52 protein-coding genes (1 of these 52 running past the window's edge) are annotated in these 57671 nt (G+C 73.4%); 30 read left to right on the plus strand and 22 right to left on the minus strand.

Annotated features, from left to right (window positions below):
- Nucleotides 1–391 precede the first annotated feature (391 nt).
- From MF605_RS05500 to holA, 6 genes are all read left to right on the plus strand, one after another.
- Nucleotides 392–1717: a YkvI family membrane protein gene (locus MF605_RS05500; RefSeq protein WP_036336588.1), complete on the plus strand. Its 1326-nt coding sequence runs from the start codon at nucleotides 392–394 to the stop codon at nucleotides 1715–1717.
- Nucleotides 1718–1874: 157 nt separating this feature from the next.
- Nucleotides 1875–4382 carry a leucine--tRNA ligase gene (leuS, locus tag MF605_RS05505; protein WP_134417010.1) on the plus strand — a complete coding sequence of 836 codons (2508 nt, stop codon included), beginning with the start codon at nucleotides 1875–1877 and terminating at the stop codon, nucleotides 4380–4382.
- A 46-nt stretch (nucleotides 4383–4428) separates the two neighbouring features.
- A complete protein-coding gene (locus MF605_RS05510; RefSeq protein WP_134417009.1) occupies nucleotides 4429–5403 on the plus strand; it encodes a DegV family protein in 975 nt (324 codons plus the stop codon).
- A gap of 129 nt (nucleotides 5404–5532) precedes the next feature.
- Nucleotides 5533–6390 (plus strand): ComEA family DNA-binding protein, encoded by an 858-nt coding sequence (locus MF605_RS05515; protein ID WP_134417008.1) that lies wholly within the window; start codon nucleotides 5533–5535, stop codon nucleotides 6388–6390.
- A complete protein-coding gene (locus tag MF605_RS05520) occupies nucleotides 6387–8987 on the plus strand; it encodes a ComEC/Rec2 family competence protein (protein WP_242821246.1) in 2601 nt (866 codons plus the stop codon). Before MF605_RS05515 ends, MF605_RS05520 begins: the two co-directional genes overlap by 4 nt.
- A gap of 10 nt (nucleotides 8988–8997) precedes the next feature.
- Nucleotides 8998–10017, plus strand: coding sequence for a DNA polymerase III subunit delta (gene holA, locus MF605_RS05525; protein WP_134377190.1), 1020 nt, complete (start codon nucleotides 8998–9000; stop codon nucleotides 10015–10017).
- Nucleotides 10018–10119: 102 nt separating this feature from the next.
- Here holA and rpsT read toward each other — a convergent pair whose 3' ends face one another.
- Both rpsT and MF605_RS05535 read right to left on the minus strand, forming a co-directional pair.
- Nucleotides 10120–10386 (minus strand): 30S ribosomal protein S20, encoded by a 267-nt coding sequence (gene rpsT / locus MF605_RS05530; RefSeq protein WP_002854699.1) that lies wholly within the window; start codon nucleotides 10384–10386, stop codon nucleotides 10120–10122.
- Nucleotides 10387–10581: 195 nt separating this feature from the next.
- Nucleotides 10582–11244: a type II toxin-antitoxin system PemK/MazF family toxin gene (locus MF605_RS05535; protein WP_134417006.1), complete on the minus strand. Its 663-nt coding sequence runs from the start codon at nucleotides 11242–11244 to the stop codon at nucleotides 10582–10584.
- 110 nt (nucleotides 11245–11354) lie between these two features.
- On the opposite strand from MF605_RS05535, the gene lepA reads away from it, so the two are divergent.
- Together lepA and hemW are read left to right on the plus strand one after the other, a co-directional pair.
- On the plus strand, nucleotides 11355–13214 hold the full coding sequence (lepA, locus tag MF605_RS05540) for a translation elongation factor 4 (protein ID WP_010078615.1): 1860 nt from the start codon (nucleotides 11355–11357) through the stop codon (nucleotides 13212–13214).
- Nucleotides 13215–14495: a radical SAM family heme chaperone HemW gene (gene hemW / locus MF605_RS05545; protein WP_134417005.1), complete on the plus strand. Its 1281-nt coding sequence runs from the start codon at nucleotides 13215–13217 to the stop codon at nucleotides 14493–14495.
- 15 nt (nucleotides 14496–14510) lie between these two features.
- Here hemW and MF605_RS05550 read toward each other — a convergent pair whose 3' ends face one another.
- Both MF605_RS05550 and MF605_RS05555 read right to left on the minus strand, forming a co-directional pair.
- Nucleotides 14511–14930: a DUF4870 domain-containing protein gene (locus MF605_RS05550; protein ID WP_049146774.1), complete on the minus strand. Its 420-nt coding sequence runs from the start codon at nucleotides 14928–14930 to the stop codon at nucleotides 14511–14513.
- 94 nt (nucleotides 14931–15024) lie between these two features.
- Nucleotides 15025–15885 carry a DUF3097 family protein gene (locus MF605_RS05555; protein ID WP_010078617.1) on the minus strand — a complete coding sequence of 287 codons (861 nt, stop codon included), beginning with the start codon at nucleotides 15883–15885 and terminating at the stop codon, nucleotides 15025–15027.
- A gap of 170 nt (nucleotides 15886–16055) precedes the next feature.
- On the opposite strand from MF605_RS05555, the gene hrcA reads away from it, so the two are divergent.
- The 10 genes from hrcA to MF605_RS05605 all read left to right on the plus strand — a co-directional run bounded on the left by hrcA (nucleotide 16056) and on the right by MF605_RS05605 (nucleotide 26708).
- Nucleotides 16056–17069, plus strand: coding sequence for a heat-inducible transcriptional repressor HrcA (hrcA, locus tag MF605_RS05560; RefSeq protein ID WP_134417004.1), 1014 nt, complete (start codon nucleotides 16056–16058; stop codon nucleotides 17067–17069).
- A gap of 75 nt (nucleotides 17070–17144) precedes the next feature.
- The gene (dnaJ, locus tag MF605_RS05565; RefSeq protein ID WP_134417003.1) at nucleotides 17145–18278 is read left to right on the plus strand and encodes a molecular chaperone DnaJ; all 1134 of its coding nucleotides are present in this window, start codon (nucleotides 17145–17147) and stop codon (nucleotides 18276–18278) included.
- A complete protein-coding gene (locus MF605_RS05570; protein WP_041103735.1) occupies nucleotides 18275–19036 on the plus strand; it encodes a 16S rRNA (uracil(1498)-N(3))-methyltransferase in 762 nt (253 codons plus the stop codon). The genes dnaJ and MF605_RS05570 overlap by 4 nt, the downstream gene beginning before the upstream one ends.
- A 40-nt stretch (nucleotides 19037–19076) precedes the next feature.
- On the plus strand, nucleotides 19077–20150 hold the full coding sequence (locus MF605_RS05575; RefSeq protein WP_036336560.1) for a PhoH family protein: 1074 nt from the start codon (nucleotides 19077–19079) through the stop codon (nucleotides 20148–20150).
- Complete coding sequence (ybeY, locus tag MF605_RS05580) at nucleotides 20140–20613, plus strand: rRNA maturation RNase YbeY (protein ID WP_041103738.1); 474 nt, start codon at nucleotides 20140–20142, stop codon at nucleotides 20611–20613. The genes MF605_RS05575 and ybeY overlap by 11 nt, the downstream gene beginning before the upstream one ends.
- Before the next feature lie 11 nt (nucleotides 20614–20624).
- Nucleotides 20625–21950, plus strand: a complete 1326-nt coding sequence (locus tag MF605_RS05585) for a hemolysin family protein (RefSeq protein WP_041103740.1) — start codon at nucleotides 20625–20627, stop codon at nucleotides 21948–21950.
- Nucleotides 21951–21993: 43 nt separating this feature from the next.
- Entirely contained in the window at nucleotides 21994–22959 is a 966-nt protein-coding gene (gene era / locus MF605_RS05590; RefSeq protein ID WP_041103742.1) for a GTPase Era, read from the plus strand.
- 337 nt (nucleotides 22960–23296) lie between these two features.
- Entirely contained in the window at nucleotides 23297–25030 is a 1734-nt protein-coding gene (gene leuA, locus MF605_RS05595) for a 2-isopropylmalate synthase (protein ID WP_041103744.1), read from the plus strand.
- Nucleotides 25027–25848: a DNA repair protein RecO gene (gene recO, locus MF605_RS05600; protein ID WP_041103746.1), complete on the plus strand. Its 822-nt coding sequence runs from the start codon at nucleotides 25027–25029 to the stop codon at nucleotides 25846–25848. The genes leuA and recO overlap by 4 nt, the downstream gene beginning before the upstream one ends.
- On the plus strand, nucleotides 25845–26708 hold the full coding sequence (locus tag MF605_RS05605; RefSeq protein ID WP_041103748.1) for an isoprenyl transferase: 864 nt from the start codon (nucleotides 25845–25847) through the stop codon (nucleotides 26706–26708). The genes recO and MF605_RS05605 overlap by 4 nt, the downstream gene beginning before the upstream one ends.
- Here MF605_RS05605 and MF605_RS05610 read toward each other — a convergent pair.
- Nucleotides 26648–27757: an alpha/beta hydrolase gene (locus tag MF605_RS05610; protein ID WP_041103750.1), complete on the minus strand. Its 1110-nt coding sequence runs from the start codon at nucleotides 27755–27757 to the stop codon at nucleotides 26648–26650. The genes MF605_RS05605 and MF605_RS05610 overlap by 61 nt on opposite strands.
- A gap of 55 nt (nucleotides 27758–27812) precedes the next feature.
- Here MF605_RS05610 and MF605_RS05615 point away from each other — a divergent pair, with 55 nt between their 5' ends.
- Complete coding sequence (locus tag MF605_RS05615) at nucleotides 27813–28940, plus strand: quinone-dependent dihydroorotate dehydrogenase (RefSeq protein WP_052520058.1); 1128 nt, start codon at nucleotides 27813–27815, stop codon at nucleotides 28938–28940.
- 66 nt (nucleotides 28941–29006) lie between these two features.
- On the opposite strand, the gene MF605_RS05620 is transcribed toward MF605_RS05615, so the two are convergent.
- The gene (locus tag MF605_RS05620; protein ID WP_134417002.1) at nucleotides 29007–29630 is read right to left on the minus strand and encodes a DUF3043 domain-containing protein; all 624 of its coding nucleotides are present in this window, start codon (nucleotides 29628–29630) and stop codon (nucleotides 29007–29009) included.
- Nucleotides 29631–29710: 80 nt separating this feature from the next.
- Between MF605_RS05620 and MF605_RS05625 the strand changes: the two genes are divergently transcribed.
- From MF605_RS05625 to MF605_RS05645, 5 genes are all read left to right on the plus strand, one after another.
- The gene (locus MF605_RS05625; RefSeq protein ID WP_134417001.1) at nucleotides 29711–31114 is read left to right on the plus strand and encodes a dipeptidase; all 1404 of its coding nucleotides are present in this window, start codon (nucleotides 29711–29713) and stop codon (nucleotides 31112–31114) included.
- A 118-nt stretch (nucleotides 31115–31232) separates the two neighbouring features.
- On the plus strand, nucleotides 31233–31625 hold the full coding sequence (erpA, locus tag MF605_RS05630; protein WP_002854644.1) for an iron-sulfur cluster insertion protein ErpA: 393 nt from the start codon (nucleotides 31233–31235) through the stop codon (nucleotides 31623–31625).
- A gap of 278 nt (nucleotides 31626–31903) precedes the next feature.
- Complete coding sequence (gene ctaC / locus MF605_RS05635) at nucleotides 31904–32821, plus strand: aa3-type cytochrome oxidase subunit II (protein ID WP_041103759.1); 918 nt, start codon at nucleotides 31904–31906, stop codon at nucleotides 32819–32821.
- The gene (gene ctaD, locus MF605_RS05640; protein WP_101962534.1) at nucleotides 32821–34530 is read left to right on the plus strand and encodes an aa3-type cytochrome oxidase subunit I; all 1710 of its coding nucleotides are present in this window, start codon (nucleotides 32821–32823) and stop codon (nucleotides 34528–34530) included. The genes ctaC and ctaD overlap by 1 nt, the downstream gene beginning before the upstream one ends.
- The gene (locus MF605_RS05645) at nucleotides 34527–34928 is read left to right on the plus strand and encodes a cytochrome c oxidase subunit 4 (RefSeq protein ID WP_036315109.1); all 402 of its coding nucleotides are present in this window, start codon (nucleotides 34527–34529) and stop codon (nucleotides 34926–34928) included. The genes ctaD and MF605_RS05645 overlap by 4 nt, the downstream gene beginning before the upstream one ends.
- 1127 nt (nucleotides 34929–36055) lie before the next feature.
- Here the strand turns inward: MF605_RS05645 and qcrB are convergent.
- From qcrB to ctaE, 4 genes are all read right to left on the minus strand, one after another.
- The gene (gene qcrB, locus MF605_RS05650) at nucleotides 36056–37750 is read right to left on the minus strand and encodes a cytochrome bc1 complex cytochrome b subunit (protein ID WP_134417000.1); all 1695 of its coding nucleotides are present in this window, start codon (nucleotides 37748–37750) and stop codon (nucleotides 36056–36058) included.
- Between the two features lie 5 nt (nucleotides 37751–37755).
- On the minus strand, nucleotides 37756–38832 hold the full coding sequence (gene qcrA, locus MF605_RS05655; RefSeq protein ID WP_134416999.1) for a cytochrome bc1 complex Rieske iron-sulfur subunit: 1077 nt from the start codon (nucleotides 38830–38832) through the stop codon (nucleotides 37756–37758).
- A 69-nt stretch (nucleotides 38833–38901) separates the two neighbouring features.
- The gene (gene qcrC, locus MF605_RS05660; RefSeq protein WP_036315101.1) at nucleotides 38902–39708 is read right to left on the minus strand and encodes a cytochrome bc1 complex diheme cytochrome c subunit; all 807 of its coding nucleotides are present in this window, start codon (nucleotides 39706–39708) and stop codon (nucleotides 38902–38904) included.
- Between the two features lie 85 nt (nucleotides 39709–39793).
- Entirely contained in the window at nucleotides 39794–40432 is a 639-nt protein-coding gene (gene ctaE / locus MF605_RS05665; protein ID WP_434089720.1) for an aa3-type cytochrome oxidase subunit III, read from the minus strand.
- 190 nt (nucleotides 40433–40622) lie between these two features.
- Here ctaE and trpD point away from each other — a divergent pair, with 190 nt between their 5' ends.
- A complete protein-coding gene (trpD, locus tag MF605_RS05670; RefSeq protein WP_134416998.1) occupies nucleotides 40623–41681 on the plus strand; it encodes an anthranilate phosphoribosyltransferase in 1059 nt (352 codons plus the stop codon).
- 54 nt (nucleotides 41682–41735) lie between these two features.
- On the opposite strand, the gene MF605_RS05675 is transcribed toward trpD, so the two are convergent.
- On the minus strand, nucleotides 41736–42017 hold the full coding sequence (locus tag MF605_RS05675; protein WP_134416997.1) for an Lrp/AsnC family transcriptional regulator: 282 nt from the start codon (nucleotides 42015–42017) through the stop codon (nucleotides 41736–41738).
- Nucleotides 42018–42085: 68 nt separating this feature from the next.
- On the minus strand, nucleotides 42086–42502 hold the full coding sequence (locus MF605_RS05680) for a DUF3054 domain-containing protein (RefSeq protein ID WP_134416996.1): 417 nt from the start codon (nucleotides 42500–42502) through the stop codon (nucleotides 42086–42088).
- 109 nt (nucleotides 42503–42611) lie between these two features.
- On the opposite strand from MF605_RS05680, the gene MF605_RS05685 reads away from it, so the two are divergent.
- Nucleotides 42612–43262, plus strand: a complete 651-nt coding sequence (locus MF605_RS05685) for a hypothetical protein (protein WP_134416995.1) — start codon at nucleotides 42612–42614, stop codon at nucleotides 43260–43262.
- A gap of 193 nt (nucleotides 43263–43455) precedes the next feature.
- Nucleotides 43456–43701, plus strand: a complete 246-nt coding sequence (locus MF605_RS05690; RefSeq protein WP_002854519.1) for a superinfection immunity protein — start codon at nucleotides 43456–43458, stop codon at nucleotides 43699–43701.
- Between the two features lie 16 nt (nucleotides 43702–43717).
- On the opposite strand, the gene MF605_RS05695 is transcribed toward MF605_RS05690, so the two are convergent.
- Nucleotides 43718–44266 carry a maltokinase N-terminal cap-like domain-containing protein gene (locus tag MF605_RS05695; protein ID WP_049147365.1) on the minus strand — a complete coding sequence of 183 codons (549 nt, stop codon included), beginning with the start codon at nucleotides 44264–44266 and terminating at the stop codon, nucleotides 43718–43720.
- 59 nt (nucleotides 44267–44325) lie between these two features.
- On the minus strand, nucleotides 44326–46431 hold the full coding sequence (locus MF605_RS05700) for an NADPH-dependent 2,4-dienoyl-CoA reductase (protein WP_049147364.1): 2106 nt from the start codon (nucleotides 46429–46431) through the stop codon (nucleotides 44326–44328).
- Between the two features lie 149 nt (nucleotides 46432–46580).
- Between MF605_RS05700 and MF605_RS05705 the strand changes: the two genes are divergently transcribed.
- The 3 genes from MF605_RS05705 to MF605_RS05715 all read left to right on the plus strand — a co-directional run bounded on the left by MF605_RS05705 (nucleotide 46581) and on the right by MF605_RS05715 (nucleotide 48753).
- Nucleotides 46581–47057: an NfeD family protein gene (locus MF605_RS05705; protein WP_020624804.1), complete on the plus strand. Its 477-nt coding sequence runs from the start codon at nucleotides 46581–46583 to the stop codon at nucleotides 47055–47057.
- Nucleotides 47058–47127: 70 nt separating this feature from the next.
- Nucleotides 47128–48318, plus strand: coding sequence for an SPFH domain-containing protein (locus tag MF605_RS05710; protein ID WP_061867281.1), 1191 nt, complete (start codon nucleotides 47128–47130; stop codon nucleotides 48316–48318).
- An 87-nt stretch (nucleotides 48319–48405) separates the two neighbouring features.
- The gene (locus MF605_RS05715; RefSeq protein ID WP_012750883.1) at nucleotides 48406–48753 is read left to right on the plus strand and encodes an RNA polymerase-binding protein RbpA; all 348 of its coding nucleotides are present in this window, start codon (nucleotides 48406–48408) and stop codon (nucleotides 48751–48753) included.
- A 76-nt stretch (nucleotides 48754–48829) separates the two neighbouring features.
- Here the strand turns inward: MF605_RS05715 and MF605_RS05720 are convergent, their stop codons facing one another.
- The 8 genes from MF605_RS05720 to MF605_RS05755 all read right to left on the minus strand — a co-directional run.
- Nucleotides 48830–49561: a polyprenol monophosphomannose synthase gene (locus tag MF605_RS05720; RefSeq protein WP_061867280.1), complete on the minus strand. Its 732-nt coding sequence runs from the start codon at nucleotides 49559–49561 to the stop codon at nucleotides 48830–48832.
- Nucleotides 49562–49651: 90 nt separating this feature from the next.
- The gene (locus tag MF605_RS05725; protein ID WP_061867279.1) at nucleotides 49652–50746 is read right to left on the minus strand and encodes a hypothetical protein; all 1095 of its coding nucleotides are present in this window, start codon (nucleotides 50744–50746) and stop codon (nucleotides 49652–49654) included.
- A gap of 19 nt (nucleotides 50747–50765) precedes the next feature.
- Entirely contained in the window at nucleotides 50766–53756 is a 2991-nt protein-coding gene (locus tag MF605_RS05730) for a DEAD/DEAH box helicase (RefSeq protein ID WP_134416994.1), read from the minus strand.
- 74 nt (nucleotides 53757–53830) lie between these two features.
- Complete coding sequence (gene tatC / locus MF605_RS05735; RefSeq protein ID WP_061873143.1) at nucleotides 53831–54688, minus strand: twin-arginine translocase subunit TatC; 858 nt, start codon at nucleotides 54686–54688, stop codon at nucleotides 53831–53833.
- 20 nt (nucleotides 54689–54708) lie between these two features.
- Nucleotides 54709–54966, minus strand: a complete 258-nt coding sequence (locus MF605_RS05740) for a twin-arginine translocase TatA/TatE family subunit (protein WP_002855080.1) — start codon at nucleotides 54964–54966, stop codon at nucleotides 54709–54711.
- 37 nt (nucleotides 54967–55003) lie between these two features.
- Nucleotides 55004–57112, minus strand: coding sequence for a helix-turn-helix transcriptional regulator (locus MF605_RS05745; protein WP_134416993.1), 2109 nt, complete (start codon nucleotides 57110–57112; stop codon nucleotides 55004–55006).
- Nucleotides 57113–57123: 11 nt separating this feature from the next.
- Nucleotides 57124–57519, minus strand: coding sequence for an FKBP-type peptidyl-prolyl cis-trans isomerase (locus tag MF605_RS05750; protein ID WP_010078659.1), 396 nt, complete (start codon nucleotides 57517–57519; stop codon nucleotides 57124–57126).
- 32 nt (nucleotides 57520–57551) lie between these two features.
- Nucleotides 57552–57671 carry the final stretch of an FKBP-type peptidyl-prolyl cis-trans isomerase gene (locus tag MF605_RS05755; RefSeq protein WP_134416992.1) on the minus strand. Its footprint extends 972 nt past the window's final position, so only the last 120 of its 1092 coding nucleotides appear in the window; its start codon lies off the right edge, out of view — the gene reads right to left on this strand; its stop codon occupies nucleotides 57552–57554.

The raw sequence follows: 57671 nt of genomic DNA on the forward strand, positions 1-57671 counted from the left end.
GTTAGCGTGAGTCATGAGTGGGTCTCTTCTGGCAGGTGGGTTGTTGAGGAACTTCCATCCTGCGGGAGAGGCCCACTCGTCTCATCTCAGCCCGGTACGGATGTCAAGAACCTCATGACCCACAACACCTAGCCAGGCCTTCGACCGCCGACGCCGTGGCGCCTCGTCTCCGCTGGACGCGGGGACGGGGTCCGCCGAGATGCTCGGCCTGATCGCGACCGCGGCGTGCCAGCGGGAGGGCGGCCTTGGGGTGGGCCTGAGGCCACGCTGCCCGGAACCCGGCGACGCCTGGTCCTGGCCACGATGGCGCGCGCGTGCCTACCGTACTCCGGCCCGTCCTCGGTCCCGGGGCCCGCACGGGCGCACCCCGTCCCCCACGAAAGGCCCATGCGTGCAGCACCCCGTCGCGCTCAGATCCCTGAAGATCGCCCTCGCCTTCGTCGGCCTGCTCGTCGGCGCCGGCTTCGCCACCGGCGCCGAAGTCATCCAGTACTTCGTGGGCTTCGGCTGGATCGGCGTCGTGGGCGCGGGACTGGCCGGCCTGCTCGTCACCGCCGGCGGCGCCGTCATCCTCCAGCTGGGCAGCGTGTTCCTCGCGGCCGACCACAAGGTCGTCTTCCGCAGCGTCTCGCACCCCGTGATGGCCCGGATCCTGGACGTCGTGGTGACGGTGACGCTCTTCGCGATCGGCGTCGTCATGCTCGCCGGGGCGGGCTCGACGCTCGCCCAGCAGTTCGGCTGGCCGACGTGGGCGGGCTCCACCCTGATGACCCTGCTCGTGCTCGTGACGGGCATGCTGGACGTGGAGAAGGTCTCCGCGATCATCTCCCTGATCACGCCCCTGGTGGTCGTCGCGGTCGTGGCCGGGTTCGTCCACGTCCTGGTCACCCGCGACGGCGGCTTCACCGCCCACGAGTCCCTCGCCGTCCAGGCCACCACGCCGGTGGACCCGTGGTGGCTGTCCTCGGTCAACTACTTCGGCCTCGTCGTCGTGATGGCCGTGTCCATGTGCCTCGTGATCGGCGGGTCCATCACCCACCCCCGGGAGGCGTTCCTCGGCGGCCTCACCGGTGGCCTGATGTACACCGCCCTGCTCCTGATGGCCTCCACGCTGCTCTACCTCGGCTACGCCGAGATCGGCCGCGCCGACGTCCCCATGCTGCGGCTGTTCGCCTCGATCGCGCCCTGGCTGGGCTGGGCGATGGTCGTGGTGATCTACCTGATGATCTTCAACACCGCGATCGGCATGTTCTACGCGCTGGGACGCCGCCTCACGGCCGACCGCCCGGGCCGCTACCGGCCCGTGTTCGCCGGCGTCACGCTGCTGGCCTTCGCGGTGAGCTTCGTCGGCTTCGGCGACCTGATGAACGTCGTCTACCCGGCGCTGGGCCACCTGGGGATCGTGCTCGCGCTCGTGCTCCTCGTCTGGTGGCTCACCCACCGCCGGCAGATCTCCGCCGAGTCGGGGCTGCGTCTGCGCCTGCTCGCGCTGCTCCGCCTGCGTGAGCATCCGGAGAAGACCTTCACGGCCCAGCACGCAGTGCAGCTGCAGGAGGCGGTCGGGGACTCCGTGGCGGCCCCGGACGCGGTGACGGAGGCCCTCGAGGACGAGGTCGCCCAGGTGCTCGAGGAGGACGACGCGCTCACCTCCGGAGGGGCGCGCCCCGGTCCCGACGCCGGGCCCGAGCGTCCGGCAGGCGGCAGCCACTCCGCCTGAAACCGCGTGCCCGGCCGGGCACGGCGTCTCGGAGCGGCCCTGCGGCCGGGCCGGGGCGCCGTCGCCGTAGGATGGGGTGGCCGGCCGTGCCGCCGGCCCCGTCCGCGCCGCCCGAGGGCCGGCGCCCCATCCCGACTGCGTGAGGACTCGAACCGCCGTGAGCCAGACCCCCGACAGCGCCGTGCCGGCCACCCCCAGCATCCCCGCCGACGCGGAGTACTCGTTCCGTGACGTGGAGGCCCGCTGGGCCGGGTACTGGGAGCAGGCCGGGACGTTCGCCCCGCGCGAGGACGGCTCCGAGACCCGCACCGTGGTCGACATGTTCCCGTACCCGTCGGGCGACCTGCACATGGGGCACGCCGAGGCGTTCGCGATGGGCGACGTCGTCGCGCGCCACTGGATGCAGCGCGGCTTCGACGTGCTGCACCCCATCGGCTGGGACTCCTTCGGCCTGCCGGCCGAGAACGCCGCCATCAAGCGCGACGCCCACCCGGCCGAGTGGACCTACGCGAACATCGAGACGCAGAAGCGCTCCTTCCAGCGGTACGGCATCGCCGTGGACTGGTCCCGTGAGCTGCACACCTCGGACCCCGAGTACTACCGGTGGACCCAGTGGCTGTTCCAGCAGCTGTACCGCAAGGGCCTGGCGTACCGGAAGGACTCCCCGGTCAACTGGTGCCCCCAGGACCAGACGGTGCTCGCCAACGAGCAGGTCGTGGACGGCCGCTGCGAGCGCTGCGGAACCGAGGTCACCAAGCGGACCCTGAACCAGTGGTACTTCCGCATCACCGAGTACGCGGACGCGCTGCTGGACGACATGGACCAGCTCACCGGCCACTGGCCCGAGCGCGTGCTCGCCATGCAGCGCAACTGGATCGGCCGCTCCGAGGGCGCCCACGTCGACTTCCAGGTCGAGGACGGCCCCGTCGTCACGGTCTTCACCACCCGGCCGGACACGCTGCACGGCGCGACCTTCATGGTGGTCGCCGCCGACGCGCCGCTGGCCGCCGAGCTCGCCGGCGACGACGTGCGGGCCGAACTCGAGGCGTACCGGGAGGACCTGAAGAAGGTCTCGGACATCGACCGCCAGGCCACGGACCGCCCGAAGAGCGGCGTGTTCCTGGGCCGCCACGCCGTGAACCCGCTGACCGGTGAGCGCCTGCCGATCTGGGCCTCGGACTACGTGCTGGCCGACTACGGCACGGGCGCCATCATGGCCGTGCCGGCCCACGACCAGCGCGACCTCGACTTCGCCCGCGCCATGGGGCTGCCCGTGCGCGCCGTGCTGGACACCGGCGAGGAGGACCCGGCCGTCTCCGGCGTCGCGACGACCGGCGAGGGCATCCTGGTGAACTCCGGGGAGCTCGACGGCCTGGACAAGACCGCGGCCATCGCGCGGGCCATCGAGATCGTGCAGGAGCGCGGCACCGGCCGGGGCACCACCACGTACCGGCTGCGCGACTGGCTGCTCTCCCGTCAGCGCTTCTGGGGCACCCCGATCCCCGTGGTCCACTGCCCGGACTGCGGCGAGGTGCTCGTGCCGGAGGACCAGCTGCCGGTCACCCTGCCGACCGACCTCAAGGGCGAGCAGCTCGCCCCCAAGGGCCAGTCGCCCCTGGCCGCGGCGACGTCGTGGGTCGAGGTGGACTGCCCGCAGTGCGGCGGCCCCGCGCGACGGGACACCGACACCATGGACACGTTCGTGGACTCGTCCTGGTACATGCTCCGCTACGCGTCCCCGAACGACGACGCCCGCGTCTTCGACCCCGAGGCCCTGCGCCGCTGGCTGCCCGTGGACCAGTACGTGGGCGGCGTGGAGCACGCGATCCTGCACCTGCTGTACGCCCGCTTCTTCACCAAGGCCCTGCACGACCTCGGCCTGGTGCCCTTCACCGAGCCGTTCCGCGCCCTGCTCAACCAGGGCCAGGTGCTCAACGACGGCAAGGCCATGTCCAAGTCGCTGGGCAACGGCGTGGACCTGGGCGACCAGCTGGACCAGTTCGGCGTCGACGCCGTGCGCCTGACCATGGTGTTCGCCTCGCCGCCCGAGGACGACGTGGACTGGGCCGACGTCGCCCCGGGGGCCGCCGGCAAGTTCCTGGCCCGCGCGTGGCGCCTGGCCCGCGACGTCCGCGCGACGGGCACCCCGGCCGGCACGGACCCGGCGGACGGGGCCGTGACCCTGCGCCGGGTGACGCACCGGACCGTGCACGAGGCCCAGCAGCTGCTGGACGACGGCAAGTTCAACGTGGTCGTCGCCAAGACGATGGAGCTGGTCAACGCGGCCCGCAAGGAGATCGACGCGGGCGCCGGCGCGGCCGACCCCGCCGTCCGCGAGGCCGCCGAGGCCGTGGCCGTGCTGCTCTCCCTCGTGGCGCCGTACACGGCCGAGGACATGTGGGTCCTCCTGGGCCACGAGCCCTCCGTGGTCCGCGCCGGCTGGCCCGCGGTGGACGAGGCGCTGCTGGTCGAGGACACCGTCACGGCCGTCGTCCAGGTCAAGGGCAAGGTCCGCGACACCCTCGAGGTGCCCGCGGACATCACCGCCGAGGACCTCGAGGCGCGCGCCCGCGCGTCGCAGAAGGTGCGGAACTTCATCGGGGACGCCGAGATCGTCAAGGTGATCGTGCGGGAGCCCAAGCTCGTGAACCTGGTGATCCGCTGACCGCGTGAGACCGGCCCCGACCGAGCCGGGGGAGAGGAGGCAGGCCGTGGCGAGCATCGAGCAGTGGCGCGACGACGCGCTCGTCCGCCTGCGCTCCCGCCGCTCCCAGCTGGCCGGGCGGGCACGCTACGGGCTGCGCCCGCCCCGCCGGGACCGCACGGCCGTCGTCACGGACTCGGCCGCGGCCCTGCCCGGCGCCGTCCTCGGACACGGTCTGGCCGCGGGGATCCGCCAGGTGGCGCTGCCCGTCATGGTGGGCGAGCAGATCCACACGGAGGGCACGGACGAGCTCGCGCTGGAGCTGCCGCTGGCCCTGGCCGCCGGCACCCCGGTGCGCACCTCACGGCCCTCGCCGGGCGCGTTCCGGACGGCCTACGCCGAGCTGGCCCGCGCCGGCTACGCACGCATCCTCTCCGTCCACCTGTCCGGCGAGCTCTCCGGCACCGTGGAGGCCGCGCGCCTGGCCGCCGCGGACGCCGAGCGCCCGGTGACCGTGGTGGACTCGCGCACCGTGGGCTTCGCGCTGGGCATGGCCGTGGTGGACGCCGCCGTGGACGCGGGGGTGGGCATGCCCGTGGCCCGCATCCGCGAGCGGCTCGAGGCCACCGTGGACTCCAGCCATGTGCTGTTCACGGTGCCCAGCCTCGAGCAGCTGCGCCGGGGCGGGCGGATCAGCGGGCTGGCCTCGCTGCTGGGCACGCTGCTGCAGGTGCGCCCCGTCATGGCCGTCGACGACGGCGCGATCGGCCTGGTCGACCGCCCGCGGTCCGCGGCCCGGGCCGTCGACCGGCTCGTGGAGCTCGCGACCGAGCGGGCCGGCGGGGACCCGGTGCGGATCGCCGTGCACGAGTACGGCGACCCCGAGACGGCCGTGCAGCTCGCGGAGCGGCTCCAGCCGGTCTCCACCACCCCCGTGCCCGTCGTCGAGCTGGCCGCCGTGCTCGCCGCGCACCTGGGCCTGGGCGCCCTGGGTGTGGTGATCTGCCCGCTGGAATCGCCCACGGGGGGCTCGGGGGACTGAGGCCGCCCGTGCGGGAGCGCCGAGGAGACGGGCGCGTCCGTTCCTGCACACCGCCCCGGACCGCGGTGGTGATCCCCAGGCCGGGTGCGGGACGCGCCCGACTCGGCGACGGGGACGCAGACTGCCCGCATGAGCCCCAGCCACCGCCTCTGCGACGATCCGCCCGCCTTCGCCCCGGACCCCGCGCCCGCGGCCGTCCCCGACGTCGACACCGCCGGCCCGCACGCCGCGTCCCGGTGGGAGCGCACCCCGCCCCGGGGCCCGGTGCTGCGGTGGCGGCCGGCCCTGCTGGCCGTCACCGTGCTGCTCGTCGCCGCCACGGCCTGGTGGGCGGTGGCCTGGCTGACCACCCCGGCGCCGCCCGCGGCGATCCCGGCGGCCGCGGCCGGTGCGGGCATCCCGCAGACCGACGCGCCCTCCGCCGCCCCGTCGGCGGCGGGCACCGACGCGCGGACGCCGGAGGCGGGGCCGTCGGGGGAGACGTCCGGGTCCGCCGGGTCCACCCCGCTGCGGGTGCACGTGGTGGGCGAGGTCGCCCGGCCGGGTGTGGTCAGCCTCGCGCCGGGCTCCCGGGTGGCCGACGCCGTGCGCGCCGCCGGCGGCACGACCCGGCACGCCCGGGCGGAGCGCATCAACCTCGCGGCCCCGCTGGACGACGGCCAACAGGTCCTCGTCCCCTCCGCCCACACGCCGCAGGACGCCCTGGACCGGGTGGCCGGGGCCGCGCAGGCGCAGCCCACGCCGACCACGGGCGGGGCCGGTGCCGGAGGCGAGCCGGGCGGCGCCGAGTCCGGCGACACCGTGGACCTGAACACCGCCGACGCCACGGAGCTGCAGACCCTGCCCGGCGTCGGCCCCGCCACGGCGGAGAAGATCATCGCCCACCGCGAGACGGTCGGCCCGTTCACCGGCCTGCAGGACCTGGACGCGGTGCCCGGCATCGGCCCGGCCACGCTCGACCGGCTGCGTGACCACGTCTCGTGGTGAGCCCGGCCCCGGGTCCGTCCAGCGATCCCGTGGACCGCCGCGCCCGCCACCGCGAGGTGCCCGGCCCGCTCGACGCCCGGTGGGTGCCCGCCCTGCTCGCCTGCCTGACCCTCGGGATCCTCGGCGTCGGCTGGAACGCCCCGGCCCGCTCGGCGGCGGCCCTCACCGGGTTGGCCGTCGCCGCGGCCGCCGTCCTGGGCGCCGCCCGCTCGACCGGTCGGATACGGGGCGTGGCCACCGCGGCGGCGCTGGCCGGCGTGGCCGCGGCCCTGATGCTGCAGCACTCGGCCGGGCCGGCCGCCGCGGCCGAGGGCAGCGGCTGGACCGGCGCGGTGCACGCGGGCTCACCGCTGCGGCTCGAGCTGACCCTGGACGGGCCCGCCACCCTGAGCGAGGCGGCCTTCGGCCCGCGCTGGAGCGTGCCCGTGCGGGTCGAGACGTTCGGAAACCCGCCGCGGGCCCCCGCGGCGGCCGTGACGGCCCGGCTCACGGGCGGGGGCGCACCGCCCGCGACGATCGCCGCGCCGTCGGACGGCACGGCGGCCCCCGGCGGCGGGCCGGGATCGCGGGTGTGCGTCGTGGCCCGGCCGTCGAGGTCCGGCTCCACCGTGTTCCTGGCCGCCGCGGCCGCCCCGCAGCCGGGACCCTGCCCCGGCGGGGTGGAGACGGCGGGCGGGGCCACCGACGGCGGCCCGGGCCCGCCTCGGCGGGAGGCGCTGCGCGCCGCATTCCGTCAGTCCGCGGAGCGCACGGTCGGCGCGGCGCCGGAGCTCATCCCGGGGCTGGTGCTGGGCGACCGCTCCGCCCAGGGGGCCGCCCTCGACGACGCCATGAAGGCCTCGGGCCTGTCGCACCTGTCTGCCGTGTCCGGGGCCAACGTGGCCATGATCCTCGGCGCGGTCGCGATCACCCTGCGCTGCGCGCGGGTGCACCGGGCGGTGGTCCTCAGCGCCGGGCTGGCGGTCCTCGGGGTGTTCGTGGTCGTGGTGGGGCCGGAGCCGTCCGTGCTCCGGGCGGCCGTGATGGGCGCCCTCGGCGCCCTCGCGGTGTTCTTTGGCCGCGCGCGGCAGGCGTTCGGACTCCTGACGGTGGGCGGCACGGCCCTGCTCGTCGCGGTGCCGGCCCTCGCCGTGGAACCGGCCTTCCACCTCTCCCTGGCGGCGACCGCGGGCATCGTCCTGGGCGGCGCGCCCCTCGACCGTGCGCTGCACGCCGGGCTCGGCCGGGTGCTGCCCGACGTCGTGGCGCGGTGGCTCTCGGCGTCGCTCGCGGTGACCGTGGCCGCCCACCTGGCCTGCCAGCCGATCATCCTGGCCATGACCGGTGAGGTGTCGGCCTACGCGGTGCCGGCCAATCTGCTGGCCGCCCCGGCCGTGCCGCCCGTGACCGTCCTGGGCACCCTCGCCGCGGCCCTCGCCCTGCCCGCGCCGGGGATCGCCGCCGCCCTCGTCGCCGTGATCCAGTGGCCCGCGGCCTGGATCGGGTGGGTCGCCCACACCAGCGCCTCCCTGCCCGGGGCGCTGCGTCCGTGGCCGGCCGGAGCCCTCGGCGCCGGGCTGGGCGTCCTGCTGGTGGCCGCGACGCTCCTCGGATTCGCCGCCGTGCTCCTGCTCGAACGCCGCCGGGCCGCCCCGGTGCGGCGTGTCGGCCGCAGCGCGCCGCGGACCCGCGAGCGCCTCCCCGCCCTGGTCGTGCTCGCCGCCGCGCTGGCCGCGGCCACCACGGGTGCGGTCGGGGCGGTCCTCGTGCCGCGGGCCTCGGGCGCGGCCCCGCCGGACTGGGCGGTGGCGTTCTGCGACGTCGGCCAGGGGGACATGGCCGTGTTCCGGTCCGGCCCGCGCGCGGGGGTCGTCGTCGACGTCGGGCCCGAGCCGGGGCTCGCTCGTCGCTGCCTCGACGACCTCGACGTCGACCGGGTGGACGCCGTGCTGCTCACCCACCTGCACGCCGACCACGCCGGGGGGCTGGCCGGCGTGGTCGACCGCGCCTCCCCCGGGGCGGTGCACTACGCGACCCGGGACGCACCGGGGCAGGGCAGGGGAGGGCGCGGCGGGGAGGCGGAGGGCGTCGACCCGCCCGCCGACGCGGCACGGCTCCGCACCGGCGCGACGGGCACGGCCGGGCCGGTGCGGTGGCATGTGCTGCTCGCCGACGCGCGGGCCCCCGAGGAGAACGACGCCTCCGCGCAGGTGCTGGTCACCGTCGAGAGCGGGGCCGGTCCGGTCACGACGCTGGTCACCGGCGACATGGAGGAGGACGCCTCCGCGGCGTGGGTCGCGGGGCGCCGGTCCGATGCCGCCGCACCGCCGCGCGTGGACGTGCTCAAGGTCGCCCACCACGGGGCCCGCAACGGTGGGACGGCCGTGCCGCGCGCGGCCGGCGCCCGCCTGCACGTGGTCTCCGTGGGCGCCGACAACCCGTACGGCCACCCTCACCGGGCCACGGTGGACGCGCTCGGCCGCCTCGGGCCGGTGGCCCGCACGGACCTGCACGGCACGCTGGCCCTCACGGCCGCGGACGGCCCCAACTCCGACGGCGCGCCCGAGATCACGGCTCACACCGTCCGCCCGCCCTCGAGCGTCCGCACCGGACCCTAGGATGGGACGCATGTCCGCCGCCCGCAGCCCCCGTTCCGGCCGAGCCGGCCGCACCGACCCGCTGGCCTGGCGGCGAGCCGAGCCCGCCCCGCTCATGCTCCTCAAGGGACCCGAGGACCATGCCGCCCGGTGGGTGACGGACCGCGTGACCCAGGCTCTGCGCGAGCGTCACGGTCAGCTGGAGATCCACCGGCTCCGCGCGGGGGAGTACCAGCCCGGCCAGCTGGCCACCGCGGCCAGCCCGTCCCTCTTCGCCGAGCCCACCCTCATCACGGTCGAGGGCCTCGAGGCCATGAACGATGCGTTCCTCGAGGACGCCCTGCGCCTCGTCCAGCAGGGCCCCGGCGCGGACGACGTCACGCTCGTGCTGCGTCACACCGGCGGCACCCGCGGCAAGAAGCTGCTGGATGCCGTCGCGAAGGACGGCACGGTGGTCGAATGCGTGCCGCTGAAGAAGGACGAGGAGCGGCTGGCCTTCGTGCAGGCCGAGTTCCGCGACCGGCGTCGACGCATCGACGAGGAGGCGGCCCGCGCGCTCATCCGCGCCACCGGCGCCTCGCTCACGGAGCTCGCGGCCGCGTGTGCCCAGCTCGTCGACGACACCGAGGGCGTCGTCACCGTCGAGACCGTGGACACCTACTACAGCGGCCGCGTGGAGGCCACGAGCTTCGCGGTGGCCGACGCGGCGCTCGAGGGGCAGGCGGCGAGGGCCGTGTCCCTCGTGCGGCACGCGATGGCCACCGGCGTGCACCCGGTGATGATCACCGCGGCGCTCGCGCTCAAGGCGCGGCAGGTGGCACGGATGATCGACGCCCGCCGGCCCGCCGCCGAGCTGCCGTCCCTGCTCGGAGTGGCCCCGTTCCAGGTGCGCTACATCCAGCAGGCGGCGCGGCACTGGACGGCGGCCGGCATCGCGCAGGCCGTGGAGTGGATCGCCCAGGCCGACGCCGAGGCCAAGGGCGCCTCCCGCAACCCGGAGTTCGCCGTCGAGCGCGCGGTCATCCGCGTGGCCACCGCCGTCAGCCGCTGACGGCGCCGCCGGACGGCACGCGACGGGGGCAGCCCGGACACGACGCGGCCCCCGCACCGATCGCTCGGGGCGGGGGCCGCGGTCACAGCCGGGGGGCGTGGATCAGCCGAGGAGGGCCTTCACGCGGGCGGCGATGCCGGACTTGCGGTTCGCGGCCTGGTTCTTGTGGATGACGCCCTTCGAGGCGGCCTTGTCCAGCTTGCGGGAGGCGGTGCGCAGCGCGGCGGCGGCGGCCTCGGCCTCGCCGGCGGCGACGGCCTTGTCCACGGCGCGGATGGCGGTCTTCAGCTCGGACTTCACCGCGACGTTGCGCTGGCGCGCCTTCTCGTTGGTGAGGATGCGCTTCTTCTGGGACTTGATGTTAGCCAAATCGGGTCCTTCGTCGTCGGCGGCGCGGACGAGGGTCCGGGCGCCGCATGAACAGGGGGTCGTGGAGGGTGCCCGGATCCGTGGACTGAGCGGCGTGGGGAACACCGATGATGACCCGTTCCGGGGGTGCCCGTCGACCGGCGGACACAATGCGGACGATCCTACCACCCAGACCCTGCGATCCGCGCGGCGGACTCAGCGCCCCCGCCGCCGGGCGCGGGCCAGCGCGGCCGTGACCCGGTCGAAGGCCGCCCGGTCCAGGACGCCGCCCTCCCGGCGCACCGCGGCCGGATCCACGCGGACCACCCGGTCCAGCTTCGCCTCCGAGGCGCGGCCGGACCGGTCCCAGGCGCCCGCGCCCACGTCCACGTAGTCCTCGTCCCGGGTCAGGGCGTTGTTCCGGTCCCGGCTGGTCAGCATGAGCCCGAGCAGGTGCGCCCCGTCCCGGCCGATCAGGAGCACGGGGCGGTCCTTGCCCCGGCCGTCCATCTCCTCGTACGGCACCCAGGTCCACACGACCTCTCCCGGCCCGGCCGTCGGCCCGGGCACGGGCGCGTACTCGACGCGGACGGTCCCGGTGAAGTCCGGCAGGGACGCGTGGCGGCCGGTGTCCTGTCGCCGGGGCCGGCGCTCCTGCCCGGGCCCGGGCATCGGCCACGAGTCGGTGGGCTCCGTGGGGTCCCACGCGGGCCCGGGAGGCCCGGGCGGGCCCGGGAAGGGTGACGGGCCGCTCCGGTCGCCGGCCCGTCGACCGGCCTCGGAGGCGGCTCGACGCGGCCGGGCGTCGTCGCGGAGGGCGCCGATCAGGCGTGCCGTCCGGCGGCCGAGGGACAGGGCGCGATGCAGGTCGAAGGCCATGGCGTGAATCTAGTGGACGCGCGGGCCCGGCGTCCGGGTCGGGTCGGCGGCGGGACATGAGAGACTAGGCGGTCAGAGTCCCGTCCCCGTCACCCGTAGAGGAAGTGCCCGTGTCGCCCCTGGCGTCGAACCCCCCGGTGCCCGCTGCCACCGACCCCTCGGTGATCCGCAACTTCTGCATCATCGCCCACATCGACCACGGCAAGTCCACGCTGGCGGACCGCATGCTGCAGGCCACCGGCGTCGTGCAGCCCCGCGACATGAAGGCCCAGTACCTGGACCGCATGGACATCGAGCGTGAGCGCGGCATCACCATCAAGTCCCAGGCCGTGCGCATGCCCTGGTCCGTGGACGGGGTGGACTACGCCCTGAACATGATCGACACCCCCGGGCACGTGGACTTCACCTATGAGGTCTCCCGCTCGCTGGCCGCGTGCGAGGGCGCGATCCTGCTGGTGGACGCCGCCCAGGGCATCGAGGCCCAGACCCTGGCGAACCTCTACCTCGCCATGGAGCACGAGCTGGAGATCATCCCCGTGCTCAACAAGATCGACCTGCCCGCCGCGGATCCGGACCGCTACGCGGCCGAGCTGGCCTCCCTGATCGGCTGCGAGCCCGAGGACGTGCTGCGCGTCTCCGGCAAGACGGGCGTCGGCGTCGAGGAGCTGCTGGACCGCGTGGTCCGCGCCATCCCCGGCCCGGAGGGGGACGCGGACGCCCCGGCCCGCGCGATGATCTTCGACTCCGTGTACGACACCTACCGGGGCGTCGTCACGTACGTGCGCGTCGTGGACGGCCGGCTCTCCCCGCGGGAGAAGGTCCGCATGATGTCCACGGGCACCACCTACGAGCTCCTCGAGATCGGCGTCTCCTCCCCGGAGCCCGTGCCCACGAAGGGGCTGGCCGCGGGCGAGGTGGGCTACCTCATCACGGGCGTGAAGGACGTGCGTCAATCCAAGGTGGGCGACACGGTCACCAACCACGCCCACCCGGCGGAGCAGTCCCTGGGTGGCTACGAGGACCCCAAGCCCATGGTGTTCTCGGGCCTGTACCCCATCGACGGCTCGGACTATCCCGTGCTGCGTGACGCCCTGGACAAGCTCAAGCTCAACGACGCCGCGCTCGTCTACGAGCCGGAGACCTCGGTCGCGCTGGGCTTCGGCTTCCGCGTCGGCTTCCTCGGTCTGCTGCATCTGGAGATCGTGCGCGAGCGCCTCGAGCGCGAGTTCGACCTCGACCTCATCTCCACCGCGCCCAACGTGGTCTACGAGGTCACCCGGGAGGACCGTGAGGTCGTCACCGTGACCAACCCCTCCGAGTTCCCCGAGGGCAAGATCCTCGAGGTGCGCGAGCCCATGGCCTCGGCCACGATCATCGTGCCGGCGGAGTTCATCGGCGCCGTCATGGAGCTGTGCCAGGCCAAGCGCGGCAACCTCAAGGGCATGGACTACCTCTCCGAGGAACGCGTGGAGATCCGCTACTGGATCCCGCTGGCCGAGATCGTGTTCGACTTCTTCGACCAGCTCAAGTCCCGCACCAAGGGGTACGCCTCGCTGGACTGGAAGGCCGACGGCGACCAGGTCGCCGACCTCGTCAAGGTGGACATCCTGCTCCAGGGCGAACAGGTGGACGCGTTCTCCTCGATCACCCACAGGGACAACGCCTACGCGTACGGCGTGATGATGACGGGCAAGCTCAAGGAGCTGATCCCGCGCCAGCAGTACGAGGTGCCGATCCAGGCCGCCATCGGCTCGCGCATCATCGCCCGCGAGAACATCCGCGCGATCCGCAAGGACGTGCTCTCCAAGTGCTACGGCGGCGACATCTCCCGCAAGCGCAAGCTGCTCGAGAAGCAGAAGGAGGGCAAGAAGCGCATGAAGATGGTCGGCCGGGTGGAGGTCCCGCAGGAGGCCTTCATCGCCGCCCTGTCCTCGGACGGCGCCGGCGCCGACCAGGCGGCGAAGAAGTAAGTGCCCGCCCTGCCCCTCGGCGAGCCCGTCCCCGACGACGGCCGGCTGCCGGCCGACGTCGGGCGGCGGGTGCGCGCGGCCGCCCGCGACGGCGCGGCGCGCACCTTCAGCCTGTACGTCCACGTGCCGTTCTGCACGGTGCGCTGCGGCTACTGCGACTTCAACACGTACACGGCCGTCGACTTCGGCCCCGGCGCGGGTCGCGGCGACTACTGGGAGTCGGCGGTCGCGGAGCTGGACTTCGCCGCGGACGTGCTCGCGTCCTCGGACGTGCCCGCCCGCCCGCTGCACACGGTGTTCTTCGGCGGCGGCACGCCCACGCTCCTGCCGGCCGCGGACCTCGTGCGCATCCTCCAGGCGGCGGTGGACCGGTTCGGGATCGCGCCCGGCGCGGAGGTGACCACCGAGGCCAACCCGGACACGATCACCCCGGAGTACACCCGCCAGCTCGCGGCCGGCGGCTTCACCCGCCTCTCCCTGGGCATGCAGTCGGCGGTGCCGCACGTGCTCGCCACGCTCGAGCGCACCCATCGGCCCGAGTCCGTCCCCGCCGCCGTCGCCGCGGCCCGCGAGGCCGGGCTGGAGGTGTCCCTGGACCTGATCTACGGGACCGCGGGGGAGTCCCTCGCCGACTGGCGGGCCACGCTCGAGGCCGCCGTCGCCCTGGCCCCGGACCATGTGAGCGCGTACTCGCTGATCGTGGAGGAGGGCACCAAGCTCGGGGCCCAGGTGGCCCGCGGCGAGGTGGCGGACGTGGACCCCGACGACCAGGCGGACAAGTACCTGCTCGCCGAGGAGCTGCTCGGCGCCGCCGGCTACCGCTGGTACGAGGTGTCCAACTGGGCGCGCGACCCGCAGGGCTCCGGGGTCCACCGTGCGCGGCACAACGTGGCGTACTGGGAGGACCAGGACTGGTGGGGGATCGGCCCGGGCGCGCACTCGCACCTCGCCGGGGTCCGGTTCTGGAACGCCAAGCACCCCGCCGCCTACGCGCAGCGGCTGGCCACAGGGGTCACCCCCGCCGTCGGCCGCGAGCGGCCCGACGCCGACGCGCGGCGCCTCGAGCGCATCATGCTCGCGGTGCGCACGGTGGGCGGGCTCCCGACCGCGGAGCTCGTCTCGGAGACGCCGGGGGAGGCCGCGCGGACCCGCGGGGCGATCGCCGAACTCATCGCCGCGGGCCTGCTGGACGGGCGCGCCGCCGTCGACGGCCGCATCGTCCCCACGCTCGAGGGGCGGCTGCTCAACGACGCGATCGTCCGGGCGCTGGCCGGCTTCTGACCGGCCGGCCCCGGGTCAGCGCAGGATGCGCAGGTTGAACGGGTACCGGAACGGACGGCCCTTGGACACGTGCGAGGCGCCCATCACGCCGTAGGCCGCCATGGCGGCCCACGTGAGCGCGCCGAGGATCGCGAAGATCGGGCCGACCACCGGCAGCAGGGACAGGAAGAAGAACAGGAGCGTGATGAGCGTGGGCGGCCCGGAGAAGTTCAGGGCCTCGCGCGACTCCTGCGAGGTGAACGGGCCGCGGTCGCGGTAGAGCAGCCACACGACCAGCGGGCCGAGCACGCCGAACGCCAGACTGAGGTGGGCCAGCGCCGCGCGGTCACGGTCCTGCTTCGCCGTGAGCGGGGCGCCGCGGCCGCCGGCCGAGACGAGCCAGGCGGGCGGGCCGTGGCCGGTGCGGCCGGCGTCGGGCTGCGCGCGGGTGTTCACGAGGGGCTCCTCCTGGATCGCGGGACCCGCGCGCCGGGGACCGGGCGCAGGGCATGGGCCAGCATAGCGCGGGCGGGCGGGGGCCGCGCCGAGATCAGTGCTCGGGTGCGGCGGTGAGGAAGTCGATGAGCTCCTCCACGCGGCCCAGCAGGGACGGCTCGAGGTCCGCGTACGTGGTGACGTGGGAGAGCAGCCGCTTCCACCCCAGCCCCGTGGCCTCCTTGCTCCCGTGCGGCCAGCCCAGTCCCCGCAGGATCCCCGTCTTCCAGTCCTGCCCCTTCGGCACGACGGGCCACGCGGGGATGCCGAGGACGGAGGGCTTGATGACCTGCCAGACGTCCACGTAGGGGTGACCGAGGATGAGCACGTTGCCCGCGGCCCCCGGCACGCGCATGGCCTCGGCCGCGAGGCGCTCCTCCTTGGACCCGGTGACGAGATGGTCCACGAGGATCCCGAGCCGGCGCCGCGGACCGGGGGCGAACGCACGGATCGCCCCGGCGAGGTCGTCCACGCCGTGCAGGGGCTCCACGACGATGCCCTCGAGGCGCAGGTCCTCGCCCCACACCTTCTCCACCAGCTCGGCGTCGTGCACGCCCTCCACCCAGATGCGAGAGGCGCGGGCGGTGCGGGCCCGCGCCCCCTCGACCCGTCGCGAGCCGGAGGCGGTGCGGGCCGGCGCCGCCGGGGCCGCGGCGGTCGGGGGGACCAGGGTCACGGGCTCGCCGTCGATCCAGAAGCCGCCGCCGAGGGGGAAGCCGCGGCGCACGCCGCGGCGGTCCTCCAGGACCACCACGTGCACGCCGCCGGAGCGCTCGATGCCGATCACGGCCCCGGTGAACCCGGAGGCCACGTCCTCGACCACCGTGCCGGGGGTGGCGGGCACATCGGGGACGGTCCGGGCGGGGCGGCGCGTCAGGTCGTCGTGGCCCGCGGGGCCCCAGCTGCTCCAGTCCATGGGAGAGCACGGTAGCAACGGGGGCGGGCGATCACCGTGAGCGAAGCCGTGCGGGCCGGTCGGGTCGTCCCCCGGGTCGGACGGTAGCATTGGCACTTGACCCGCCGGAGTGCCAGCCAGGGGCACCTCCGGGGTCGCCCCGGATCCCGACGGACCAGAGGAGGACCGAGATGTCGGAGCAGCCCCGCCGCCTGCAGGTGCTCCAGGCGATCGTGGAGGACTACGTGGCGCTGCGCGAGCCCGTGGGCTCCAAGGCGCTCGTGGAACGGCACGCCCTGGGCGTGTCCTCCGCGACCGTGCGCAACGACATGGCTGCGCTCGAGGAGGAGGGCCTCATCGTGGCCCCGCACACCTCCGCCGGGCGCGTCCCCACGGACAAGGGCTACCGCGTGTTCGTCGACCGCCTCTCCGAGGTGAAGCCGCTGTCCCCGGCCGAGCGCCGGGCCGTGCGGACCCTGCTGGACCCGGAGACGGACACCGAGCACATGATGGAGTCCACGGTGCGCCTCCTGGCCCAGCTGACCCAGCAGGTCGCCGTCGCGCAGTTCCCCCACGAGGACGGCTCCACGATCCGCCACCTCGAACTGGTCTCCCTCGCGCCCACGCGCGTGCTCGTGGTCCTCATCCTGTCCACGGGGCGGGTGGACCAGCGGCACGCCGTGCTGGACCGTCCGGTCGACGAGGCGGAGCTGTCCGTGCTCCGCGGCCTCCTGCTGGACGCCCTGCTGGGGCTCGGTCCGGTGCAGGCGGCCACCGTGGTGGACGACGTCGTCACCCGGGTCCGCCCGGAGCACCGGCAGTCCGCCGCCCTCGTGGCCGCGGCCGTCCAGGACCTCCTCGAGGCCGGCCGGGAGGACCGCATTGTGCTGGCCGGCACCGCCAACCTGGCCCGCTCCCCGGGGGACTTCGGCGCGTCCATCGGGCCGATCCTGGAGGCGCTCGAGGAGCAGGTGGTGCTGCTGCGCCTGCTCACGGAGATGGAGCAGGACGCCCACGGGGTGTCCGTGCGGATCGGCTCCGAGAACGCCGGATCGCTCGCGGACACCTCGGTGGTCGCAGCCGCCTACGGCCCCGGCGCCGTGGCGAAGGTCGGCGTCATCGGTCCGACCCGGATGGACTACCCGGGCACCATGGCCGCCGTCCGGGCGATCGCCCGCTATCTCTCCCGCATCCTGACCACCTGACGCGCCTCCGCGCGTCCTGGCGGGCCCCGTCCCGCATCGCCCCACGTCCCGCTCTCCCCGAGAGGAATCCCCACCGTGACCGACCACTACGAGACGCTCGGCGTCAGCCGTGACGCCAGCACCGAGGAGATCCGCCGCGCCTACCGCAAGCTCGCGCGCACCCACCACCCGGACGTCAACCCCGACCCGGAGGCGGCCGAGCAGTTCAAGCGCATCTCCCACGCCTACGAGGTGCTCTCGGACGAGGGCCGGCGTCGGGCCTACGACACGACGGGCAACGAGAACGGCCAGGCCGGCTTCCCGGGCGGCTTCGGCGGGGCGGGCGGCTTCGGGGGCTTCGCCGACATCTTCGAGACCTTCATGAACGCCGCCGGCCAGGGCGGCCGCGGCGGCCCCGCCAGCCGCGCCCGCCGCGGCCAGGACGCCCTGGTGACCGCGCGGATCGACCTGCGCGACGCCGTCTTCGGCGGCGAGCAGACGATCGAGCTGGACACGGCCGTGCGCTGCGAGCGGTGCGAGGGCTCGTGCTGCGAGCCCGGCACCCAGCCGGAGACCTGCCAGACCTGCCACGGCCACGGCATGATCCAGCGCCCCGTGCGGTCGCTGCTGGGCACCGTCATGGCCACCGAGGCCTGCCCCGCCTGCCAGGGGTTCGGCACCGTCATCCCGACGCCCTGCCACGAGTGCGACGGGCAGGGCCGCGTCCGCACCCGGACGCCGCTGACCCTGCGCATCCCCGCGGGCGTGGACGACGGCACCCGCATCCACCTCGCCGGCCGCGGCGAGGCCGGCCCGGGCGGCGGCCCGAACGGCGACCTCTACGTGGAGATCGCGGTCCGCCCGGACGAGACCTTCCGCCGCGAGGGCGACCACCTGGCCACCACCGTGACCGTCCCCATGGCCGCCGCGGCCCTGGGCACCACCGTCACGCTGGACACCCTGGACGGCAAGCAGTCCCTCAGCCTGGACCCGGGCGTGCAGTCCGGCCACGTCGAGGTCCTCCACGGCCTGGGCGTCGGTCGCCTGCGCGGGCAGGGCCGTGGCGACCTCAAGGTGGACGTGGTGGTCACCACGCCCACCGACCTGGACGACGAGCAGCGCCAGCTCCTGGAGCGCCTGGCCGAGGTGCGCGGCGAGGAGGTCGTGCACGGCGCACCCCAGGCCAAGGGCATGTTCGCCCGGCTGCGGGAGAACCTGAGGAACCTGTGACCGCCCCCCTGTTCCACCTCGAGCCGGGCGCCCTGGCCGGCGCGAGCGCGGGCGCGGAGGTCGTCTTCGACGGCGCCGAGGCCCGGCACGCCGCCGCGGCCATGCGCCTGGCCCCCGGGGAGGCCGTGCTCCTGGCCGACGGGTCGGGCACGCTCGGCCACGGCACCGTGCTCGCGGCCGCCCCGGACGCGGTGTCCGTGCGGCTGGACGCGGTGGCGGAGGAGCCGGCGCCCACCCCGGCGCTCGTGCTCGTCCAGGCCCTCGCCAAGGGCGACCGGGACCTCATGGCGGTCCAGGCCGCCGTCGAGCTCGGCGTGGACGCCGTGGTGCCCTGGGAGGCGGAGCGCTCGATCGTCCGCTGGAAGGGCCCCAAGGCCGCCAAGGCCCGCCAGAAGTGGGCGGACACGGCCCGCGCGGCCGCCAAGCAGGCGCGTCGCGCCCGGGTGCCCGCGGTCCGGGACCACGTCTCCGGGACGGCGGTCGCCGGGCTGGCCTGGGACGACGACGGCGGCCGGCTCGTCCTCGTACTGCACGAGGACGCGGAGCACGGGGTGTCCGCGGTGCCGGCGGAGCGACTCTCCGCGGCCGTCGAGATCGCCGTCGTCGTGGGCCCCGAGGGCGGGATCGGCCCGGCCGAGCTCGAGGCCTGCGTGGCCGCGGGGGCCGTGCCGGTGCGGCTCGGCCCGCACGTGCTGCGCGCCTCCACGGCCGGCCCCGCCGCCCTCGCCGTGCTCCAGCACCGGCTCGGCCGCTGGTGAGCCCCGGCAGGACGGCGCGCCGACGCCTAGACTGGTCGGGATGTCCCGCCCCCGCGACCCCGAGGTGATCCGCCCCATCGTGACCGTGCCCCCCACGACCCCGACCCCGCCCGCCACCGCGCACGAGGGGGTCGCGTTCGAGTCCGCCGACCTCATGGTCCGCACGCTCGGACCGCAGGACGCCCTGCTGCGGATCCTCGGCGGCGTGTTCCCCACCGTGGACGTCACGGTCCGCGACCAGCGGCTGGACCTGGCCGGGCCGGTGGCCGAGGTGGCCACGGTGCGGCGCGTCGTCGAGGACCTGCGCTCGATCGCCCGCCGCGACCAGGCCGTCACCCCCGAGGTGATGGGCCAGGTCGTCCACCACGTCCGCGACGCCGCCACCGGGCGCGGCGCGGGTCAGCTGCACCTGGACTCGATCCTCTCGGGCCGGGGCCGCCGCATCCGCGCGAAGACCCTGCACCAGCAGGACTACGTGGAGGCGATCGACCGCTCCACCGTCGTCTTCGGCATCGGCCCGGCCGGCACCGGCAAGACCTACCTGGCGATGGCCAAGGCGGTGCAGGCGCTGCAGGCCAAGGAGGTCAACCGGATCATCCTCACCCGCCCGGCCGTCGAGGCCGGCGAACGGCTCGGCTTCCTGCCCGGCGGGCTCTCCGAGAAGATCGACCCGTACCTGCGCCCCCTGTACGACGCGCTGCACGACATGATCGAGCCCGAGTCGATCCCGCGGCTGATGGAGGCCGGGACCATCGAGGTCGCCCCGCTGGCGTACATGCGCGGCCGCACCCTGAACGACGCGTTCGTGATCCTCGACGAGGCCCAGAACACCACCGGCGAGCAGATGAAGATGTTCCTGACCCGCCTCGGCTTCGGTGCGCGCATGGTCGTCACGGGCGACACCTCGCAGGTGGACCTGCCGCGCGGCACCCAGTCCGGCCTGGCCCAGGCCGTCGAGGTGCTCGAGGGGATCGAGGGACTGGAGATGGTCCGCTTCGACTCCTCGGACGTGGTCCGGCACTCGCTGGTGAGCGCCATCGTGGACGCCTACGACGCCGCCCGCGGCCCCGCGGAGCGGTCCCAGAAGCGAGGAGGGGCCCGCCGTGGCCGTTGAGATCCTGAACGAGTCGGGGATCGAGGTCCCCGAGGACGCGCTGCTGCGCATGGCCCGGCACGTGTACGCGCGCCTGCACGTCCACGAGCGCGCCGAGACGGCCGTGACCGTCGTGGACGCCGCACGCATGGCCGAGCTGCACGAGGAGTGGATGGACCTGCCCGGGCCCACCGACGTGATGAGCCTGCCCATGGACGAGCTGACCCCCGGCTCGCCCGAGGCGCCGGCCGAGGGCGTGCTCGGCGACGTCGTGCTCTGCCCCGAGGTCGCCGCCGAGCAGGCGGCGCGCGGCGGGCACTCCCGTGACGACGAGCTGCTCCTGCTGCTCACCCACGGCATGCTCCACCTGCTCGGGTACGACCATCTCGAGGACGCCGAGCGCGAGGAGATGTTCACGCTCCAGGATCGGCTCGTCTCCGAGGTCCTGGGGCGGCCCGCCCCGGCCCCCACCGTCGAGGATTGACGGCACCGCCCATGCTGACGCCCGCCGTCCTCTTCGCCCTGTTCCTGGTCTTCCTCGGCCTGACCTGGACGCTGTCCCTGGCCGAGTCCGCGTTCTCCTACCTCTCCCGGCGGGACGCGGAGGACATCGTCCGCGAGCAGCCCGGCTCCAAGGTCCTGGAGATCGCCCGCGAGCGGGAGAGCCACCTCGGGGCCCTGCGGGTCTGGCGCTTCGTCGCCGAGGCCCTGTCGGCCGTCTGCCTGACCGCGGCCGCCGACGCGGTGGTGGACGACACGTGGCTCACCGTGGCGATCGCCGCGGTCGTGCTCGTGGGCGTGGCCGCCCTGCTGGGCGTCTGGAGCCCGCGGCCGATCGGCTCCCGCAACGAGGCCGCCGTCGCCCGCCGCCTCGGCGGGCTCGTGTGGGTGCTCCGCCGGGCCCTGGGCCCGCTCGCCGCCCGCCTGGACCGGGACCGGCGCCGTCGCGAGGTCGAGCCGGAGGACGAGGACGACTTCCAGGAGCGCCACCTGCGCGAGTTCGTCGCCCGCGCCCACGACGCGGACGTGCTCGCCGACTCCGAGGCGGAGCTGATCCAGTCGGTGTTCTCCATGAACGACACCATCGTCCGCTCCGTCATGGTGCCGCGCACCGACGTCGTCACGATCGACGCCGACCACACGCTCGGCCAGGCCATGGCCCTGTTCCTGCGCTCCGGCAACTCCCGCATCCCGGTGATCGGCGAGGACGCCGACGACATCCGGGGCATGCTGCACCTCAAGGACGTCACCCGCGCCCTGCACCACGACGGCGCTGCGACCGACACCCCCGTCACCGAGGTCATGCGCGACGTCCGCTTCGTCCCCGAGTCGAAGTCCGTGGCCACCCTCCTGCAGGAGCTGCAGCGCGAGTCCACCCACGTGGCCGTGGTGGTGGACGAGTACGGCGGTACGGCGGGGCTCGTGACGCTCGAGGACCTCATCGAGGAGATCGTCGGCGAGATCTACGACGAGGACGACCACCCGGACCGCCCCGAGGTGGAGTTCGTCGCGCCCGGCGTCTACTCCGTCGACGCGCGCATGGGCATCCACGACTTCCGGGAGGAGTTCGAGCTGCCGGAGGAGGACGAGGACGACGACGTCGACACGGTCGGCGGCCTCCTGGCCAAGGAGCTCGGCCGCGTCCCGATCCAGGGCTCGCGCGTCGTGGTCCAGGGGATCGAGCTCGTCGCGGACACCCTCGAGCCCCGCCGCAACCGGGTCGCGCGCCTGCGCGTCTCCGAGACCCCCGACCGCCCGGTGCGGCTGCGCCGGCGCGAGGAGCAGGCCCACGGCGCCACGCCCGCCGACCCCGTGGCCTGAGCCGGCCGCCCCACCCCACGCCCCGCCTGACAAGGATGACCCCATGACCGATCTCGTCGATCCGGCCCGCGCCGCGGACGGCTTCCGTTCCGGCTTCGTCTCGCTCGTGGGCCGGCCGAACGCCGGCAAGTCCACGCTCACCAACGCGCTGGTGGGGGAGAAGGTGGCGATCACCTCCTCCAAGCCGCAGACCACGCGCCACACCATCCGCGGGATCGTCCACCGCGAGGACTTCCAGCTCGTGCTCGTGGACACCCCGGGCCTGCACCGGCCCCGCACCCTGCTCGGCGAGCGCCTCAACGACCTCGTGGCGGAGACGCTCAACGAGGTCGACGCCGTGGGCATGTGCCTGCCGGCCGACGAGGCGATCGGTCCCGGCGACCGGTTCATCGCCCAGCAGCTCTCCTACCTGCACCGCACCCCGGTGGTCGCCGTGGTGACGAAGACGGACAAGGTGGGCCCGGAGCAGCTCATGGCGCAGCTCGTGGCCGTGACCGCGCTGGGCGACGAGGTCCTCGGGCCGGAGAACGGCGGGGAGGGCTTCGCGGCCGTCGTGCCGGTCTCGGCGGTGGCCGGCCGCCAGGTCGACGACGTCCTGGGCGTCTTCGCGGGCCTGCTGCCGGCCGGGCCGCCCCTGTACCCCGACGGCGAGCTCACGGACGAGCCGGAGGCGGTCATGGTCGCCGAGCTCATCCGGGAGGCGGCCCTGGAGGGCGTGCGCGACGAGCTGCCGCACTCGGTGGCCGTGATGGTCGAGGAGATGTCCCTGCGCGAGGACCGCCCCGCGGATCGGCCCCTCATGGACGTGTGGGCGAACGTCTTCGTCGAACGGGACAGCCAGAAGGGCATCATCATCGGCAAGGGCGGCTCCCGGCTGCGTGAGATCGGCGCGCAGGCGCGGGCGGGCATCGAGCGCATGCTCGGCACCAAGGTGCACCTGGACCTGCGGGTCAAGGTCGCCAAGGAGTGGCAGCGCGACCCCAAACAGCTCGGCCGACTCGGCTTCTGAGCCCGAGGCCCCGGCCCGGGCGCGCACGCGCCGGAGCGGGCCGCCGTCGTCGTGCGTCACACGGGGACGGCCTCCTGTGGCCCGGCCCACCTCGGTGCTAGGGTCGGGGGCATGTCCCTCCGCCTCGCGACGACAGCGCCGGCCACGGCCCGCCTGCTACTTCCCGGCCGCACGGGGTCCCCGTGCCAGGCCGTGATCCACGCCGCCTGAGCGCATGCGGAGGCAGGACGCCTCCCACCGGACCGGACACCCCGTGCGGAGCCCCTGACCTCCCGGTCCGGCCACCGACCACCCACCTTTCGCGCGCCCGCCGCGCGCACGTCGAGGGAGAACACGCATGAGCGCCCACCTGCAGAAGTCGTCGGGGATGAAGTTCCACAAGTACGTCCCGTTCCAGGACCAGATCGAGGTCGCCCTGCCGGACCGCACCTGGCCGGACAAGGTCATCGAGAAGGCGCCGCTGTGGTGCGCCGTGGACCTGCGCGACGGCAACCAGGCCCTGATCGACCCCATGGGCCCCGAGCGCAAGCTGCGCATGTTCCAGCTGCTCGTCGGCATGGGCTTCAAGGAGATCGAGGTCGGCTTCCCCTCCGCCTCGCAGACCGACTACGACTTCGTCCGCCAGCTCATCGAGGGCGACCACATCCCGGACGACGTCACCATCCAGGTCCTCACCCAGTCCCGTGAGCACCTGATCGAGCGCACCTTCGAGGCGCTCGAGGGCGCCGACCGGGCCATCGTGCACCTGTACAACTCGACGTCGGTGCTGCAGCGCCGCGTGGTGTTCCGGCAGGACGAGGACGGGATCGTGGACATCGCGACCTCCGGCGCGCGCCTGGTGAAGAAGTTCGAGGAGCAGCTCAAGGGCACGCAGATCACCTACGAGTACTCGCCCGAGTCCTACACGGGCACCGAGCTCGAGTTCGCCCGGCGCATCTCGGACGAGGTGGCCACGGTCCTGGAGGCCTCCACCGACCGCAAGATGATCCTGAACCTGCCGGCGACGGTGGAGATGTCCACCCCGAACGTGTACGCCGACTCGATCGAGTGGATGCACCGCAACCTGGAGCACCGCGACTCGCTCATCCTCTCCCTGCACCCGCACAACGACCGCGGCACGGGCGTGGCCGCCGCCGAGCTGGGCTACCTGGCCGGGGCGGACCGCATCGAGGGATGCCTGTTCGGCAACGGCGAGCGCACCGGCAACGTCGACCTGGTGACGCTGGGCATGAACCTGTACTCGCAGGGCGTCGACCCCATGATCGACTTCTCCGACATGGACCACGTCAAGCGCACGGTCGAGTACTGCAACCAGCTGGCCGTGCCCGAGCGCTCGCCCTGGGGCGGCGACCTCGTCTTCACGGCCTTCTCCGGCTCCCACCAGGACGCCATCAAGAAGGGCTTCGAGGCCATGGAGGTCGACGCCAAGGCGGCCGGCACCGACGTGGACGGCATCCCGTGGGCCGTGCCGTACCTGCCCATCGACCCGAAGGACATCGGCCGCTCCTACGAGGCCGTCATCCGCGTGAACTCGCAGTCCGGCAAGGGCGGCGTCGCCTACCTGCTCAAGTCCGAGCACAACCTGGACCTGCCGCGCCGCGCGCAGATCGAGTTCTCCCACGTCATCCAGGATCTGGCCGACGCCCAGGGCGGCGAGGTCTCCGGCGCCGACCTGTGGCGCGTGTTCCAGGACGAGTACCTGCCCGCCGACGCGGCGGAGGCGCAGTGGGGCCACTACCGGCTCCGCTCGGTCTCCTCGGCCTCCGGCGAGGACGGCGCGTTCCGGATGGAGGCCGAGCTCGAGGTCGACGGCGTCACGCAGACCCGCGCGGCGCAGGGCAACGGCCCGATCGACGCGTTCCTGCGCATCCTCGGCGAGGAGGGCGTGGACGTCCGCGTGCTCGACTACTCCGAGCACGCACTGTCCGAGGGCGGCGCGGCCATGGCCGCCGCCTACGTGGAGGCGGCCGTGGGCGACCGTGTCCTCTGGGGCGTTGGCCTGGACCACAACACCACCACCGCCTCGCTGAAGGCCGTGGTGTCCGCGGTGAACCGCGCCCTGCGCGCGTGAGCGGCTCCGGCTCCTCTTGGCGGGGTGCGCGGCACGGCGGCTACGCGGCGAACTCGTTCCGCACCGAGGCCATCGTGCTGCGCACCCACCGTCTGGGGGAGGCCGATCGCATCGTCGAGGCGCTCACCCCCGAGCACGGCTTGGTCCGGGCCGTGGCCAAGGGGGTGCGCAAGACGTCCTCCCGGCTGGGCTCGGTGGTGGAGCCGTTCATGCACTCCACGCTCCAGCTCGCGCGCGGCCGGGGCGAGCTGCACACCGTGAGCCAGGCGCAGCTGCTGCACCCGTACGCGACGATGCTGGCCGCCGACTACGACGCCTACACCGTCGCCGGCGCCCTCGCCGAGGCCGTCGAGCGGGTCCCCGCGGTGGACGACGACGGTCGGCGCGCCCAGTACCGCCTCTTCCACGGCGCGCTGGCCGCGCTGGCCCGCGGTGCGCACGACCCACGCCTGATCCTGCACTCGTTCCTGCTGCGCGCGCTCGCCCAGGCCGGCTGGGCCCCCACCTTCGACCGGTGCGCCCGCTGCGGCGCCCCCGGCCCGCACACGGCGCTGCACGTGGGCCTCGGCGGGGCCGTCTGTCTCGAATGCAGGCCACCCGGTGCCGCGCACCCAGCCCCGGAGACCTTCGACCTGCTCTCGGCCCTCGCGGCGGGGGACTGGGCCACCGCGGACGCCTCCGGGGCCCCCGCCCGCCGCGAGGCGGCCGGTATCGTGGCCGCGTACCTGCAGTTCCACGCCGAGCGGCGCCTGGTGTCCCTGTCCGTCCTGGACCAGGACCTCGGCCTCCCCGCCCCGCGCGTCGAGAGGAGACCATGAGCGCCGACCGAGCCCCGCAGTCCCCGCCGCCGCACCCCTCGGGTGCGGTCGCCCCGCGGATCGACCCGCGTTTCGTGCCCCGGCATGTGGCGATCGTGATGGACGGCAACGGACGGTGGGCCAACCAGCGCGGCCTGCCCCGCACCGAGGGCCATCGGGCCGGCGAGGCGGCGCTGCTGGACGTCGTCGCCGGGGCGGTGGAGCTGGGGATCGGCCACGTGTCCGCGTATGCGTTCTCCACGGAGAACTGGCGGCGCTCGGCGGAGGAGGTGCGCTTCCTCATGGGCTTCTCCCGGGACGTGCTGCGCCGGCAGCGGGACACCCTGCACTCGTGGAACGTGCGGATCCGGTGGAACGGGCGGGCCCCGCGACTCTGGACCCCCGTGATCCGGGAGCTGCAGGAGGCCGAGGAGCTCACGCGCCACAACACCGGGACCACCCTGCACATGTGCGTGAACTACGGCAGCCGCGCCGAGATCCTGGACGGCGTCCAGGCCATCGCCGAGGAGGTCCGGGCCGGCCGGATGCGGCCGGGGGAGATCACCGAGGACGTCATCACCCGCTACCTCGACCGCGGTTTCCGCACGGGTCAGGACGTCGACGTCGTCCCGGACGTGGACCTGTTCCTGCGGACCTCGGGGGAGCAGCGCCTGTCCAACTATCTGCTGTGGCAGTCCGCCTACGCGGAGCTGCTGTTCCTGGACGTGCTGTGGCCGGACGTCGACCGGCGGACCCTGTGGGCCGCCGTCGAGACCTACGCCCGACGGGACCGCCGCTACGGCGGCGCCGTGGACACCCCTCAGCCGGCACCGTCGTCCGGCGCGCCGGACTCGGCCTCGGACGCCGACGGCGGCGCGTAGGCGCCCAGCCACGTGAGCGTCGCGGCACCGGCCGCCTCGCGCACCGACGCGGGGGAGGCGAACACGTCGTGCAGCGCGTCGGGGAGCCGGTGGACGGTCACCCGGTTGCCGAGCCGCAGGGAGCGTCGGGCCATGGCGTCGGGGTCCAGGACGATGTCCGAGGTCAGCATCGCCTCGGCGTAGGACGTGCCCCGATGCCCGCGCGCGGAGACGAGCACGAGGATCGGCACGGAGACGTCGAGCCGCCCGGCCACGGCCCGGTGCCCCGAGAGGACCGCGCTCAGCCAGGCGGCCGGCACCTCGAACGCGTGCGGAGGACGCCAGAGCGGGTGCAGGTCCCATTCGCCCTCGGCCTGGTCCGAGAGGGTGCGCCAGTAGTGGTCGATGCGCGGCAGCGTGAGCACGGCGTAGGGCTTCATGGCGGAGACGGGCCCCACGATGGACTTCGCCAGCAGGCGCACCCCCGCGCTGCCCTGCATCTCCAGCCACGGGCTGTTGAGCACGAGCGCGGCGAGGCGGCCGGGATTCCGGTCCGCCCACAGCGCGGCGATCAGCCCGCCGGTGGAGTGCCCCATGAGGATGGGCGGCAGCGGGTGATCCTGGGCGATGGTCTCGAACGCGGCCTCGAGGTCCGCGTCGTAGCGGGTCAGGTCGTCCGTCCAGCCGGGCGTCTGTCCCGCGCGCAGCGAGCGGCCGTAGTGGCGGAGGTCGACGGCGTGGAAGGCGTAGCCGGCGGCCTCGAACGCGTGGGCGAGCGGGGCGTTGTAGAAGTAGTCGCTCCAGCCGTGCACCGAGAGGATGGGCCGGCGGGCCGGGTCACGGGGGGCGTCGGTGCGCGGACGCACCACTGTGACAAGGTTCTGTCCTTGTTCATCGGTGTCGAGGCCGAGGGTGCATCGTTCGAAGCCCGGCAGTCCGTCCGGGACCCAGCCCAGGCCCGGCGGGTCGTCGAGGAACGGGCGGGTGTCCTCCTCCGTCGGTCCGCCGGCGGGGGCGCCGTGCGGGGCGGAGGGGTCCGGGGGCGGCGGCTGGATCGGGTCACGGGCCATCCGACCACTCTAGGAGGACCCTGGGCGGGCGGGAGGCCCGTGCGAGGATGGGGGCATGCAGCTGCCTGATCCCAAGTCCGCCGTCGACGGCCTCCTGACCTCCCGCGCGCCTCGCCTGTACCCGCCCTTCTTCCGTGCCGTGTTCGGCGGCATGGACGCGGAGCAGGCGCACCATCGGGGCTTCGACGCGATCCGGCTGGTCGAGCGCACCGGGGCGTCCGCCGCCCTGCGCGCCGCCTTCCGCCCGGACCCGCTGCTCGCGCGCACGGTCATGGGCCTGCGGTTCCCGACGCCCTTCGGCCTGGCCGCGGGGTTCGACAAGGACGGCCGGGGGACCGCCGCCCTGGCCGACCTCGGGTTCGGCCACATCGAGGTCGGCACGATCACGGCGCAGCCGCAGCCCGGCAACCCGCAGCCCCGACTGTTCCGTCTCGTGGACGACCGGGCGCTGGTCAACCGCATGGGCTTCAACAACGACGGCGCGGCGGCCGTCGCCCCCCGCCTGGCGCGGACCCGGCAGACCCTGGAGCGCCGCTTCGGTCCGACCCGGCCGGTCCTGGGCGTGAACATCGGCAAGACCAAGGTGGTCCCGCTCGAGGACGCGGCGGACGACTACCGGGCCTCGACCCGCCTGCTCGCGCCCCACGCCGACTACCTGACGGTCAACGTGTCCTCCCCGAACACGCCGGGGCTGCGCCAGCTGCAGGAGATCGACGCGCTGGAGCCGATCCTCACGGCGGTGCGCGAGGAGGCCGACCGTGCGGTCCCGGGCCGGCGGGTGCCACTGACCGTGAAGATCGCCCCGGACCTGGCGGACGACGACGTGCGCGCCGTCGGGGCGCTCGCCGAGCGCCTCGGGCTCGACGGCGTCATCGCGACCAACACGACCGTCTCCCGCGAGGGTCTGCGCACCCCGCGTGCCGACGTGGACGCCCTGGGCGCGGGCGGCCTGTCCGGGGCCCCGCTCCAGGAGCGGTCGATGCGGGTGCTGGAGGTCCTGCGGACGGCGCTGCCGACGGGCACCGCCGTCGTCAGCGTGGGCGGGGTGACGGACGCCGACGACGTCCAGGCCCGGCTCGACGCGGGCGCGGACCTCGTCCAGGGCTACACCGCGTTCCTCTACGAGGGGCCGTTCTGGGCCGGCCGGATCACCGCCGGGCTGGCCCGGTCCCTGCGGGGCTGACGGTCTGCTCGCCGGGGCCGCGACGGCCCGGACCCACCGGGGTCCGGGCCGTGGCGCGGTGTCGTGTCAGGCGGGGTACTCGCCCCGCTTGACCTGGGGCTTGGGCAGACGCAGGCGGCGGAACTGCAGGGCCCGCATGATGCCGTAGAAGCCGGTCCCGGGCTCCGGCGTGCCGAAGCGCTCCGTCAGGCCCTTCTTGATGTGCCGGCTGACCAGGAAGCTCTCGATGAGCACGAGGGCCACGAGGACGTACAGGCTGATCATCAGGATCAGCTGCGCCTCGCGGCCGGGGATGAACATGAGCAGGACGTAGGCGAAGACGACGGGCATGAGCCACTCGCCGATGCCGGAGCGCGCGTCCACGTAGTCACGGACCCAGCGCTTCTGCGGTCCCTTGTCGCGCGCCGGGAGGCCGCGCTCGTCCCCGGTCTCCAGCGCGGCGCGCTGGCGCATCCGCTCCTGGGCCATCGCCTGACGCTCGGCCTTGCGGGCCGCCTTGCGATCCTCGGGGACCAGGGTGCGACGGCGCGCGGCCTCCTGGTCGCGGCGCCGCGGAGTCGGGCCCTTCTTGCCCTGCGAGCGGTCGCGCGGCCCGGCCTCGGCCACGGCGGCGCCCTCGGCGGGAGCGGCCGAGGAGCCGTGAGTCGAGGGGGCGGGCGCGGTCTCGGGGGTCTTGTCTCGCTTGAACACCCCTCCAGTCTAGTGGTGGGGCGCGTCCGGCCCGCCCGGAGGCGCGGCCCTCGGCTCGGTCGCCGTCTACGCTGGCCGTCATGACTGACATCACCTCCCGTGCGCCGCAGGACGCGGCCCTCGTCTCCGCCGTCCGTGAGGCCGTCGAGGCCCGTTTCCCGACGACCCTCCAGACCCTCACCGACCTCGTGGCGATCCCGGGCATCGCCTGGGACTCCGCGGACCGCGCCCAGCTCGAGCGGTCCGCGGAGGCCGTCGCGGGCCTGCTGCGCGAGGCGGGCCTGCAGGATGTGGAGATCGTGACCGAGACCCGCGACGACGACCGGCCTGGCGGGCCGGCGGTGATCGGCGAGAAGCCCGGCGCCTCCGACAAGCCCACCGTCTTGTTGTATGCCCACCATGATGTGCAGCCGATCGGGGACGAGGACCTCTGGGACACCCCGCCGCTCGTGGCCACCGAGCGCGGCGGGCGGCTGTACGGCCGCGGCGCCGCCGACGACAAGGCCGGCATCATGGTCCACCTCGCCGCCCTCGCCGCTCTGCGGGACGTCCTGCCCGACGCCGGCGTCGGCGTCCGCGTCTTCATCGAGGGCGAAGAGGAGGCCGGCTCGCCCACCTTCCGCACCTTCCTGGAGAAGCACCGGGCGCGCCTCGACGCCGACGCGATCGTGGTCGCGGACTCGTCCAACTGGGCCGTGGGGGAGCCCGCGCTGACCACCTCCCTGCGCGGGCTGGTGGACGGCACGGTGACCGTCCGGGTGCTCGACCACGCCGTGCACTCCGGCATGTTCGGCGGGCCGGTCCTGGACGCCGTCGTCCTGCTCTCGCGGCTGATCGCCACGCTCCACGACGCGGACGGCGCGGTCGCCGTGCCCGGCCTCGAGCCGCGGCAGACCGCGGGCCTGGACTACCCCGAGGACGTCTTCCGTGCGGACGCGGGCGTGCTGGACGGGGTGACCCTGGCCGGCCGCGGCCCGGTCGCGGACCGGCTGTGGAACGCTCCCGCGCTGAGCATCATCGGGATCGACGCGCCCTCGGTCGCGGAGTCCTCGAACACGATCCAGCCCGCGGCGCGCGCGAAGTTCTCGCTGCGCCTGGGCCCCGGCATGGAGCCCGCGGAGGCCTTCGAGGCGCTGCGCACCCACCTGGAGGCGCAGTCCGCGGCGGTGCTCGGCGCGGAGATCACGGTCACCGCGGGGGAGTTCGGTCAGCCGTTCACGACGGACACCTCGGCCCCCGCCGCGGCCGCGATGATGGCCGCCCTGGAGGACGCCTGGGGCGTCGAGCCCCGGGCGATCGGCATGGGCGGCTCCATCCCGTTCACCGCGGACCTCGCCGAGGTCTTCCCGGAGGCCACCCTCCTCATCACGGGCGTGGAGGACCCGGACACGCGGGCGCACTCGGCCAACGAGTCGCTGCACATCGACGACTTCCAGCGGGCCGTCGTGGCCGAGGCGCTCTGGCTCGCGCGGCTGTCCGCGTGAGTGCCGCCCGGCCCGTCGGTGCGGCGGGCCGGGAATACTCCGTGGGCGGCTAGTGTTGTCCGGGAGACCACACGCGCGTGACGGCCCCGTCCGCGCCCCATGATCTGAGGAGGTCACGATGGCTCTGTCCGCAGAGGAGACCGGCGTCGAGATCGGCGCGACCCAGGACGCCGAGGGCCTGCCCCCGCACGAGGTCGAGCTGACCGACGTGGCGGCCGGCAAGGTGCGCTCGCTGCTCGAGCAGGAGGGCCGCACGGACCTGCGGCTGCGCGTCGCCGTGCAGCCGGGCGGCTGCTCGGGCCTGATCTACCAGCTCTACTTCGACGAGCGCGTCCTCGACGGCGACACCGTCCGTGACTACGACGGGGTCGAGGTGATCGTCGACAAGATGAGCGTGCCCTATCTCATGGGCGCGACCATCGACTTCGAGGACACCATCTCGAAGCAGGGCTTCACGATCGACAACCCCAACGCGGGCGGCTCGTGCGCCTGCGGCGACTCCTTCCACTGATCTGCGGGCGCCCGGAGCGCCTCGGACCGCGAACCGGCGGGTCGGCCTCGGCCGGCCCGCCGTCGTCGTGCCCGGGCGTCGCACCCAGGAGGCTCGGACCCGACTCCCAGACACGATCGGCACGTGTCACGGTGCGGAGAATCCGCGCGTTTCGGCTTAGACTGGCTCTGAATCATCAGGGCATACCCGTGCTCCCTGCGAGGACGCTGCGAGAAGTCGCCGAATCGCCGGGGGAGCGGGGACGCCCCTCGCACACGAGATGAAGAGGAAGGCCGTCTGTGAGAGCACAGAATGACGCCGGACGTCGGACTCGCCGCCGCTGGACCGCCGGTGCCGTGGGCACCACGGCGCTCCTGGTGCTGACCGGCTGTTCGGCAGAGGTCCAGCGCGGCTGGTACCCCGGCACCCGGGACACCACCAACCACAACGCCCAGCTCACCGACCTGTGGGTGAACTCCTGGATCGCGGCCCTGGTCGTGGGCCTGCTCGCCTGGGGCGCCATGATCTGGTGCATGGTGGCCTACCGCCGCCGCAAGAACGACCAGGGCTTCCCGAAGCAGACGGCCTACAACGTGCCGCTCGAGACCATGTTCACGGCCATCCCGATTCTGATGGTCTTCACCCTCTGGGGCTTCACCGACCGCGTCCAGACCGAGGTCGACCGCCCCGTGGACGACTCGCCGCTGACCGTCACCGTGTACGGCAAGCAGTGGTCCTGGGACTTCAACTACTCCTACGAGCAGGAGAACGGCGAGGTCATCGAGGCCCACTACTCCGGCATCCAGGCCCAGCTGGACGGCACCGAGGGCGTGCGTGACACCCTTCCGGTCCTGTACCTGCCGAACGACGTGCCGGTGCACTTCGAGCTGAAGTCCCGCGACGTGGCGCACTCCTTCTGGATCCCGCAGTTCCTCCAGAAGCGCGACATGATCCCCGGCAAGACCAACCACCTCTACCTGACCCCCCAGGAGCTGGGCAGCTACGACGGCAAGTGCGCCGAGCTGTGCGGCGAGTACCACTCCGAGATGCTCTTCAACGTCGAGGTCGTGGACGAGGCCGAGTTCGTGGACCGCCTCGAGGAGATGGAGCCGGGTCAGGTGGGCGAAGAGTACAGCCGCAACCCCAACAACAACCCTGACGGCGCCGGGACGATGGAGCGCGATCTCCAGACCCCCCGCGGTGGAGGTAGCCACTGATGACCACTTACGAGTACGCAACGGATGAGGTGCGCTCACAGGCGCAGCCTCGTGTGGTGCCCCGTTCGCTGGGCAAGATCGTCGTCAGCTGGCTGACGACGACCGACCACAAGGTGCTCGGGTACATGTACCTGATCACGTCCTTCATCTTCTTCTGCATCGGCGGCGTCATGGCCCTCATGATCCGCGCGGAGCTCTTCGAGCCCGGCATGCAGATCCTGCAGACGAAGGAGCAGTACAACCAGCTGTTCACCATGCACGGCACGCTCATGCTGCTCATGTTCGCGACCCCGCTCTTCGTGGGCTTCGCCAACGTGCTGGTGCCGCTGCAGATCGGCGCTCCGGACGTGTCCTTCCCGCGTCTGAACGCCCTGGCGTTCTGGTTCTTCCTGTTCGGCTCGCTCATCGCGACCGCCGGCTTCCTCACCCCGCAGGGTGCGGCCTCGTTCGGCTGGTTCGCCTACGCCCCGCTCTCCAACACCACGTACTCGCCGGGCGTCGGCGGTGACCTCTGGGTGTTCGGTCTGGTCCTCCAGGGCTTCGGCACGATCATGGGCGGCGTCAACTTCATCACCACGATCCTGACGATGCGTGCTCCTGGCATGACGATGTGGCGCATGCCGATCTTCACCTGGAACACGCTCATCACCGGCATCCTGATCATGGTGGCGTTCCCGCCGTTTGCCTCCGCGCTCTTCGCGCTGGGCCTGGACCGTCGCTTCGGCGGCCACATCTTCAACCCGGAGAACGGCGGCGCCATCCTGTGGCAGCACCTCTTCTGGTTCTTCGGCCACCCCGAGGTGTACATCATCGCCCTGCCGTTCTTCGGCGTCGTGTCGGAGATCATCCCGGTGTTCTCCCGCAAGCCGATCTTCGGCTACAAGTCCATCGTGTTCGCGACGACGGCGATCGCCGCGCTCTCCGTGACGGTGTGGGCGCACCACATGTACGTGACCGGCGCCGTGCTCCTGCCGTTCTTCTCCGTGATGACCATGCTCATCGCGGTCCCGACCGGCGTGAAGTTCGTGAACTGGATCGGCACCATGTGGCGCGGTTCGATCACCTTCGAGACCCCGATGCTGTGGACGCTCGGCTTCATGGTCACCTTCCTGTTCGGTGGCCTGACCGGCGTCATCCTGGCGTCGCCGCCCCTGGACTTCCAGGTGTCCGACACGTACTTCGTCGTGGCGCACTTCCACTACGTCGTCTTCGGCACCGTGGTGTTCGCGATGTTCGCCGGCTTCTTCTTCTGGTGGCCGAAGTTCACCGGCAAGATGCTGAACGAGCGTCTCGGCAAGATCCAGTTCTGGATGCTGTTCGTGGGCTTCCACGGCACGTTCCTGATCCAGCACTGGCTCGGTGTCATCGGCATGCCCCGTCGCTACGCGGACTACATGGTGGAGGACAGCTTCCAGGCGATGAACGCGTTCTCCTCGGTGTTCTCCTTCGTTCTCGGCGCGTCGCTGATCCCGTTCTTCTGGAACGTCTACATCACCTCGCGCTATGGCAAGAAGGTCACCGTGGACGACCCGTGGGGCTTCGGCGCCTCGCTCGAGTGGACCACTTCGTGCCCGCCGCCGCGGCACAACTTCCACTCCCTGCCGCGCATCCGCTCCGAGCGTCCGGCGCTGGATCTGCACCACCCGGAGCTCTTCCCGCACTCGCCTCAGAACACGTCTGAGGCCTTCGGAGAGAAGGTCGCCCAGTGAAGGTCGCAGCCAACATCTTCTGGATCATCGGCCTGTTCTTCATCGCAGCCGCCACCCTCTACGGGTTCTGGGTCGAGTGGACCGAGTGGGCAGGCATCCCGGCCATCTACGCCGTGGGCGGGATGTCCTGGATGATCGCGTGGTACCTGAACGTCACCGAGCGGAAGTACGGCGTCGGGCCCGCCGATGATGCGGACGGCCAGATCGCCGACTACGCCGGCACCTACGGCACCTTCGCTCCCTGGAGCTGGTGGCCGCTGGGCCTCGGCCTGGCCTGCGCGATCATCGTGACCGGTCTGGCCGTCGGCTGGTGGATCTTCATCATCGGCGTCATCGCGGGCGCCTACTTCACCTTCGGGTGGGTCTACGAGTTCTCTCGGGGCAAGTACGCCCACTGACCCGACCGTCGTCGAACGCCGCAGGCCGGACCCCTTGGGGTCCGGCCTGCGGCGTTTTCATGCCGCGTGTGCTGCGGAGCGACACGGCGCCGTCGCGGGCAGCCAGCTCCTGCGCCGCGGGGCCGGTCACGGCGACCGGCCTACTCGCCGCTCGGGGGCCAGGCGTGGTGCCCGGGTGAAGGGTTCGCCTGGTGGCCCGTCCCGCTGTCTCGTGGTCTGCGTAGGCCCGGGCATCGACCGCCGCGCAGAGTCAGCGGCGCGCCAGGAGCGCCTCACCGCGCTGCCCATGACGACGTCTGCGTGCCGCGGCGGCACTTGAATGGGCCGTCCCGTCGCGCGTCCCGTTGATGCCCGTGCCCGCGACTCCTACGCCGCTCTCAGCGGCCGGAACGAGCCTCGTCACGTAGAGACCGGGCAGGGGAGTCGCACGGGGTGCAGGCCAGCAGGGCCGTCGCTTGTGACGGTCCACGTGGCGAGGTGAGGGTGACACTTTCGGTGGGCGCCGGACGAGGCCCCCTCCGCCCCCTCTGCACCGTCCGAGGGGGCGGGGCCGGCCCGGCCTCCGGAGAGCCCGTGGCCGCGTCCGCACGGGCACCTGCCACGCACTGTCGACAGCTCCTCGGTCAGGAAGAAAGGGCTGGCCGGTGGTTGCGGCGATGGGCCTCATCATCACCATCGGTGCATCGGTGCATCGGTGCATCGGTGCAGCGGAGTACGGCTTGGCTCTGCACCGGTGCCCACCATGTTGACCGTGACGCCGTGGCCTGCATCCGGGCCGTCGTCCATCTCGGGGCCCAGGGGTGGCGGATGGCCACCCTGCCGGGACAGCCCCCGCCGCCAGGACACACCGTCGGGCACGGGCCCGCGGCACCTGGGAGTCCGGAACCGGGCACGTGGCCGTCAGCAGGGGCCGGGCACGTCCCAGGCTGGCGGGAAACGCTGGGCAGGCCCACGGGGGTGGCCCGGGACCGGCGGGCCTGAACCCTTCGCCGTCCATGCGGGCCGATGCGCGCCGCGGCGTCGGGGCTGCTCAGGGCAGCGCGTCCTCGAGGTCACCCTGGGAACGTCGAAGGGCCCCACGCACCATGGTGCGTGGGGCCCTTCGTCAGGGAATCAGCCGCTCGGGATCAGCGATCCAGGTGAGGGGCGTGCGAGCCGTGCTCGAGCTCGACGGGGTGCTCCTCGTGGCCGTGCTGGCCGTGGGTGCGGGCCTCCACCAGCTCCTCGCGGGAGACCGGGGCGACGCGATCCTGGTAGAACATGCGGTTCAGGCCGGCACGGGCCTTCTCCAGCGTGCCCACCTTGCCGTTGCGGCCGGGGATGGCCGGCACCGGGCGACGGTCCTCGAAGGACACCAGGCGGTACAGCTCGTAGTCGGTGAGCTGGCGGTGGCGCTCATGGAAGCCGCCCTCGGGGGACATCTCGATGACGCCGGCCTCGTGGCCGTGGAGCACCAGCTCACGGTCCTTGCGCTGCAGGGACAGGCAGATGCGGCGGGTCACGATGAAGGCGATCACCGGGCCGAGGAAGAACAGCGCGCGCAGCACGTACAGCACGTCGTTCAGGGAGAGGTGGAAGTGGGTGGCGATGAGGTCCGAGGACGCGGCCGCCCACATGACGCAGTACCAGACGACGGCGGCCACGCCGATGCCCGTGCGGGCCGGGGCGTTGCGGGGACGGTCGAGCAGGTGGTGCTCGGTGTCGTCCTTGGTGATCCACCGCTCGATCCAGGGCCAGGCGCACATGCCGACGATCAGGGCGCCGACCGGGATCAGCGGCACGAGCACGCCCATGGGCAGGGACACCGAGGAGCCCCACGGCATCGGGATGTTCCAGAGGAAGGAGTAGTCGCCGATCATGCCCGGCATGAGGCGCAGGGCACCGTCGAACACGCCGATGTACCAGTCGGGCTGGGTGCCGGCCTGCACCGGGGACGGATCATACGGGCCGTAGTTCCAGTTGGCGTTGATCGTCACCGTGGAGGCGATGAGCGCGAGCACACCGAACACGATGAAGAAGAAGCCGCCGGCCTTGGCCGCGTACACGGGGCCCACCGGATAGCCGACCACGTTGTCCTCGGTGCGGCCCGGGCCCGGGTACTGGGTGTGCTTGTGCACGACGACCATGAACAGGTGGATGCCGATCAGCAGCAGGATGGCGGCCGGCACGATCATGATGTGCAGGGCATACAGGCGACCGATGACCGAGTGGCCGGGGAACTCGCCGCCGAAGAAGAAGGCGGAGAGGTACGAGCCGACCAGCGGCAGCGACTTCAGGATGCCGTCGATGATGCGCAGGCCGTTGCCGGAGAGCACCTCGTCGGGCAGGGAGTAGCCGGTGAAGCCGGCAGCCCAGCCGGCCATCAGCAGGAAGCAGCCGACCAGCCAGTTCAGCTCACGCGGGCGACGGAACGCGCCGGTGAAGAACACGCGCAGCATGTGCACGGACATGGCCGCCACGAACAGCAGCGCGGCCCAGTGGTGCAGCTGGCGCATGAACAGACCGCCGCGCACGTCGAACGAGATGTCGAGGGTCGATGCGTAGGCCGCGGACATCTCGATGCCGCGCAGCGGGGCGTAGGCCCCGTCGTAGACGACCTCTGACATGGAGGGATCGAAGAAGAGGGTGAGGAATGCGCCGGACAGCAGCAGGATGACGAAGCTGTACAGGGCGACCTCGCCGAACATGAACGTCCAGTGGTCCGGGAAGATCTTGCGGCCGAAGAACTTCACGATCGGCGACATGCCCATCCGGGTGTCGACGAAGTTGGCGATGCGGCCGGTCGTGGTCGCCGGCTGGAACTCATTCACGGTGGTGCTCATAGGTGTCAGCCACGCTCCCAGTAGACAGGCCCGACGGGCTCATGGAAATCGCTCTGGGCCACGAGGAAGCCCTCGTCGTCCACGGTGATCGGCAGCTGCGGCAGCGCGTGGCTGGCCGGGCCGAAGATGACCTTGCACTCCTGCGTCAGGTCGAAGGTCGACTGGTGGCAGGGGCAGAGCAGGTGGTGGGTGTGCTGCTCGTACAGGGCGATCGGGCAACCCACGTGCGTGCAGACCTTGGAGTAGGCGAAGATCCCGTCCACGTTCCAGTCCTCGCGGCCCGGGGTGATCTTCACCTTGGCGGGATCGAGACGCATGAGCAGGACGACGGCCTTGGCCTTCTGGTTGAGCTTGTCGTGGCCCAGGTCGTTCAGGCCGTCGGGGATGACGTGCACGGCGGAGCCGAGCGTGACGTCCGAGGCCTTGATGGGGGAGCCGGTGGGGTCGCGCACGAGGCGCACGCCCTCGGCCCACATGGAGTGGCGCAGACGCTCCGGACCGAAGTTCTGGGCTTCCTGGTCCGAGAAGTTGTCCGTGTCGTCCAGGTCGCGGAACACGGCGATGAACGGCAGGGGGGCCAGCAGGGCGGCGCCGATCAGGGTGTTGCGCAGCAGGGGGCGGCGCTTGATCTGCGACTCGTCCAGGATCTCGGAGATCATCCCGGTGGCGGCCACGCGGTCGGCCTCCGAGCGGATCTCATGACGGTCCTCGACGGTCTCGTGGTCCGGCATCAGGGTCTTGGCCCAGTGCACCACGCCGATGCCGATGCCGAACATGGCCAGGGCGGTGCCCAGGCCGAGCAGCAGGTTCTGCAGGTAGATCTTGCTGAACGCCTCACCGTTGCCGATCTGCCCCACGCCGAAGTAGCCGATGAAGAAGAGCACCGTGCCCAAGATGGAGATGAGGAACATGACCGAGACCTGACGCTCGGCGCGCTTCGCAGCCTTCGGATCCTCATCGGCCAGACGCGGACGGTGCGGAGGCAGGCCCGGGTTGTCGATCGCGTACCGGGGCGCGTCCTCGCCGGCGTGCTCGAGGGAACCCGAGCGGTGCTCGGTCCCTTCAAGGCCTTTCTCGCCCATATGTCCTGTTTCCTTTACTCGAGTGATGAATGTCGATGACGGGTGGTCGGCGCGCCTGCGCCGACGGGATCAGGAGGACCGGCTGGTGAGCCAGACCATGAAGCCGATGATCAGCGCCAGGCCCGCGGTCCAGATGAACAGGCCCTCGGAGACGGGGCCGAGCGAGCCGAGGGCGAGGCCGCCGGGGGAGCCCTGGTTCTCGATGGTCTTGAGGTACGCGATGATGTCGCGCTTGTCCTCGGGCTTGATGTTCGAGTCGGAGAACACCGGCATGTTCTGCGGGCCGGTCTCCATGGCCTCGTAGATGTGCTTCTCCTCCACGCCCTGCAGAGACGGGGCGTACTTGCCGCGGGTCAGCGCACCGCCGGCCGCAGCCGCGTTGTGGCACATGGCGCAGTTGATGCGGAACAGGTCGCCGCCGCGGGTGATGTCCACGTCCTCGTGGTTCACATCCAGGTACTCGTCCTCGGGGACGGCGGGGCCGGCACCCAGCGAGGCGACGTACGCGGCGAGCTGCGCCGTCTGCTCGTCGTTGAACTGGTTCGGCTTGACCTGGGCCTGCGGGCCGTTCATCTGCATCGGCATGCGGCCGGTGCCCACCTGGAAGTCGACGGAGGCGGCGCCGACACCGATCAGAGACGGGCCGGAGGGACCCCCCGCGGCACCCGTGCCGTGGCACGAGGCGCAGTTCGCGTTGAAGAGCTTCTCGCCCTCGGAGATGTCATCAGCCGAGGCGGCCGCGGTGACCTGCGTGGCCGCCTGCGCCTGGTTCACGGTGCTCGCGACGGAGTACAGTCCGCCGGTCACCAGGAGTCCCAGCAGGAGGAGCGCCAGCCCCATCAGGGGATGGCGTCGGTTCTGCGAAAGTGCCTTCACGGGGGTTTCCTATCGTTCTCTTCCGGGGCGGGCCGCTCATGCTGCCGGCCCGGGCCTGAAGTCGGTGCGGTGAGTGGGGGTCGTCTTACTTCAGGAAGTAGACGATGAAGAACAGGGCGATCCAGACGACGTCCACGAAGTGCCAGTAATAGGACACGACGATCGCCGACGTGGCCTCGTGGTGGCCGAAGCGGCGGGCCATGTAGGCGCGGCCGATGATGAAGAGGAACGCGATCAGGCCGCCGGTCACGTGGAGGGCGTGGAAGCCGGTGGTGATGTAGAACGCCGAGCCGTACGCGTTCGCCGCGACGGTCACACCCTCGGAGACGAGGACCGCGTACTCATAGGACTGCACCGCCACGAAGATCGAGCCCATGATGAAGGTCAGGATGAACCACTCGACCATGCCCCACTTGCCGAACTGCAGGAGGCCGCCGGTGCGGCGGGGCTGAAGGCGCTCGGCGGCGAGGACGCCGAACTGGGCGGTGACGGAGGAGAGGACCAGGATCGTCGTGTTCACCGCGGCGAGCGGGACGTTGAGGATCGCGGTGTGCTCGGCCCAGAGCTCCGGAGACGTGGAGCGCAGGGTGAAGTACATGGCGAAGAGCCCACCGAAGAACATGAGCTCGCTGGCGAGCCACACCATGGTCCCGACCTGCACCATGTTCGGCCGGCTCGGGAGCCCCGTGGTGGGCTGATGGAGAGTGGGGTTAGCTGTGGTCACCCAGCCATTATGGCCCCAAACACCGCCCGGGCGGTAAATCGAACGTACCGTGTCGCAGGACAGGTCGTCAGCACCGTCGGGGGGTTTCAGTGACAGTCGGTGGCTGGCGTCCAGGTGATGTCCAGGTTCCAAGCGATCGGTGCATGACATGGCGCGGTCCCGGGTGCGGCCGGGCCGCTAGGCTCAGTGCGTGAGCACCCCCGAGAACACCGCAGCAGTCCTGGGGACCTCCTGGCCGGAGGTCTTCCGCGCCCTCACCGTCGGCGAGGACCTCCGCGACCACGTCGCCGCGTGGGCCATGGGGGAGATGATGGCCGGCGATGCCACCGAGGGGCAGGTGGGCGGATTCCTCCTCGCCCTGGCCGCCAAGGGGGTGACGGTGCCGGAGCTGCGTGGCCTGACCGAGGCGATGGTGCAGGCGGCGAACCCGGTGCACGTGCCGGGGGAGACCCTGGACATCGTGGGCACGGGCGGCGACCGCCTGGGCACCGTGAACCTATCCACGATGTCCTCGCTCGTGGCCGCCGGTGCGGGCGCGCGGATCGTCAAGCACGGGAACCGAGGCGCCTCGTCCACCGCCGGCGCGGCCGATGTGATCGAAGCCCTCGGCGTGGACCTGTCCATGCCGGCCCGGAAGGCCGAGGAGTGCGCCGAGGCCGTGGGCATCACGTTCCTCTTCGCCCAGAACTACCACCCGTCCATGAAGTACGTGGCCCCGGTGCGCAAGCAGCTCGGCGTGCCCACCGTGTTCAACTTCCTCGGCCCCCTGAGCAACCCGGCTCAGGTCACCGCCCAGGCCCTGGGCTGCTCGAGCGAGGCCATGGTCCCGCTGCTCGCCCAGGTGCTCGCTGATCGGGGGGTGCGGGGCTTCGTCTTCCGCGGGGCGGACGGCCGGGACAAGATCACGACGTCGGGGCCGTCGACCGTCATGGAAGTCCGGGACGGCGTGACCACCCACGAGCTCGATCCCCGCGAGCTGGGCATCGACCTGGCCCCCGTTCAGGCCTTGGCCGGGCGGGACGGCACGTACAACGCGACCCTCGTCCGCGCTCTGCTGGCGGGGGAGAAGGGTCCGATCCGCGACGCCGTCCTCCTCAACGCGGCCGTGGGCCTGACGGCCTGGGACCGCGACGCGGACGCGCCGCTGATGGAGCGACTGGCGGCCAACATGGCGCGGGCCGCCGAGTCGATCGACTCCGGCGCCGCGCGTGACGTCCTGGACCGCTGGGTCGCCTTCTCCCGATCCTGATGGTGCGACGACGGGCCCTCCCCGGCGAGATGGGGCCCGTCGTGGAGAGGACGCTCAGGAGTCGAAGCCGAGCGCCCATCCCTCGCCGAGGTCCTCAGACGAGTAGGTCCGGAAGGCCAGCATGGTCTCGGTCTCCTGGATCCCGTCGACCTTGGAGAGGTGGTCGGCGATCACGTCGGCGAGGTCCTCGTAGCGGCGCACCTTGACCATCGCCACCAGGTCCCACGCGCCGGTCACGGAGTAGACCGACCCGACCCCCTCGAGCGCGGCGAGAGTCTCGGCGGTCTCCGGGATGCTGGATTTGTCGGTCTTGATCAAGACGATGGCGGTGACCACGGGCGGTCCTCATTTCCTCGATGCTGCGGGTCCGGTGTCCCCGACGATCCTAGCTGCGCGCCGGGCCCTCACCTCCGGGTGCGGCGCACCAGCCAGGCGGTCACTGCCCGGCGGCCCAGGAGCAGGACGCCCAGCACCCCGAGCGCCACGAGCACGAAGGACACCGGCGCACCACCGAGACCGAAGGCCACGCGCAGGACCATCCCGACCGCCACGGTCCCCAGCCAGACGATCACACCGTGGGGCCACACGCGGGCCCACGTCCGGTGTCCGGCGGTCACCCCGGTCATGAGCAGGAGGCCTGCCAGGAACGGCGCCGCCGCGACCAGCAGACCCAGCAGCCCGCGCTCCGTGGAGTGCTGCCCCTGACCCAGAGCCACGAAGAGGACGGTGAGCAGGAGGTCGACGGCAAGCGCAGGCAGGGCGCCGCGCGGGGCGCGATGCTCGGCGGGCACGACACGACGGGCGGTGGGGGAGGACGTCATGCATCCAGTCTGGCGCACCGAGACGTCCGGACGGAGCGTCCGGCCGAGGACGGCTCGGCAGACGGGCCCCACAACAAGACAGCGCCTTTGTCAGAGGTAGGCTCACTGCATGGTGTCCGTGCATCTGGTGCCCATCCGACCGACCGCCGCCACCGCTGACGACGCGCGGCGTCTGGCAGCCGCGCTGCTCGACGATCCTCGCCCGGACGCGGCTGTGACCGCGGCGGCGTGGCTTCTCGACGAATCCGGCCCGGGCACCGATGCGGCGTCGCACGACGGCGAGCTGGCCGTCGTCGTCGACGGCATGGCGGCCGCGGTCGGCTTGGCGCTGTGGGCCGTGCGGACCGGGTCCTGGGCGGTGCTGTTGGATCCCGAGGATGCCCTCGACAAGGATTCATCATTGTCGTACCTGACAACAGCCGAGCGGCGGCGGGCCCGGCGGGCACCGGGCCGACTCGTGCTGCCGGGCGGAGGTCGCGCGGACCGCGCCTCGGATGCCGGCCGAGAGGCTGATCTGCGCTGTGCGGAGGCCACCCTGCAGCTGGTCGCCGCGGTGGAACGGCGCCGGTCCGCTGATCAGCACGCGGCGGGACGGCTGGTCGAAGCCGGCGCCAGTCAGCGAGAGGCGGCGGCCGAACTCGGGATCAGCCAGCAGGCCGTCCATTCCCGGTTGCGACACGGGCTCTGGCACGAGAGCCGGACGGCGGTGGCGGCCGTCCTGCCGTTGCTGGACCGGCTGTCCACAGACCCGGGGGAGTGAATCGCCGGTACGCGGCGCCGGCGTCGACCGGCGCGACCTCCTGGGCCAGGTCCCGATGTGGCGCGTGCCGTGCAGGCGACCGTCCGAAGGGGAGGCGAAGAACGGGCTGGTTGACATAATGTACATTATCGGCGCACTGCGGAACGGTGGACAGGGCGCCCTCCGCGGCGGGTCTCGCGCGTAGCCTGGACCCATGACGATCATGACCGACCAGCGCGACCGCCCCCTGCACGCGACGATCGCCGTCGTCCTGGCCATCGCCACGGCGGGCTACCTGGCTCCATGGGCCGTCGCCGCCGTCCGTGGCCGTTCCAACGTGTGGGCGGTGTTCTGGGTGAACCTGCTCACCGGGTGGACCGTCCTCGGCTGGTGCATCGCGCTGTACATGTCGCTCACCAGCCATCGCCGGCTGCGGTCCTGGGGTCCGCGCGGCCTCTGACCGCGCGGACCGCCCCTCAGGTAAGACGCGCGACGACGGCCCGCACACCGTCTCCCTCGGCGATGAGGCACCGCGGGCCGTCGACGTCCGCCTCGCCCGTCTCCGACAGCTCGACCGGCACCTCGAGCTCCCCCGTCGCATCGGCGCCGATCACGCGGAGGGTGAGATCCGGGGCGCGCGTCTCGAGGTAGGTCCCGGACTCGTCATGCATCTCGAGCCGGGCCTGCGGGATCTCGCCGCGCACGGCGGCCGCGAGGATACGGCGCGCGTCCGGGTCGGTGGCGGCGTCCACGACCCAGCGGTGTCCCAGGACGGAGTGCTCCACCTCGGCCACGACGTCCCCCTCGGCGGGTGCGTCGCCTCGGTAGGCGAACGCAGTCTGGTAGAGCCGGTCCCCCACGCGCACGAGCATCGACTCGACGCCGATCTCGCCGGTGGGATCGTCGAACCGGTACGAGCCGACCTTCTCGGCGGTCACGTCCTCGGGCAGTCCGTGCGCCACGAGGCGGCGGCGGATCCATTCGGGCTTGTCCGGGTCCAGGCGTGCGGTGTAGATGAGAGCCATGCCCCGACCGTAGCCCCGACGTCGTCCGCCCGGGAGGGCCCGCCGGCCGGCGGCGCGGCTCAGCCCTGCACGGCCCGCACGGCGTGGTCCATGGCCCGGTAGGCGTCGAGCTCGCGGGCTTCGGCCGCCCCGCCGATCAGGCGCACCGCCTCCGGCGCGTAGCCCGCGGCCACGAGGTCCTCGACGAGATCCGTCTCGGACACCTGCCCGGCGCACACGACGACGTCCGTCACGTCCAGGGTCAGCGCCACGCGGGCCTCGGGGTCCTCCGGCGACGGCGCGGTCACGCGCAGACCGTCGGGGCCGACGCCCTCGTAGGTCACACCGGAGTGCAGCTGGACCCCGTGCTGCCGCAGCTCGGCGCGGTGCACCCAGCCGGTGGTGGGGCGCAGTCGGGCGCCGATCGGTCCGGGGCTGCGCTGGAGCAGGTGGACCTCGCGTCCCGGGTGGGCCGCGGCTGGCTTCGCCAGCTGGCCCGGCGTCTCCGAGGTCAGGGCCACGCCCCAGCGGGCCCGCCAGTGCTCCTGTGTCTCGGGTGTCCCGTCCGGCCGTTCCGTGCCGGCCGCCAGGGCCTCGGCGACATCCACGCCCACGCCGCCGGCGCCGATCACCGCGACGCGCGGGCCGACGTCGACATGTCCCAGGACCACGTCGTCGTACGCGTGGACGGCGGGCGCGCCCGGCTCCCCCGCCCCGGGCAGAGCGACGGGCCGCGGCCGCACGCCGGTGGTGAGGAGCACCTCGTCGTAGCCCGGCCGCCCATCGTCCGTGAGGAGTGTCTGTGCGGACACCTCCTCCCCGGTCACGAGCGTCACCCCGGATGCCGCCGCGCGGGCCGCCAGGTGCTCCAGCGCGGGACCGAACTCCTCCTTGCCGGGGATGCGCCGGGCGAGCCGGAACTGCCCGCCGGGCTCGGCGTGCCGGTCGAACAGGGTGACCTCGTGCCCGAACCGGGCCGCACGCTCCGCGGCCGTGAGGCCCGCCGGCCCGGCACCGACCACGGCGATCCGGCGCCGGCGGCCCAGGGCCACCGGGACGGGCGCGGCGTACTCCGGCTCCGTCTCCCGCCCGGCGCGGGGGTTCATCAGGCACGAGACCTTGGCCCCGGTGAACACGTGGTCGAGGCAGGCCTGGTTGCAGGCGATGCACGGGGTCAGGGTCCGAGCGCGCGGGTCGCTGATCGCGGCCATCCACTCGGGGTCCGCCAGCAGGGGCCGGGCCAGCCCGACGAGCGCGGCGGCCCCGGACGTCAGCGCCTCCTCCGCCTCGGCGGGGGTGGTCAGCCGGTTGGAGGCGATCACGGGGATGTCGACGGCGGCGGTCAGGTCAGCCGAGGCGGCGAGGAACGCGGCGCGCGGCACGGAGGTCACGATGGTCGGCACACGCGACTCGTGCCACCCGATGCCGGTCATCAGGACGTCCGCTCCGGCGGCCTCGAAGGCCCGGGCGGTGTCCGCGATCTCCGCGCGCGTCTGCCCGTCGGGGACCAGGTCCGCCGCCGAGGTGCGCACCGAGAGCACGCCGCGCTCCCCCAGCGCCTCGCGCACGGCCGCGACCACCGCCACCGGGAACCGGCGTCGGCGCTCGGCGTCACCCCCGTACTCGTCCGCGCGTCGGTTCGTCGCCGGGGCGAGGAACTGGTTGAGGAGGTAGCCCTCCGAGGCCATGATCTCCACGCCGTCGTATCCGGCCTCCAGGGCCAACGTGGCCGCGCGTGCGAACGCGTTCACGGTCCGCTCGATGTCCGCGGCCGTCATCTCCCGGGGCGTGTGCCGCGAGATCGGCGCTCGCACCGCGGAGGCCGAGACCAGGTCGGGGCTGGGGGCGTAGCGTCCCGCGTGCAGCAGCTGGGCGAGGATCCTGCCCCCGGCGGCGTGGACGGCGTCCGTGACGACGCGATGGGCGCGCGCGTCCTCCTCGCTGGCGAGCATCCCCCCGCCCAGCGTCACCGTGCCCTCCGGGACCACACCCAGGCCGCCGGTGACGATGAGCCCGACGCCGCCGCGTGCCCGCTCCGCGTAGAACGCCGCCAGCTGCGGCAGGTCGTCGTGCCGATCCTCCAGTCCCATGTGCATCGAGGCCATGACCACCCGGTTGGGCAGCCGGAGGGGGCCCAGAGTGATCGGCTGGAGCAGGGGCGAGACCGCGACGGGTGAAGATGTCATGCAGCTCACATTACCGGTCGGTAGCCCCCTCCTTCCAGGACCGCCTGGGGACACGCTGTGTCCGACGCCACTGCATAGGGCAGGATGGGGATCACACGTCGACGCGCGGCAGACCCGTCCGCGCACCCGACACGGAGGGGAGCGCACGCATGGAGTGGATCGAGGCGAACGCGGGCTGGCTGTGGCTGGTGCTGGCCGCCGGCCTGGCCGGCGTCGAGCTGCTGACCCTCGACCTCGTCTTCCTGATGATCGCCGCCGGGGCCGGCGCGGCGGGAGTGGTCGCGCTCGTGGGCGGCCCGCTGGCGCTCCAGCTCGCGGCGTTCGCCGCCGTCGCCCTGCTGATGCTCGCCGCCGTGCGCCCCGTCGCGCTGCGCCACCTGCGCAAGGACACCGGCGCCGGCGCCTCCTACCTGGACACGCTTCCGGGGCGCCGCGTCGCGGCCCAGGGCGCGATCACCGGCGACGCCGGCACGCTCGCCGTCGACGGCGACACCTGGTCCGCCCGCGTCGAGCCCGGGGCGCCCGAGGTCGCCCCCGGCGACGAGGTGACCGTCCTGCGCATCGACGGGGCCACCCTGGTGGTCCGCCCGCTCCCCCGCATCGACTGGGAGGCGGACGGCGCCTGAGCCGCCCCACGTCCTCGTTCCGACCGCACCGACCGCACCGACCGCACCGACCCCAGAAGAAGGGACCCCGATGGAAACCCTCATCGTCCTCGTCGTCCTCGCCGTCCTCGCGGCGGTGATCGTGGCCTCCTCGGTCAAGATCATCCCGCAGGCGCGGACGGCCAACATCGAACGCCTCGGCAAGTACAACCGCACGGCCGGCGCCGGGCTGACCCTGATCATCCCGTTCGTGGACCGCATGCTCCCGATGGTGGACATGCGCGAGCAGGTCGTCTCCTTCCCGCCCCAGCCGGTGATCACCGAGGACAACCTCGTCGTCTCCATCGACACGGTCGTCTACTTCCAGGTCACGGACGCCAAGGCCGCGACCTATGAGATCGCCAACTACATCCACGCGGTGGAGCAGCTCACCACCACCACCCTGCGCAACGTCGTGGGCGGCATGAACCTCGAGGAGGCCCTGACCTCTCGCGACTCCATCAACTCCCAGCTGCGCGGCGTGCTGGACGACGCCACCACGCGCTGGGGCCTGCGGGTCTCGCGGGTGGAGCTCAAGGCCATCGACCCGCCCATGTCCATCCAGGACTCGATGGAGAAGCAGATGCGCGCCGAGCGCGACCGCCGCGCCGCCATCCTCACCGCCGAGGGCACGAAGCAGGCCGCCATCCTCACGGCCGAGGGCGAGCGCCAGTCCCAGATCCTCTCCGCCGAGGGCGAGGCTCAGGCCCGCGTGCTGCGCGCCAACGCCGAGGCGGAGGCGATCGAGGTGGTCTTCGACGCCATCCACTCCGGCGGCGCCGACTCCGAGGTCCTGGCCTACCAGTACCTGCAGTCCCTGCCCAAGATCGCCGACGGCCAGGCCAACACCATGTTCGTGGTCCCCGCCGAGCTCACCCGCGCCCTGCAGGGCCTCGGTGAGGCGTTCGCCCCCGGCGACGGCGACCGCCCCGCCCCGGAGCACGCACCCCGGCGTCGGGACTCCGGGGACCGCGCGGGCGAGTCGGGAGCCGAGCACGCCGGCGTCACCCCGGAGCGCGCGCGGCGGCCGCGTGGGTCCCGGCCCACCACCGCGGACGCCCTGCGCGCCAGCGGCGTCATGGACGCGATGACCGCCGGCGCGGTGACGGCGGAGGACATGCCGCAGACCTCGCTCGACGAGGCCCTGGCCACCCCGCAGGAGATCGAGCCCGACCCGTCGGCCGGCCGCACCCCCGGCACCCGCCCGGCCGGCGAGGCGGACGGGAATGCTGTGGGACACTGAATGGTTCCATCAGTGAGGACGACCCGCCGCGCCTCGATCGGCCCGCGCCCCCGCGCGGGCCTCGGCGCGGCCTGACGAGGAGGAAACGTGAGCGATCGCAGCCTGCGGGGCATGCGCCTGGGCGCGCAGTCCCTGGAGTCCGAGGCCGGCGTCGAGCCCGCCGCCCGGCAGCGGGTGGAGTACCGCACGGAGGACGGCGAGCAGGTGTTCGTGACCTTCTCCGTGGAGGCGGACGTGCCGGCCACCTGGACCTCGAAGACCGGCAAGGAGGCGTTCCTCGTCAGCGGCGAGAAGCCGGCTGAGACCGAGGGCAAGCCCGTGCGCACCCACTGGGACATGCTGCGCGAGCGCCGCAGCCTCGAGGAGCTGGAGGAGACCTACAAGATCCAGCTCAACAAGCTGCGCGCCAGCCGCGGCGAGGACGTCGACGCCTGACCCGCCGCTCCCCCATGCATGACGGGGCCGGATCCGCCATGGATCCGGCCCCGTCGTCGTTCGGGGGCTGTGCGCCTCAGAGGCCGAGGCGGGCGCGCAGGCCCTCCCAGCGCGCGGCCAGGCCCCACCGGGTCACGTTGACCACGGCCTCGCCGATGATGCCGCCGCTCATCTTGGACTCGCCGAGCTCACGCTCCACGAACGTGATCGGGACCTCGACGATCCGCTTGCCGAGGCGGGCCGTGCGGAAGGTCATGTCCACCTGGAACCCGTAGCCCTTGGACTCGATCGCGTCCAGGTCGATCGCACGGAGCGTGTCGGCCCGGTAGGCGCGGTAGCCCGCCGTGATGTCCGTCAGGTCGAGGCCGAGCATGATCCGCGGGTACAGGGACCCGGCCCACGAGATCATCTTGCGGGAGGTCGGCCAGTTCACCATCTTGCCGCCCGGCACGCGGCGCGAGCCGATCACCAGGTCCGCGGTGCGGACGGCCTCCAGCAGGCGCGGCAGCTGCTCGGGCTGGTGCGAGCCGTCCGCGTCCATCTCGACCAGGACGTCGTAGCCGCGCTCCAGGCCCCAGCGGAACCCGGCGATGTAGGCGCCGCCCAGGCCGTCCTTGGTGGTGCGGTGCAGCACGTGCACGGAGGGGTCCTCGGCGGCGCGGGCGTCGGCCCAGTCGCCGGTGCCGTCCGGGGAGGCGTCGTCCACCACGAGAACGTCGGACTCCGGGACGGCGTCACGGAGTCGGCCGAGGGTCAGCGGCAGCGACTCGATCTCGTTGTACGTGGGGATGATGGTCAGCACGCGCATGTGCGGTTCTCGCCTTCCGGCCGGGGTCGTGGGGGCGGCCCGCCGGTCGGACGGGCCATCGCATCCGTTCGAGTATAGGAAGCGGAGGTCTCAGGCCGGCGTCGCGCCATCGCGCGCGTCGCGGGCCACGTCCTCCGCGGCGATCCGGCCGTCCACCCAGGTGGCCCGCCAGCGGGGCAGGGCGGTCTCGGCGTCGAGGGCCGGCAGCAGCGGCGTGCCGGCCCGGGTGTCCGTGCTCCATGCCGCCACCCGGCCGTCCGGCGACTGCACGGCCACCGCGTCCGCGTCCCAGACGCCGAACACGGCCGGGGCCGACACGCTCAGGCGCGGGGCGACGGACAGGCCTGCCGCCGGAGCGTCGGGCAGCGCGCGCAGCGGGGTGCGGGTCGCGGCGGCGAAGGCGGAGCGGGCGGAGATGCGCTCGTCCGGGTCGGGGTGGGACAGCGCCGACCGGACGGCGGCCCACGGGTCCCCGGCCGGGCCGGCGCCCAGGCACACGGAGACGGCGTCGGCCAGCAGGCTCGCCACCGGGGCGTGCAGCACGCCGTCCGCGTCGGGGACGACGGTGGCGCTGACTCCGGCGGCGGCCAGGAAGGCGCGGTCCACGGCGGTGACGGAGTGGGTGACCACGAGCCGATGGCGCACGCGGCCCAGGGCGGCGGTGCCGAGTTCCTCCGCGACCGAGCGCAGGGCGGTCAGGGCCACGTCCTGGGCGGCGGGCCCGGCGTCCGCACCGCCGTCGGGGACGAGGTAGGCCTGCTCCCCCGCCTGGGTCGAGGCCGTCAGGAGACCGGCGAGCGTGGCGGGGTCGGTGTCGGCCCCGACGGGCAGCCACACCCCGGCCGCCTCGGCGTCCACGCGGTCCGCGTGCCGGTAGACGACGGTCTGGACGTCCTCGTCGGCGGGCGCGGCGCCCGTGTCCTCGGGCCCGGCCAGGACCGTCACGACGGCGGTGCCGCGGCTCAGCGCGTCCCGCGCGTCCGCGGGCCGGGCCAGCGGCTCGACGAACACGGGCACGACGACGGCGCCGTCGAGGTCCCGCCGTTCGTCACCCGGGTCGGCCACGCGGTCCGCGGAGTCGTCCGCGCCGAGCCAGGCGATCACCCCGTCCCGGACCAGCAGCGCCTGTGCGTACGGGTCCGTCGTCGAGTGGATGATGCCGTGGGTCAACAGGTGTGCGCTCACCCGCCCACCCTAGCCCGTGTCAGTCCTCGTCCGCGCGGGGCGCCGAGGCCGCCGGCAGCGAGGTGGCCACGACGCCGCGGGAGACGAGGTCCGCGGCCCGGCGGCAGGCCCGGCTGCGACGGGCGTCCCCGGGGACGTTGGCCAGCTGGTCCAGCACGTCGATGACCTGCCGCGCCCAGCGGACGAAGTCGCCCGCGGCGAGGTCCGCGCCCTCGAGGGTGCGGCGCAGGGTGGCCCCCCGCACCCAGCGATGCATGGGCGCCACCAGGCCGGGGTCCGTCCGGGGCGTGGGCTCGAGCCGTGCCTGGGCCTCGTCCGTGCGCAGGCGCTCCTCGATGCGCTCGGCGGCCTCCGCGACGCGTCCGAGCCGGGGGGTCGGCATCGGGACCAGTCCGGGCTCGGTCTCCCCCTTGCCCTGGTACACGAGCAGCGCGGCGACGGCGGCCCACTCCTCCGGCGTCAGGCCGTCCGTGGCCGGATCCTGCAGCACCAGGGAGGTGAACAGGTCCCGCTCGCCGTAGATCCGGCGCAGGGCCTCGCCGCGCTCCGTGAGCGCCGCACGGGGCGAGGACGCGTCCTCCTGGACGTAGCCGTAGGCGCGCAGCAGAGCGACCACGCGGTCGAACGTGCGGGCGATGGTGTTGGTGCGGCCCGCGATGCGCTCCCGCAGGACGAAGACCTCCCGCCGCATGGCCCACCAGCGGTCGCCCCAGCGGGCGTGCTCCTCGCGGTCCTGGCAGCCGTGGCACGGGTGGCGGCGCAGCGCCCGGCGCAGCTCCTCGACCCGGGGCGCGGCCGGGTCCTCCCGGAGGCGGAAGCCCGCCGTGCGGCGGCCTCCGGCGGGCGGGCGGCCCGTGCGCACGGCCTCGCGCATGAGGGCGGCGACGTCCTTGCGCTGCGTGGGCGTCTTCACCTGCACCACCTGGGGCAGGGCGGCGCCCGCCACCGGCTCGACCGGCCCGGCGACGTCGTCCACCGTGATGCGGCGCAGCTGCGCCTTGTCCGTGACGACGCCGACGCGCGGGTTCTGGGGGTTGCCGGCGGGGAACACGACGACGGCCCGTCCGAGCGAGCGGCCGGCGTCGAGTTCGACGACGTCCCCGACCGCGAGGTTCGCGAGCGAGTCCTTCACGGCTGCCAGGTGGGCTCGACGGCGCCCCTGCGAGCCGGACTTCTCCGCGGCAGCGAGCTCCTTGCGCAGGGTGAGGTATTCGGCGAAGTCGCCGAGGTGACACTGCATGGCCTCCTCGTACTTCTCGAGGCTGGCCTGCTTCGAGCGGACTTCGCGGGCCAGCCCCACCACGGAGCGGTCCGCCTGGAACTGGGCGAACGAGGACTCGAGGATGCCCCGCGCCCGCTCCGCGCCGACCTGCGCCAGCAGGTTCGCGGACATGTTGTAGGTGGGCCGGAACGAGGAGTGCAGCGGGTAGGTGCGGCGCGAGGCCAGGCCCGCGACGGCGGCCGGGTCCAGCCCGGGACGCCACATCACCACGGCGTGGCCCTCGACGTCGATGCCGCGGCGGCCCGCCCGGCCCGTCAGCTGGGTGTACTCCCCCGGCGTGATGTCGACGTGGTTCTCGCCGTTGAACTTGACCAGCTTCTCGATCACGACGGAGCGGGCCGGCATGTTGATGCCGAGGGCGAGGGTCTCCGTGGCGAACACGGCCTTGAGCGCGCCGGCGGCGAACAGGTCCTCGACGGCCTCCTTGAACGGGGGCAGCATGCCGGCGTGGTGGGCCGCGAAGCCCCGGGACAGGCCGTCCCGCCACGCCCAGAACCCGAGGATCTCCAGGTCCTCGACGGGCAGCAGACGCGCCGCCTCCTCGACCCGCTCGGCCACGAGCGCCTTCTCCCGCGCCGTGGTGAGGTCGAGCCCGGCCCGGAGGCACTGTTCCACGGCGGCGTCGCAGCCGGTCCGGGAGAAGATGAAGGTGATGCACGGCAGCAGCCCGTCGCGGTCGAGGGCCCGGATCATCTCCGGGCGCGACGTGGACAGCCGCGGTCCGCGCCGCTGGCCGCCGTCGTGACCGCCCGGCCGACCGGAGACCGGCCGCTCCCGGTCCAGCGCGGAGGAGCCGGTCCGGCCTCGGCCGCCGTCGCGACCCGTGCGCCGACCGCCCCTGGCCCGCCCCTTCGGGACGCCCCCGCGCCCGTCGCGGTGCTGCTGCCGCCCGGGGCGCCCCCAGTCGGCGCGCTGGAACCGGCGCTCGGCCTCCTCCCCCAGGCGCTTGAGCTCGGGGTTGAGCAGGGCCTCCCCGTCCCGGTCCGCGGTGTCCTCGAAGGCGATGTCCTCGGCGAACAGGTCGTAGAGCCGGCCCCCGGCCATGACGTGCTGCCACAGCGGCACCGGCCGGTGTTCGGAGACGATCACGGTGGTGGCGCCCCGGACCGTGTCGAGCCAGGCGCCGAACTCCTCGGCGTTGGACACCGTGGCGGACAGGGAGATCAGCTGCACGTGCTCGGGCAGGTGGATGATGACCTCCTCCCACACCGGGCCCCGGAACCGGTCGGCGAGGTAGTGGACCTCGTCCATGACGACGAAGCCGAGGTCGATGAGGGTGTCCGACTGCGCGTACAGCATGTTGCGCAGCACCTCGGTGGTCATCACGACGACGGGCGCGTCCGGATTGATGGAGGTGTCCCCCGTGAGCAGGCCGACGTTCTCCGCGCCGTGCACGCGGGCGAGGTCCGCGTGCTTCTGGTTGCTGAGGGCCTTGATGGGGGTGGTGTAGAACGCCTTCGTGCCGCGGGCCAGGGCCAGATGGACGGCGAACTCGCCGACCACTGTCTTTCCGGCGCCGGTGGGCGCCGCGACGAGGACGCCGTGGCCGTCCTCGACCTCGGCGCACGCGCGGCGCTGGAAGTCGTCGAGGGGGAAGCCCACGCGTGCGGCGAACCGGCCGAGCTCGGAGCCGGCGTGGTGCCGGGCCGCCCGGGCACGGGCGTAGCGCTCCGCCGGGCTCAGCTCGGGCTCGTCGTGCGGGGTCGCGGACGCGGGATGGTGGGCCATGGCCCCACCCTACTGGCGGGTCCGGACACCGTCGTGCTCGTGCGTCCGGGCGCGAGGGCTGCGGCGGGCGCCGCTCAGATCTGATCGAGCGGCTTCGGGCCTGCGGCGAGCTCCGCCTCGACGTCCATCTCGCGCTGGCCCTGCCGACGGTCGCGACGCCGGTCGCCCCACAGGCACAGGACGATGGCCACGCCGAAGAGGACGACGAGCGGGATCGCCATGTAGAACATGGAGATGGCGTCCGCACCGGGGGCGGCGATCGCGGCGATCAGCATGATCACGAAGACGGTGATGCGCCAGTGGTGGACGATCGTGCGGCCCGGCAGGATGCCGAGCATGTTCAGTCCCACCAGCAGCACCGGCAGCACCATGGCCACGCCGAACGCGAGGTAGAGACGCGTGACGAAGCTGATGTACACCGACGCCGTCGGGAGGTTCGCGCCGCCCTCGGGAGTGAAGCCCACGAAGAACTGGACGGCCTGCGGCATCACGAGCCACCCCAGCGCGATGCCGAAGATGAACAGGGGCACGGCCGCGGCGATGAAGCCCAGGGCGTACTTCTTCTCGGCCTTCTTCAGACCCGGCACGATGAATGCCCAGATCTGGTAGAGCCAGACCGGGCTGGACAGGATGAGCCCGATGAACAGGCTGACCTTGAGCATGAGGTCGAACGGCGAGGCCACCGTGTCATAGGCGACGGCCGCCGTGTGTCCCTGGCTGGCGATCTCCTTGACCGGGCGGAACAGCTCCGCCATGACCGGCTGGTAGACGAGGAAGCCGACCACCATGCCGACCGCGACGGCGAGTCCCGACTTCAGCAGTCGGTTGCGCAGCTCCGTGAGGTGCTCGCGCAGCGGCATCTCGCCGGTGGGGTTGTCCCGCCGCTTCCGGCGGCGCCGGGTGCGGCGGGCGACCTCGTCGACCTCGGTCATCGGGTGGGGGTCCTTCCGGCTCAGCGCGGGTCGCGCGGGTCGGTCTCGTCACGCTCGACGACGCGGCCCTCGACCGGCTCGTCCGCGGCGGTGGAGCCGGCGCCGGAGCGCTCGTCCGTGGTGCCCTTGCCCTCGGTGCGCATCTGCTTCACCTCGGAGGAGAAGATGCGCATCGACTGGCCGAGGTTGCGGGCCATCGCGGGCAGCTTCGGCGCCGCGAAGAGCAGGATCGCGAGCAGGATGATGATGACGAGCTGCCAGCCCTGGAGTCCAGCCATGATGAGGGGTCCTTTCGATGGGGTTCCGGGGTCAAGGCTACCGCGCCGGCAGGGCCGCGAGGGCATCGCCCAGCGCGTCCGCCACGGACGTCCGGAGGTCGGCGGGGGCCAGCACCTGGACGGCTCCGCCGTGGCGTCCGACCAGCGCGGCGGCCACGCCGGCGTCGGTCAGATGCACCCGGGTGAGCCGGTCGCCGTCGGGCAGGTCGGCCTGGGCGTCCGGGCGGTAGCCGGCGGCCGCGTCGCGGACGGGATGGGCCCAGCGCAGCAGCACGGGCACCCCCGCGGCGTCGTCGGGGTGGACCCGCCAGCGTGCGGGCCGGGCCCGGGGCGCGAACGTCTCCCCCGTGGGTGCGGGCGCGCTGATCCGGTCCACCCGGAACACCCGGTGGTCCTCGGCGCGACGACACCACGCCTGCAGGTAGAGGCGCGCCCCGTCCTGCACCAGGGCCAGCGGCTCCACGTCCCGCTCGGTGAGGGCGTCGGCATGCACGGAGCGGTAGGTCAGGTGGACGACGGTCCGCTCCGCCACGGCGGCCAGCAGGGTGCGCACCGTCGCGGGGTCCACGGCCACGTCCCAGTGGGCGGCGACGGCGACCGGGGGCTCGCCGGCGGTGTGCGCCTCGGCCTCCCGGAGCGCGGCGTCGTCCGCGTCGTCCGCGTCGTCCGCGTCCGGGGCCCCCGCGTCCAGGACCGCGGCGCGGATCCGGCGCTGAGCGGAGCGGGCGGCCTCGCGGTCGGCCTCGTCCAGCACCGGCAGGTCCGCGACCGTCTGCAGGGCGGCGACGAGGCTGTGCGCCTCGGGGCGCGTCAGCCGCACGGGACCGGCCAGGTCGGCGGCGCGCTCCACGTGGACGCGGCCGGCCACCTCCGCCACCTCGAACTGGAAGCCGGGGAAGTCGCGCTCGGGCATGCCGCAGTAGCGCAGCGTCTCGAGGTCGGCGTCGAGGCGTTCGTCGGTGATCCCGAGACGCGCGCGCAGCTCCGCCCGGTCCACCCCGCCGGCCCGGTTGGCCAGCCCCACGATGTCCAGCAGGCGGCCCACGAGGTCCTCGCTCGAGTCGCGGGCGCGACGTCGGACGGGCGCGGCGAGCGCCACCTCGAGCAGGGCCGGGTCGGCGGGGCCGGCGTGGGCGGCCACCGCGGCGGCCAGGCCCGCGCGGACGCGGTCCGTCAGGTCCGGGTGCGCGGCCGAGGGCACGGCGAGGCCCAGCAGGCCGCCGATCTCCGCGGCGAGGCCGTCCTCGCGCGGTCCGGCCGGGGCCTCCCAGAGCTCCCAGCCGGGTCCCGGTGCGGCGCCGTCCTCGGCGCGGGGCTCGGCGGGCTCACCGACCGCGCGGACGCCCTGACCCCGGCCGGGCGCGAGCCACACCCGGACCCGCTCGGCGTCGGCCTGCCCGGCCAGGCGCGCCACGAGGCCGGCGTGGTCGTGGTCCTCGGGACGGCCGGGGGCGTCCGTCGCCCGCTCGAGGCGGCGCGGCTCCCCCTCCATCCGGGTGAGCCGGAAGCTGCGCTCGGCGCCGCGGTCGAGGTCCCAGCCGGTGAGGTACCAGCGGCCGCGCACGAGGGTGAGGAACCAGGCCCGCACGGTGCGCCGGGTGGCCCGCCCCCGCGCGTCGCGGTAGGGGAAGCGCAGCACGGCCTCGTCGGCCACGGCCTGGGTGAGGGCCTCGAGCCGGGGGTCGGCCCGGGGCATGAGGGTGTGGTACCCGGCCAGCTCGTCGTCGCCCGTGAGGTCGGTGGCCGGCTGGAACAGCAGGCCCACGGCGCGGACGACGTCGGCGCGCAGCGGCGAGTCGCCCCACAGGCGCCGCGCCCGCACGAGGGCGCGGCGCTCGTCCACGGTCAGGTCGAGGTCGCGCAGCAGCAGCGCGTCGCGGACGACGCGGTGCCGCACCCCCGCCTCGTCCTCGTCGAAGCCGGCGGGTTCGAGGGTCTCCAGCGGGACCCCCACGGCGCGCAGCACGCGGCGGTCCCGCTGGAAGAGCTTCTCGAAGGCGGCGTCCGTGAGCCCCTCGTAGCCGACGACCTGCCGTCGGATCCGGTCACGCTCGAGGCCGTGCGGTGCCGAGAGCAGCAGCCACAGCAGCGAGATGATGCGCTCGGCGGCCTCGTCGCCGGCGCGCCGCGGGGCGGGTGGGGTCACGGGGCCCGGGGTCAGTCGACCGAGACGAGGTCGCAGACGAAGATGAGCGTCTCGTTCGGCCCGATCGCGGAGCCGGCGCCGCGGGCGCCGTAGCCCAGGTGCGGCGGGATCTCGAGGCGGCGGCGGCCGCCGACCTTCATGCCGAGCAGGCCCTGGTCCCAGCCGGCGATGACCTGGCCGACGCCGACGGTCAGGGGCAGCGGGGTGCCGCGGTTCCACGAGGCGTCGAACTCCTCGCCGGTGGACCAGGCCACGCCCACGTAGTGGACCTGCACGCGGGAGCCGGCCTCGACGGCCGGGCCGGAGCCCTCGATCAGGTCCTCCACCACGAGCTCGGTGGGCGGGGTCTCGCCCGGGAAGTCGATCTCGGGCTTGGTGCGGTCGTAGTCGCGCTGTCCGAAGGACACGGTGCTCTCCTCTTGGGTTCTCGTGGACGGGGTCAGTTCGCCGACGGGGTGGCGGACACCTGGGCGTCCAGGATGTCCACGACGAACAGCAGGGGCTCGTTCTCGCCGATGGCCGGCGGGCTGCCCTGCTCACCGTAGGCCTTCTCGGCCGG

The sequence above is a fragment of the Micrococcus luteus genome (assembly GCF_022664405.1).
Classification (GTDB): Bacteria; Actinomycetota; Actinomycetes; order Actinomycetales; family Micrococcaceae; genus Micrococcus; species Micrococcus luteus.

Excerpts from the sequence above, each read along its gene's own strand:
- MF605_RS05515 (WP_134417008.1), top strand. The coding sequence starts at position 5,533 with ATGAGCCCCAGCCACCGCCTCTGCGACGATCCGCCCGCCTTCGCCCCG.
- holA (WP_134377190.1), top strand. The coding sequence starts at position 8,998 with ATGTCCGCCGCCCGCAGCCCCCGTTCCGGCCGAGCCGGCCGCACCGAC.
- MF605_RS05535 (WP_134417006.1), bottom strand. The coding sequence starts at position 11,244 with ATGGCCTTCGACCTGCATCGCGCCCTGTCCCTCGGCCGCCGGACGGCA.
- MF605_RS05555 (WP_010078617.1), bottom strand. The coding sequence starts at position 15,885 with ATGGACTGGAGCAGCTGGGGCCCCGCGGGCCACGACGACCTGACGCGC.
- hrcA (WP_134417004.1), top strand. The coding sequence starts at position 16,056 with ATGTCGGAGCAGCCCCGCCGCCTGCAGGTGCTCCAGGCGATCGTGGAG.
- MF605_RS05575 (WP_036336560.1), top strand. The coding sequence starts at position 19,077 with ATGTCCCGCCCCCGCGACCCCGAGGTGATCCGCCCCATCGTGACCGTG.
- MF605_RS05585 (WP_041103740.1), top strand. The coding sequence starts at position 20,625 with ATGCTGACGCCCGCCGTCCTCTTCGCCCTGTTCCTGGTCTTCCTCGGC.
- era (WP_041103742.1), top strand. The coding sequence starts at position 21,994 with ATGACCGATCTCGTCGATCCGGCCCGCGCCGCGGACGGCTTCCGTTCC.
- leuA (WP_041103744.1), top strand. The coding sequence starts at position 23,297 with ATGAGCGCCCACCTGCAGAAGTCGTCGGGGATGAAGTTCCACAAGTAC.
- MF605_RS05605 (WP_041103748.1), top strand. The coding sequence starts at position 25,845 with ATGAGCGCCGACCGAGCCCCGCAGTCCCCGCCGCCGCACCCCTCGGGT.
- MF605_RS05610 (WP_041103750.1), bottom strand. The coding sequence starts at position 27,757 with ATGGCCCGTGACCCGATCCAGCCGCCGCCCCCGGACCCCTCCGCCCCG.
- MF605_RS05615 (WP_052520058.1), top strand. The coding sequence starts at position 27,813 with ATGCAGCTGCCTGATCCCAAGTCCGCCGTCGACGGCCTCCTGACCTCC.
- MF605_RS05625 (WP_134417001.1), top strand. The coding sequence starts at position 29,711 with ATGACTGACATCACCTCCCGTGCGCCGCAGGACGCGGCCCTCGTCTCC.
- erpA (WP_002854644.1), top strand. The coding sequence starts at position 31,233 with ATGGCTCTGTCCGCAGAGGAGACCGGCGTCGAGATCGGCGCGACCCAG.
- ctaD (WP_101962534.1), top strand. The coding sequence starts at position 32,821 with ATGACCACTTACGAGTACGCAACGGATGAGGTGCGCTCACAGGCGCAG.
- qcrB (WP_134417000.1), bottom strand. The coding sequence starts at position 37,750 with ATGAGCACCACCGTGAATGAGTTCCAGCCGGCGACCACGACCGGCCGC.
- qcrA (WP_134416999.1), bottom strand. The coding sequence starts at position 38,832 with ATGGGCGAGAAAGGCCTTGAAGGGACCGAGCACCGCTCGGGTTCCCTC.
- MF605_RS05680 (WP_134416996.1), bottom strand. The coding sequence starts at position 42,502 with ATGACGTCCTCCCCCACCGCCCGTCGTGTCGTGCCCGCCGAGCATCGC.
- MF605_RS05685 (WP_134416995.1), top strand. The coding sequence starts at position 42,612 with ATGGTGTCCGTGCATCTGGTGCCCATCCGACCGACCGCCGCCACCGCT.
- MF605_RS05690 (WP_002854519.1), top strand. The coding sequence starts at position 43,456 with ATGACGATCATGACCGACCAGCGCGACCGCCCCCTGCACGCGACGATC.
- MF605_RS05695 (WP_049147365.1), bottom strand. The coding sequence starts at position 44,266 with ATGGCTCTCATCTACACCGCACGCCTGGACCCGGACAAGCCCGAATGG.
- MF605_RS05700 (WP_049147364.1), bottom strand. The coding sequence starts at position 46,431 with ATGACATCTTCACCCGTCGCGGTCTCGCCCCTGCTCCAGCCGATCACT.
- MF605_RS05705 (WP_020624804.1), top strand. The coding sequence starts at position 46,581 with ATGGAGTGGATCGAGGCGAACGCGGGCTGGCTGTGGCTGGTGCTGGCC.
- MF605_RS05710 (WP_061867281.1), top strand. The coding sequence starts at position 47,128 with ATGGAAACCCTCATCGTCCTCGTCGTCCTCGCCGTCCTCGCGGCGGTG.
- MF605_RS05720 (WP_061867280.1), bottom strand. The coding sequence starts at position 49,561 with ATGCGCGTGCTGACCATCATCCCCACGTACAACGAGATCGAGTCGCTG.
- MF605_RS05730 (WP_134416994.1), bottom strand. The coding sequence starts at position 53,756 with ATGGCCCACCATCCCGCGTCCGCGACCCCGCACGACGAGCCCGAGCTG.
- tatC (WP_061873143.1), bottom strand. The coding sequence starts at position 54,688 with ATGACCGAGGTCGACGAGGTCGCCCGCCGCACCCGGCGCCGCCGGAAG.
- MF605_RS05740 (WP_002855080.1), bottom strand. The coding sequence starts at position 54,966 with ATGGCTGGACTCCAGGGCTGGCAGCTCGTCATCATCATCCTGCTCGCG.